Origin of the sequence: Streptomyces sp. NPDC102360, from assembly GCF_044766085.1 — a bacterium.
Taxonomy (GTDB): Bacteria; Actinomycetota; Actinomycetes; order Streptomycetales; family Streptomycetaceae; genus Streptomyces.
The window spans coordinates 173,111-230,017 of the sequence record NZ_JBIWLG010000014.1; the positions used below are offsets into that span (position 1 = coordinate 173,111).

Below are 56,907 nucleotides of genomic sequence, written 5' to 3' on the forward strand. Positions count from 1 at the left end.
GCCGGCTCGCCATGGCTCCGAAACGGCCGAGGCGCGTCCGGCTCGCCATGGCTCCGAAACGGCCGAGGCGCGTCCGGCTCGCCATGGCTCCGAAACGGCCGAGGCGCGTCCGGCTCGCCATGGCTCCGAAACAGCCGAGGGTGGCCGGCTCACCACGGCTCGTGAACGCAACGCGGAGGGTTCCTTGAGCGAAACCGACGGAGGGGCGCGCGCCGCGCGGCTCATTCGCAACGAGTCCACCACCGAGATCCCGGTCCACCTCCTCTTCCGCGACGACCCGGACCCGGTCGCCGTGCCGCTGCGGCCCGCCGTGGTCACCAAGGCCCAGGTCGAGCGCGCGACCACGAAGACCCCGAACCGTCCCGCGCCCGCCCGCACGCCGCGCCGGCCCGCACCCTCCGTCGACCCCGATCTGGAGGAGCGGTCCTGCCGGGCGCTGCCCGGTGCCCTCGGAGTGTTCGGCGGGGCGGTGGGCGCGGCCGGGGCCGCGGCCGCGGTCGGCTGGGCGGGTGCGCTGCCCCGGATCATGACCGACCTCGCGGGCATCGACGGCTACGCGGGCGCCGGGTTCGGGCCCGCGCAGTGGGCGGCGCTCGCCGGGTCGGGCGCGCTCGCCCTGTTCGGCGTCGGCGGGCTCGCGCGCGGGCGCACCGGCGGGGCCTGGGTGCTCACGCGCTTCGGCCGCTACCGGGGAAGCGTGCGCAGGGCGGGGCTGCTGTGGCTGAACCCGCTGCTCGTGCGCCGCCGGGTCGACCTGCGTCTTCGGCACTGGCGCAGCGAGCCGATGCCGGCGGTCGACACCAATGGCGAGGCGCTGCGCGTCGTCGTGCTCGTCGCCTGGCGGATCAAGGACACGGCGCGGGCGACGCTCGGTACCGAGGACCACGAGACGTATCTGCGCGAGTGCGTGGAGGCGGGCCTCGCACGGGTGCTGTCCCGGCTGCCCGCCGTGGTCGGCGACCGGGACGCGCCCGTGCTGCGCAACGCCGAGGCCCTCGGCGATCTGCTCACCCGGCGCCTCGCCGAGGACGCGGCGCCGGTCGGCATCGAGGTGTTCTCGGCGCAGCCCACACGGATCGAGTACGAGCCGGAGGTGGCCGCGGCGATGCGGCGCCGCCGGATCGCGGCCCTCGACGCGCGGCGCCGCGACACGGTCCTCACCTCGGTCGTCGACTCGGTGGAGGACACCGTGACGCGGCTGACGGCGCGCGGTCTCGTCGATCTCGACGACTACGAGCGCAAGTTGCTCGTGAAGGACCTGACGGTGGCGTTCTACACGGGCCGCGGGGAGTGAGGCTCCGGGGGTGAGCGGAAGGGGCCGTGCCGGGAATCGCGATTGGTCTGGACATGTCCAACTCGCGGTTCTACATTGTGCGTTGGTCTAGACCTGAACTATCCGAACCATCGCTGTGCGCACGGCTTCCGGCACTCCCAACACCCCCCAGGAGCGGCAGCATGCGAAAGACCTCGAAGCGTACGAAGGCGTACGCGGCCCTGCTCGGCCTGACGACCGCGGGAGCGTTCGCGCTCTCCGCGGGCGGTGCCAGCGGGCACGGCTACACCGACCTGCCCGTCAGCAGACAGAAGCTGTGCGCCAACGGCGGCGTCAGCGGCTGCGGCGACATCCAGTGGGAGCCGCAGAGCGTCGAGGGCGCCAAGGGCTTCCCGGCGGCGGGACCCGCCGACGGCAAGATCTGTTCGGCCGGGCACGGCAACTTCAGCGCGCTCGACGCGGCCAAGCAGCCGAACGGGAACGCCTGGCCGGCCACGAAGGTGACGGGTGGTCAGAGCCAGACGTTCCGCTGGCAGTTCACCGCGCGGCACTCGACCACGGACTTCCGCTACTACATCACCAAGGACGGCTGGGACCAGAGCAAGCCGCTGACCCGGTCGGCGCTGCAGACCGCGCCGTTCCTCACGGTTCCGTTCAGTGGGCAGCCGCCGGCGACGCTGTCGCACTCCGGCACGTTGCCCTCCGGGAAGTCGGGGCATCACGTGATCCTCGCGGTGTGGACCGTTGCGGATACGGCGAACGCCTTCTACGCGTGCTCGGACGTCACGTTCTGAGCCCGCGGCCCCGGTGTGCCGCCCCACGGTGCACCGGGGCCTCCGGGCCCCACGCCTCGGGGCTCCGCCCCGGACCCCGCGCCTCAAACGCCGGCGGGGCTGGAAAGACCTGCTCAAACGCCGCAGGGGCTTGAAGGGGCTGCTCGGGCGCCGTGGAGGTCAGGCATAGGGCTCCACATCTGACGGGTCGTCAATTACCGTCCTCGTCATGGGAACCATGACGAGGCACACCTTCGCGGAACTCATTCAGGAGCGCTGGGGTGACCACAGGGTTGGGCTCGCGTATGAGGATCAGGTGTTCAGCCATCACCAGGTCGCGGCCGGGGCGGCGGCCCGTGCGGCGCTGCTCGGTGAGTTGCTGCCGAGGGCGGCGGACCCCCATATCGGCCTGCTCCTCGACAACACCCCAGAATTTCCCCAGTGGTTGGGCGCTGCCGCGCTCTCCGGCGCCGCCGTCGCCGGCCTCAACCCGACGCGGCGCGGCGCCGAACTCGCCCGCGACATCACGCACACCGAGTGCCGTGTCCTGGTCACCGAGCGGGCCCACCTTCCCCTGCTCGACGGTCTCGACCTGCCGGGTATCCGGATCCTCGTGACCGACACCGGCGCGTACGAGGAGCTGCTCGCGCCCTACGAAGGGGTGAAGCCGGAGGCCGACGACCGGGTAGGGCCCGACACCCGCATGCTGCTCTACTTCACGTCCGGCTCGACCGGGGCCCCGAAGGCGGCGCTGTGCACGCAGGGCCGGCTGGCGGCGGCCGGGCAGTCCCTGGTGGCGAACTTCGGGGTCCGCCGGGACGACGTGCACTACATCTGCATGCCCCTCTTCCACGGCAACGCGGTCATCGCGGACTGGGCGCCGGCCGTCGCGGCGGGGGCGGGGGTCGCGCTCCGCCGCCGCTTCTCGGCCTCCCGATTCCTGGGCGACGTACGCCGGTTCGGGGCCACGTACTTCACCTACGTGGGCCGGGCCGTCCAGTACATCCTGGCCACCGAGGAGCGGCCGGACGACCGTGACAATCCCCTCCGGGTGGGTTTCGGCACGGAGGCCGGGGCCGTGGACGCGGCGCGGTTCGAGGAACGGTTCGGGGTGCGGCTCGTCGAGGGGTACGGGTCCTCGGAGGGCGGCGCCGCGGTGCAGCGCACGGCCGGTACCCCGGCGGGCGCGATCGGCCTGGCGGCCCCCGGCAGCGACCTCGCGGTGCTCGACCCTGAGACGAAGACGGAGTGCCCGCCGGCCCGTTTCGACGAGGGCGGGCGCCTGCTCAATGGCGCGGAGGCCATAGGGGAGCTGGTGAACCGGGGCCGCTCGCCCTTCGAGGGCTACTGGCGCAACGACGCCGCGTACGCGGAGCGCGTCCGCGAACACGGCTGGTACTGGACCGGCGACCACTTCTACCGGGATGCCGAGGGGTTCCTCTACTTCGCGGGGCGCGGCGACGACAAGATCCGCGTCGACAGCGAGAACCTCGCCCCCGCCATGATCGAGAACATCCTCGCCCGCTGGCCGGACGCGGCGGCCGTCGCGGTCTACGGGGTGCCGGACCCGGTGGCGGGTGACCAGGTGATGGCGACGGTCGCGCTCCACGAAGGCCGCACCTTCGACCCGGCCCGCCTCGACGCCTTCCTCCACTCCCAGCCCGACCTCGGTACGAAGATGGCGCCCCGGTTCGTCCGGGTGGTGGAGCGGATGCCGGTCACCGCGACGAACAAGGTGCGGCGGGGGGAGCTGCGCCGCGAGGGCTTCTGGGGCGGCGGCGACCTGTGGTGGCACCCACCGGGCGCCCCCGCCTACCGCCGCCTGACCACCGACGACCACGCGGCCCTGACGACGGAGTACCGGGAGCACGGCCGCGCGGACCTCCTCACGCCCCCGTGACACCGGTGGTCAAAAGCACCCCCAGGGGCCAGGTAGTATTTACCTCGTCAACCGGCGCCATTAGCTCAGTTGGTTAGAGCAGCGGACTCTTAATCCGCGTGTCCGGGGTTCGAGTCCCTGATGGCGCACCTGAAGACAAGGCCTCTCGCTACTGCGGGAGGCCTTCGTCATGTCCGCCGTCGTTGCGGCCGCGGGGCTCTGCCCCGGACCCCGCGCCTCAATCGCCGGCGGGGCTGGAAATACCAACCGCCGGCGGGGCTTGATCTATCAAGCCCCGCCGGCGATTGAGGCGATCTTTCAAGCCCCTGCGGCGATTGAGCAGGTTCTTTGAGCCCCTGCGGCGATTGAGCAGCGGGGTCCGGGGCGGAGCCCCGAGGCCGTGACGCCGGTGTGGCGTCAGATCGCCAAGGACAGGAGGACCGGCGCCGCCTCCTTGTTGAGCTGCTCCGCCGCATCGTGCAACCGATGCGCATGCTCAAGCGGCAGCGAAAGCGCCAGACACCCCACGGACGCCCCCGCCGTGATGGGAACCGCGGCGCACACCGTGCCCACCGCGTACTCCTGAAGATCGAGCACCGGCACCGTCGACGGCTGCGCCGCGAGCCGGGACAGCAGCACCTTCTCGCTGGTGATCGTGCGCGAGGTGAGCCGCGCCATCTTGTGGCGGGAGAGGTGGTCGCGCCGCCCGTTCATGTCCAGCTGCCCCAGGAGGCTCTTGCCGATCGCGCTCGCGTGCGCCGAGACGCGGAAGTCCACCCACTCGTTGACCGCGGGCGTCTGCGGCCCCGTCGCGATCTGCGTGATCCGGATCTCCCCGTCGACGTAACGGCTCATGTAGACCGCCGCGCCCACGTCGTCCCGCAGCCGGTCGAGCGTGGCCTGGAGCTTGGCGGTGAGCGCGGCCGCCTGGCCCTCCGCGGCGCCGAGCCGGGTCAGGGTCTCGCCGGTGATGTACGCCCCGTCGGCGATCTGCTGGACGTACCCCTCGCGGCGCAGCATGCGCAGCAGGACCGTCAGCTGGTCGGCGGGCAGCCCCGTGGCGCTCGCCAGTTCCGTGTCGGTGATGCCCACGCCTCGGTGCGCGACGGTCTCCAGCACGCGCAACGCGTGCTGCACCGCCTCGTGCGGCTGGTGCGGGGTCGCACCCTGCTCGTGCTTCAGCGCCACGGTTCTTCCCCCTGCATGGACCGGTTCCGGACAGCTGGGCCGAGGTTCACGATAGCCGCCAACACCCCTTTCGGGGGCGGCGGTTGGGGAGATTGATGGCGCGTTCCGTGCCTCTCAGCAGGAACGCGCCACCGTGGCATATGCCAAAGTCATGCACCAGTCCGTGAGCGGCTGGTCACAGGACCGCGCTCAGGAACTCCCTGGTGCGCTCGTGCTCCGGCTCCCCGAACATCTTCTCCGGCGAACCGGACTCGATGATGCGCCCCGAGTCGAACATCAGGACCTGGTCCGAGATGTCACGGGCGAAGTTCATCTCGTGCGTGACGCACAGCATGGTGATGTCCGTGGTGCGCGCGATGTCGCGGAGGACGTCGAGCACGCCCGCCACCAGCTCCGGGTCGAGCGCCGACGTGACCTCGTCCAGGAGCAGCACCTGCGGCCGCATCGCGAGCGCGCGGGCGATCGCCACACGCTGCTGCTGGCCGCCGGAGAGCTGCGAGGGGTACGCCTCGCAGCGGTCGCCGAGCCCGACCATGTCGAGCAACTCCTTGGCCCGCTGCTCCGCCTCGTCCTTGGGCAGGCCGAGCACGTTGACCGGGGCCTCGGTGATGTTGCGCAGCACGTTCATGTTCGGGAACAGATTGAACTGCTGGAAGACCATCCCGATGTTCTTGCGGATCTCGCGGATGTGCTTCTCGCCGGCCTGGACGAGCTTGCCGTCCCGCTGCTCGTGCGTGAGGTACTCGCCGCCGACCTTGATGGTGCCCTCGTCGGGCTTCATCAGCGTCATCAGGAGCCGCAGGATCGTGGTCTTGCCGGATCCGGACGGGCCGATCAGCGTGACGTGCTTGCCGGAGTCGACGGAGAAGTCCAGGTTGTCGAGCACGGTGTTGCTGCCGAACCGCTTGGTGACCTTGTCGAAGCGGATGAGCTCGCTGCCGTCGACGGCAGGATTCGGGATTTCCTGGGAAGTGCTGCTGTCAGCGGACAAGACGACGCTCCAAAACTCGCAGAAGAAGAGAGGCCGGGTAGGCGATGACGATGAAGGCGACACCGACGATGCTGATGGCCTCGTAGGTGAAGGTGGTCTGGCTGAAGCCCTGGGCCTCGCCCAGCATGTCCAGCGCACCGATCGCCATGATCTGCGGCGATTCCTTCAGCATGACGATCACGTAGTTGCCGAGCGCGGGGATCACCCTGCGCACGGCCTGCGGCAGGATCACCGCGCGCCAGGTGCGCCCCTTGGGGAGGTTCAGCGCCTTGGCCGCCTCCCACTGGCCGACGGGCACGCCTTCAATACCGGCCCGGTAGACCTCGGACGTGTACGTCGAGTAGTGCAGGCCGAGCCCGACGATGCCGGTGACCAGCGGGGACATCGAGATGCCCCAGGAGGGAACGACGTAGAACAGGAAGAACAGCTGCACCAGGAGCGGGGTGTTCCGGATGAACTCGGTGACCACCGTCACCGGCCAGCTGATCCACTTCTGCTCCGAGCGCTGGGCGATCGCCCACACCAGGCCGAGGGCGAAGGCGATGATCGCGCCCCAGACGAGGGCCTGGAGCGTGACGAGTACGCCGTCCCAGAACTGCGGCATGAAGTCCGCGACGTTGGACCAGTCCCAGTTCACTTGGCACCTCCGGCACCGGTGACGGCGTCGATCGTCGACTTGGAGCGCATACCGCCGAGGAACACGCGCAGTCCGCCCTGCTCGGGCGCCTGGCCGACGCGGCTCTTGGCGTGCCGCTCAAGCAGGCGCATGAGGCGGGTGAAGACGAAGGCGAAGACGAAGTACAGGACGAGCAGCAGCGTGTAGACCGGCGCGCTGTCACCGGAGACGAGCCGCTTGAGGTTGCCCGCGAACGTCATGTCGGCCACCGCGATGAGGGACACCAGCGAGGTTCCCTTGAGCAGCTCGATCAGCAGGTTGTTGAACGGCGGGATCATCTCAGGCCAGGCCTGCGGGATCTCGATGCGGCGCAGGCGCTGGGCGCGCGTGAAGTTGAGGGCGATGCCGGCCTCGCGCTGGGCGGGCGGCACCGCGGCGAGTGCGCCGCGCACGATCTCCGAACCGTAGGCACCGTAGGTGATGCTGAGCGCCAGGATGCCCGCGAACATCGGTTGGAAGCTGATGTGGAACAGCATCGGCACGGTGAACGCGATCCAGAACATGAAGACCAGCGAGGACGTGCTGCGGAAGATCTCGAAGTACGCCCCGGACAGGAACCGCACGACCCATACGTTCGAGGTGCGCAGGACGCCGATGATGAACGCGATGACGAAGGCGAAGAGCGCGCTGAGGACCGTGATCTCGAGCGTGATCCAGATACCCGGCAGGAACCAGTTCTCGAAGAACTTGGCGGACATCATGAGGCGGCTCCCTTGGCAGGGGGGCAGAGTTTCTCGACCGTGAGGTCGGTCATCTCCTTCTCGGTGAAGCCGAAGGGCCGCATGATGCGCAGGAGTTCACCGCTGTCCTTGAGCTTGTGCAGCTCCTTGTTGAACGCGTCGCGCAGGTTCATCTCCGACTTCCGGAACGCGAATCCGCCCGCTCCGTAGACCGGCTTTCCGTCCACGTAGGGCTGGAAGGGGGCGACGCCCTCGACCCCGCTCTTGCCCTTGATCACCCTGCGGACCGTGACGGCCGTGCCGGCGAAGGCGTCGACTCGGCCCTGACGCACGGCGTCGAGCCCGGCGACCTGGTCGGGCAGGATCAGCATGTCCTTGATGCCCAAGGCCTTGGCGGTATCGATCTCCGCGTAGGCCGTGCCCGTCGCGAACTTCAGCTTCTTCTCCGCGATTTCCTTGTACGTCTTGATGCCGTGCGGGTTGCCCTTGCGCACGATGAACGAGTCGGGCATCAGGTAGTCGGGGTCCGAGAACAGCACCTGCGCACAGCGGTCCGGGTTGATGTACATCCCCGCCGACACCACATCGAACTGCTGGGCCTGGGTCAACCCCGGAATCAGGGCGCTGAACTGGGTCGGTACCGCCTTCACCTTGGGTACACCGAGGCGCGGGAAAATCACCTTGGCGATCGCCGGCGCCTCCCCGGTGACCTCGCCGTTCGCGTCGATATAGCCGAACGGGACCTCGCCCGCCACGCCGATCCTGACCTCGCCCGCGTCGCGCAGCCGGTCCAGCAGATCCCCGCCCTCGACCTTCCCCTCCTCCGGCACGCGGCTACAGGCCGATGCGCCGAACACACCCAGCGCCGCCGCTCCCGCACCGTAGAGCAGAGAGCGGCGGCGTACTGGTCTGGCGATGAATCCCTCATTGTTACCAAGTGGTGGAGCCATGGCGCGCCATTACCCGGAGCCCCGAGAGGTATGCCTATCGTTTTCAGCCCTTGATAAAGCCGAGATCTGAATTCACTGCAATCCGGCCATATCCCAACTTCACGCGATTCAGGCCGTATTGGGACTGGCGTGACTCGCCACTCCGGCCTCGTACAACGCGTGCGCGCTCCGGAGTACGAGATCGTCCCTGTGCCGCGCGGCCACGAGCTGGAGGCCGACCGGAAGACCGTCCCCGTCGAGCCCCACGGGTACGGAGGCGGCGGGCTGCTGGGTCAGGTTGAAGGGGTACGTGAACGGGGTCCAGCCCGTCCACCGGCGCAGCCCCGACCGTCGCGGAACCTCAACTCCCGCCTCGAACGCGGTGATCGGCACGGTCGGCGTCACCAGCAGGTCGTACGTCGAGTGGAAGGCGCCCATCCGCCGCCCGAGTTCCATCCGCGCGTCGACCGCCGCCAGATAGTCGAGCGCGCTGTACCGCGCGCCCCTGGTGCATATCTCCCGCAGCCCCGGGTCGAGCAACTGCCGCTTGGACGCAGGGAGATGCTGCACCACGCGCGCCGCCCCGCTGAACCACAGGGTGTGGAACGCCTCCACCGGATCCGTGAAGTCCGGATCCACTTCCTCGACGTACGCGCCGAGTTCGGCGAGCCGCGTCACCGCCGCGCGCACCACCGAAGCGACGCCGGGCCGCACCGCGACCTGACCGCCCAGCGTCGGCGAGTACGCGACCCGCAAACCGCGCACCCCGCCGTGCAGCGCGTCCCGGAAGCCGCCGGACGGCGGTCCGGAGGCCGACCAGTCCCGCGGGTCGGGGCCCGAGATCACATCCATCATGAGCGCCGCGTCGGCCGCCGTGCGGGCCAGCGGCCCCACGTGCGACAGCGTCCCGAAAGCGGACGCCGGGTACAGCGGCACCCGCCCGTACGTCGGCTTGAGGCCGAAGATCCCGCAGAACGAGGCCGGGATCCGCACCGAACCCCCGCCGTCCGTACCCAGCGACAGCGGTCCCGCCCCCACCGCGACCGCCGCCGCGCTCCCGCCGCTCGAACCACCCGCCGTACGCGAGGTGTCGTACGGATTGCGGGTCGCGCCCGACAGCGGTGAGTCGGTCACGCCCTTCCAGCCGAACTCGGGCGTCGTCGTCTTGCCGACGAGGACCGCGCCCTGCTCGCGCAGCCGGGCCACGGAGGGGGAGTCCTCGTCCCAATTACCTTCCGCGTTCCCTTCCGCGGAGACGGTTCTGGAGCCGCGCAGCGTCGGCGCGCCCTTCTGCAGCAGGATGTCCTTCACCGACACCGGCACCCCGTCGACCAGGCCCGTCGGCTCGCCCGCGCGCCACCGCCGCGCGCTCTCCTCCGCCTGGGCGAGCGCCCCTTCCGCGTCGACCCGCACGAACGCGTTCAGCGCCGGGTCCGTCTCCTCGATCCTCGCGAGCACGGCGCGCGTCGCGTCGACCGGACTGAACTCTCCCTTGCGATATCCCTCGATGAGGTCCTGCGCGGTCAGTCCGATGAGCTCGCCCGTCATCCGCCCTCCAGCACCAGCGCTCGCGATACGTTGCCGGGGACGACCTACCCAGGATCACCTCGTCAGGCACGGACATCGCGGGGAAACCGTCCGGCAATGAAGATCCGCTTTCCTGGACGCGAGAAGTCGGGAACAGCCACCTATTTCGTGAACACCGGAAAGATCACCGGAAAGGTCCACGGCACCTGCCGACATGTGCGGATTGACCCCGCAGGCACCGGAACCTACCGTCGACAACAGAGGTACTCAACCGGGTTCCTGCACCTTGTTTCGCGCTGTCGCTGTCCCGACGTCCCGGCGGTTCGCCGGCTCAAGCACCACACCGGCATTGATCAGTCAGCTGAACATGGGGCCTGCTCATGGACGTCTCATTCCTGGGGGGACCGAAACCGCAGCGCGGTGTGGGCGTCGTCGCCCCGTTCGACTTCGCTCTCGACCGCGAGCTGTGGCGCTGGGTGCCCGACCACATCTCCCTCCATCTCACCCGTACGCCGTTCGTACCCGTCGAGGTCGGCCTCGATCTGGCGCGGCTCGTCAGCGAGCACGAGACGCTCGGCGAGGCGGTGCGTGCGCTCGGCGCCACCGGTCCTGAAGTCCTCGCGTACGCCTGCGCCTCCGGCAGCTTCGTCGGCGGTGTCGCGGGGGAGCGGGCGCTGTGCGCGGCGATGCGGCGGGCCGGCGAGCTGCCCGCCGTGACCACGTCGGGCGCCATGCTCCAGGCCCTGGCCGAGGTGGGCGCGCGCCGCGTCGCACTCGTCACGCCCTATACGCGCTCGGTCACCGAATCGCTGGAGGAGTATCTGGCGGAGGCGGGCATCACGGTCACCGGGCGGGCCTTCCTCGGTCTGACCCGGCACATCTGGAAGGTGCCCTACCGGGACGTGGCGGCGATGGCCAGGGAAGCGGGGCGCTCCGGGGCCGACGCGCTCTTCATCAGCTGCACCAACCTGCCGACGTACGACGTCATCCCGCAGCTCGAGGCGGAGCTGCGAATCCCGGTGATCTCGGCCAATCAGGCCACGATGTGGGCAGCCCTCGCCCGACTGGGTACCCGTGCCGTGGGGCCCTACCAGGCGCTGCTCGATCCGGCGGCGCGGGTGTGGCCCCCGGCGGACCTGCCGCAGGCGCTGCCTCCGGAGGATCTGCCGAGGGAACGGTCGAAGGAACAGGAAGGGTGGGCGTAGGACATGACCTCGCTGGGATTTCTGTACCCCGGACACTCCGCGGAGGACGACTATCCGCGCATCGAGATGCTGATCGACAGCGATGTGCGGCTGTCCGTCGTCCACACCGACATCGGGGAGGACGCGCACCGCGTCGACGCGCTGCTGGAGATGGGCGCACCCGACCGCCTCGCCGCGGGGGTCGAGGAACTGCGGCTCTCCGGTGCGGAGGCGGTGGTCTGGGCGTGCACGTCCGGGAGCTTCGTCTTCGGCTGGGACGGCGCGCACGAGCAGGTCCGCGGCCTCGCGATGGCGGCGGGGCTGCCGGCCTCCAGTACGTCCTTCGCCTTCGCGCACGCGTTGGGGGAGGTGCGGGCGCGGCGGGTGGCGGTCGCCGCGACGTATCCGGAGGACGTGGCGGACCATTTCGCGACGTTCCTGAAGGCGGGCGGCGCGGAGGTCGTGTCGGTCCGGGGGAGCGGGATCGTCACGGCGGCGGAGGTGGGCACGTGGGGCTGGGACGAGGTGCGTGCCATGGCCCGTGCCGGTGACCATCCCGACGCGGACGCGGTGCTGCTGCCGGATACGGCGTTGCACACGGCGGCGTATGTCCGTGACCTGGAGGCCGACCTCGGTAAGCCGGTTCTCACCGCCAACCAGGTCACGGTGTGGGAGGCGTTGCGCCTGGTGGACCGCCGGGTCAACGCGCCGGCCCTGGGCGCACTCTTCACGAAGGAGCCGGTGGTCCAGGTGTAAGGCCGGGGCTCCGCCCCGGACCCCGCGCCTCAAACGCCGGCGGGGCTTGATTATCAAGCCCCTGCGGCGATTGAGCAGGCCCGTCCGGCAGGACTTTCGGGAAGGGGCGGGGTGGGGGAATAAACCGGAGTAGGCCTCCGTTACGGAGGGGTCGAACCACCCACCCGTACCGAACGTATTCGCAGGAGGACCCGTGATCCGCGGCGCAGCCCAGGGCACTGCCCCGACCCCCCTCTCCGTCCTGGACCTGGTCACCGTCGGAGCGGGTCGCACGGCCACCGACGCCCTGCGCACCAGCGTCGACATCGCCCGCCTCGCCGAGAACCGCGGCTACCACCGCTACTGGGTCGCCGAGCACCACTCGATGCCGGGCGTCGCCTCCAGCAGCCCCGCCGTGATCCTGGCCCACCTGGCCGCCCACACGGACCGCATCCGCCTCGGATCCGGCGGCGTCATGCTCCCGAACCACGCCCCGCTGGTGATCGCGGAGCAGTTCGGCACGCTGGAGGCGATGGCCCCGGGCCGCGTCGACCTCGGCCTCGGTCGCGCCCCCGGCACCGACGGCGCGACGGCAGCCGCGCTGCGCCGCTCGGACCGCCTGAACGAGGGCGCCGACGACTTCCCGCAGCAGCTCGTCGAGCTCACCCGCTTCCTCGACGACGACTTCCCCGACGGGCACCCGTACTCCCGCATCCACGCGGTCCCCGGCCCCGTCCAGGCCACCTCCCCCGGCGGCGTACAGGACCCGAACCGCCCGCCGGTCTGGCTCCTCGGATCCTCCGGCTTCAGCGCCCGCCTGGCCGCGACCCTCGGCCTCCCGTTCGCCTTCGCGCACCACTTCTCGGCGCAGAACACCCTCCCGGCGCTCGACCTGTACCGCGAGAACTTCCGCCCGTCCGAGCTGCTCTCCGAGCCCTACGCCCTGATCGGCGTCTCGGCCCTCGCGACCGACGACGACGGCACGGAGGCCCGCCGCCAGGTGCTCGCGGCCGCCCTCAACATGGTCCGGCTGCGCACCGGCCGACCGGGCCTGGTCCCGACCCCCGAAGAGGCCGAGGCGTACCAGTTCAACGAGATGGAGCAGGACTTCATCAACTCCTGGAACTCCAACGTCATCCACGGCACCCCCGACGAGGTCCGCTCCGGCCTCGACGAGCTGCAAAAGCGCACGGGCGCCGACGAGTTGATGCTCACGGCCAACGCCCACGGCGGCGACGTACGACTGCGTTCCTACGAACTCATCGCGGACGCCTACGGGTTGCCGAGCGCCTGAAGGTCCTTGGTCGCGTGACGGCGGCGGATCATCCGCGCTCCGCGAGGAGCCCCGAGATACGATCCGCCGCCACCGGCCGCGAGTAGAGCCACCCCTGCCCGGTGTCGCACCCGAGCCGGCGCAGCCGCTCCGCCTGCTCCGCCGTCTCCACGCACTCGGCGGTCACGGTGAGCCCGAGCCGGTGCGCCAACTGCACGAGCGCCTCGACGATCATCGCGTCCGCCGGCTCCGCGGGCGCGGACCCGTCTCCCTGGAACCCCCGCACGAACGCCCCGTCGAGCTTGAGCACCGACACCGGCAGCCGGCTGAGGTACGCGAGGTTGGAGTACCCGGTGCCGAAGTCGTCGATGGCGATGCGCACACCCATGTCGCTCAGCGCGTGGAGCGCCTGCAACGGCCGGCCCGTCGACCCCATCACGGCGGACTCGATCAGCTCCAACTGGAGGAGTTCCGGCGGGAGTCCGGTCTCGGTGAGGATCTGCGCGACGTCCGCCACCAGGTCCGAGTCCCACATCTGACGCACCGCCACATTGACGCTCATGAACACCGGCGGCGCCTCGGGGTGCTCCACCTGCCAGCGCCGCGCCTGCGCGCAGGCCGTCCGCAGCACCCACCGCCCCAACTCCACGATGGAGCCGTCCTCTTCGGCCAGTCCGATGAACCGATTCGGCGTCAGCAGGCCGAACTGCGGGTGCCGCCAGCGCACCAGCGCCTCGACCCCGCGCAGTGCACCGTCCGCCATCTCCACCAACGGCTGGTACTCCAGGGTGAATTCACCCCGGTCGACCGCGGGACGCAGGCTCGACGACAGGGCCTGACGGGTCATCCGGTGGGCGTTGCGCTCCGGGTCGAAGAAGGTCCAGCGGGCCTTGCCGTCCGCCTTCGCCCAGTACAGCGTGGTGTCGGCCGCCTGCATCAGGGCCGTCGTGCTGGTGCCGGTGACCTGCCGCTCGACCACGCCGATGGAGGCGGAGACCGACACCTGGTGACCGGCCAGGTCGAAGGGTTCCCGCAGCGCGTCGAGCACCGACCGGGCGAGCTCGGCCAGCTGCTCCGTACCGGTGGAGTCCTCGACGAGCAGCGCGAACTCGTCCCCGCCCAGCCGGGCCACCAGCGGGGCGCCCGTAGCGCTCTGCGCGCGGTCCGCGCAGTGCGTGAGCCGCTCGGCGACGGCGACGAGCAGCCGGTCGCCGACGGAGTGCCCGAGGGAGTCGTTGACCGCCTTGAACCCGTCGACGTCGAGCAGGCAGAGCCCCACACGCCCGGTGGCGCCCGCGCTCTCGTACGTCCCGGTGCTCTCGTACGTCCCCGTCTCCAGGGCGGCGCAGACGCGCTCGAAGAACAGGGCGCGATTGGGCAGCCGGGTCAGCGGATCGTGCAGCTCCAGGTGGTGCAGCCGGTCCTGGAGGCCGCGGTGCGCGGTGATGTCGCTGAGCGAGAGCAGCACGGCCTCCGCGTCCGGGAGCGGTGACACCGTGACGCGCAGCCACATCGAGTGGCCCGAGGGGTGCTTGAGGCGGCGGGTGCGGCTGAGCCGGGCCTGCCGCCCGCGCAGGATCTCCTGGTAGGCGTCCGCGGTGCGCGGGTCCGAGTGCAGGTCGAGCAGTTCGTCGACGGCGCGGCCGGTGAGCCGCCGGGTGTCCGCTCCGGTGCTCTCCCCGGCGTCCTCTCCGATGTCCTCCCCGCACAGCAGCGCGCACGCGGCGTCGTTGGCTCCGACGATCACGCCACGGCGGTCGACGACCGCCATGGCCAGCGGCGACGTCGCGAACGCCGGCCGGTAGAGGGCCTGCGCGGTCTCCTGGTTCTCGGAGTCCTCCGTGAGCCCCGGGATCCCCGCGAGGGGGTCGTGGCGCAGGCCGGGCGGGGCCACCCAGTGCGCGGTCGTGGGCCCTTCGGGCTGTGCGCTCACCGCTCGCTCCCGTGATGCGTCGGATGGTTGCGTGATCTGCTGCGGCCGGGTCCCGGCAGGAAAGTGTGCCGATCATAGGGCCAGGTCGGACGGCCTATCCAGCCTGGAGCACGGGGTACGCGGGTTCCGGGCCGCCGTGCCCCACCCCGGTAGATCGTTTCTGCTCGCCGCTGCCCCACCTCCTGTCGTACCCAGATCGCGGGCGATCGACTGTGGCGTTCCGTGATCGGCGGGAGTGTCGTCCACTCACTCATCCGGGCCAGATAAACAGGGCAAATCACATCAAACGCCAACACTCTGGGTTGGGTGTCCCGCTTTCCCGTCCCGGAGGTCGACTTGCCGCGTCCGCAGCCACTCGGGGGAGTGGACACACCACGCCCTCGCGCACTCGCGGCGGCGCTCACCGCCTTCGCCGCCGTGGCCGCCATGGGACTGCTCGCCGGACCGGCCTCGGCCGTTCCGTTCGCGGGACCCTGCGCCCTGGAGCGCACTCCGGCGCACCACTCCGAGGGCCTGGACAGCTGGAACCCGGCGTACCCGAAGCCCAGGAAGACCCTCAACGCCGTGATGGTCTTCCTCTCGTTCCCCGACGCGCGGCCGCTGGCCACGCCCGACGAGCTGGCCTCCGACTACTTCCCGTCCACCAGCCGCTTCTTCGACCGGGCCTCGTACGGAAAGTTCTCCCTGGTCCCGCATCCGCAGCGGCAGTGGGTCCAGATGCCGCACGCCTCGACCTCGTACGCCATACAGCGCGACTGGGACGCCGCGCACCGCGGCGCGTATCTGCGGGACGCATTGAAGGCGGCGGATCCGCACACGGACTTCAGCAAGTACGACGTCGTCTACTTCGTCGCCGACCCGGACGCGCCCGGTGTCGACTCCGACGCGACGAAGGTCGTGAACTTCGACCGGCCGATGCGGGCGGACGGCACGGACATCCACCGCATCGTGACGGTCTTCGAGCGCCATCCGCCGGACCGGAACGTCCTCGCGCACGAGACCGGTCACGTCTTCGACCTGCCCGACCTTTACCACCGGCCCACCGACGGCAAGGGGGACTGGGACACGTACGTCGGGGACTGGGACGTCATGGGCAGCCAGTTCGGGCTTTCGCCGGATCTGTTCGGGTGGCACAAGTGGAAGCTGGGGTGGCTGGAGCGGCGGCAGGTGGCGTGTGTGAAGCGCAGTGGTGAGACGCGGTTGACCCTGGAGCCGCTCGGTACGGAGCCGCGGGGGGCGGGGGCGCCCTTCGGTACGGGTGGTGGCACCAAGCTCGCCGTCATCCGTACGGGCGTCGACAGTGCCATCGCGCTGGAGGCTCGGGGTGGGTCCGGCAACGACGCCGCGACCTGTAGTCGGGGTGTTCTCGTCTACCGCGTACGCAGCGATTCCTCCTCCGGGGGCGGCCCGATAGAGGTCCTCGACGCGCATCCTCGTACGGAGGCCTGCTACGGCGAGTCCGTCTACCCGCCCCTGGCCGACGCGCCCGTCGGGGTGGGGGAGACCTTCACGGTGCCGGGTGACGACATCCGCGTCGAGGCGGAGGGCCGGACGGCCTCCGGCGCGTGGACGGTGAAGGTGACGACGGCGGGTTGATCCCACACCGGCACCGGCGTTGCGGTCACGGGGCTCTGCCCCGGACCCCGCGCCTCAATCGCCGGCGGGGCTTGATCTGCCGGGGGTGTGGGTGGCGAAGCCCCCACTGCGCGCGGCGAAGCCGCGCAGAAATGACAATGGCGACCCGGTTCGCGCTTTCCGCGAACACAGGCCGCCCTCGACAATGTGCGCCATCAGGGACTCGAACCCCGGACACGCGGATTAAGAGTCCGCTGCTCTAACCAACTGAGCTAATGGCGCCGGTTGACGTCGTAGACATTAGCACCAGGATCGGGGGCAGGAAAAATCGAAATCCGTACCGCGGCCTGCGCACTCGCGCGGGCCGCCCGGACGCACGCCCAGCGCATCACCTCGGGCCCCGGCAGCCAGGGGTGACGGGTGTCGGGGGCGACCACCCAGCGGGACTCCTGGCGCTGGTCGGGCCGGAGCGCGGCGTGGGTCGTGGGGGCCGGGCCCGTGACCGCGTCGCCGGCGCCGTGGTAGAGCAGCGGCGGCACCGAGGAGCCCCACTCCTCCCAGTGGAGGAGGGCCGGCAGGCGCTGCGCCGTGCCCGGCGCGGTGAACAGGAGCATGCGGCCCCGGTGTGTGGCGACGGGCCCGGAACCGGGTCCCTCGGACCAGAGCCGGTCTAACATCCGACGGCCGAAGATCGCGGGCACGTTCACCACGTCGAAGGCGGAACCGCAGGGGAGGACGACGGGGGCCGTGGGCCGCGCCTCCCAGTGGGCGAGCGTGGAGCGGGGATACGCCCCGGCGGAGGCGAGCCAGGCGGCACCCTCGGGCGTGACGTCGCAGATGTCGAAGTGGTCACGCGAGCCAGGGGCCGTGGCCGACGAGACGTGGGGGGAGTACGGAGGCGTCGCAGTGCTCATGCCTCATACATCTACAGGGGGTGAAGGGGCGATTGCCAAGGGTTGCGGAAAATCGGGACAGGCGTGGGCGGGGTGGAGTATCTTGCCCCACTGGCATATGCCAAATGATCTTTACCGGCGAGGCGCGGCCCTCGTTACGTCGTCCGCTCCTGAGCCCCGCGCAGCAGATCGCGGCCGAACTCGACCATCTTCTTCGCGTAGTCCTCTGTCCAGTCCGCGCGCTCCGCGATGTCCGCCGTGGTGAGCCGGTCGAAGCGGCGCGGGTCGGCGAGCTGGGCCGCGGCGACGGCCTGGAACTCCATGGACCGGTCCGCCGCCGAGCGGAACGCGTGCGTCAGTTCCGTGGCGCGGGTGAGCAGGTCGCGGGGGTCCTCGATGGACTCCAGGTCGAAGAAGTGCTCCGGGTCGGCCGACGCATCCGCGGGTTCGAAGATCAGCGGGGCGGGTCGCAGCCGGGGCTGGTGAGTACGGTCGGGCTCCGCCATGGTGCGGCCTCCTGTTGCCGGGGTGGCCCGCGGTTCCGTGCCGGGCCACCTTCCATTGTCCGTCGGGCCGCAAGAGGGCGAGGGGCTCCGCCGGGTGGGTGGGTTCAAAAGATCGGGGCTCTGCCCCGGACCCCGCTGGCTCTCGTCACAAGAGCGGGGCTTAAAAGATGCTGCTCAATCGCCGCAGGGGCTTAATACGGGACCCGGTGTTCGCCCAAGCGGGCCAGGACCGAGTGGTTGGCCTCCCAGCCGTCCGGGAATTTGACGGTCACGCCGAGTTGTACCGGGTCCGCCGACGGGTGTTCGTCCAGGAGGTCCGCGACGCCGGCCCGGCACACCACCACGCACGCGTGCCGGTGCCGCGACGCGAGGACGCAGAGCCGGCCCGTCTCCAAGTGGAACGCCGTCGCGTCCGGGCGGCCGGACAGCGGGTGCAGGACGACCGTGACGTCGAACTCCCGGCCCTGGAGGCGGTTCGCCGTGTCCACGGTGACGTCGTGGACGTCGAGGTCCGCCAGCGCCGCCCGCACCGCCGCCGCCTGGTCGCGGTGCGCGGTGCCGACGCAGATCCGCTCGGCCGTCAGCGAGCCCGTGCCGGACTCGGAGCGCGTGACGCCGTCCCGGTCGAGCAGCCGCCGTACGACCAGGGCCACCGCCCGGACCGCCTCCGGGTCCGTGCGCGGCGTGTGCGCGGCGGGCAGTTCGAGCAGGCCCCAGCCGGAGGCCGCCGCCTCGTCGATGACCTGGTCGGGGCCCGAACCGTCCGATTCCGTAAGGAAGTTCAGCTCCCGGTCGCCCTCGTCCGTGCCGCTGCGGAACGGTGTGTACGGGTAGAAGGCGTCGGAAACCAGCGGCGCCGCGGAGGCCGGGAGCCGCCAGGAGACCGGGAGGCGGTGCTGCGGCAGCTGCGGGTTGTGGGCCAGCAGCGTTGACACCGCCGAGGCCGACGGATCGTAGGAGAGGCCCGCCCACTGTTCCGAGCCGACGATCGCGAACGGGTCCAACTGGCCGGGGTCGCCCACGAACAGCGCCCGCTCGAACAGCCCCGCGACGGCCAGCAGGGAGTCGGAGCGCATCTGGTACGCCTCGTCGACGATCGCGTGCGGCCACGGCCCTCCCGCGTCGTCGGCCTTGACGTGCGCCCACTTCGCGGCCGTCGAGACGACGATCGGCAGCGGGGCCAGATCGCCGGCCTTCGTCGACAGACGGACGTTCGGCAGGTCGTCGAGCGCCTTGTCGTACGCGTCCGGGTCGCTGCTGTGCAGCCGGCCGACGGCGAGCTCCGGGTTCTTCGCGTGGAGTCGCAGGACGAGGTCGTCCACCTGGGCGTTCGTCTGCGCCACGATCATCAACGGGCGGCCCGCGTCGGCGAGTTCGAGCGCCGCTCGTACCACGAGCGTCGACTTCCCCGCGCCGGGAGGCGAGTCGACGACGATGCCGCGCGCCGTGCCGTGCAGGGTGTCGCGGAGGATGGCGGCGGTGGCCTGCCCGGCCGCGTCGGACGGGCTGAGGGCGGTGGTCGTCGCGGTCACAGTACGTCCTCCGAAGTCACGGTGTCGGGCGCCTCGGCGGCCGTCCCCGGCGGTCCGCCGTGCGTCCACGGCGTCTCCTCCGGCTCCGGCAGCTTGGGGCCGCCGCGCTGCTCGTGCTCGAACAGCGTCCAGCACACCCGCTCGCCCTTCTCGGGCAGCGAGCCCTCGGCCGGCTCCTTGCCGCGCCCCATCTTGTCCAGGATCCGCAGCACGACCGCGGAGGTGTCACCCTCCTCGTACTCCACGAACTCGGCCGTCTGCGGCTTGCCTTCGAGGGTCCGGTACACCTTCACTCCCGCACCGAGACGCGGCCCGTCGTCCGTGCGCAGCGTGACGAGCGGGCGGGGCCGCTTCTTCTCGTTGTACGCCGCCACCAACTCGGTCACCTCGCCCGCGAACGCCTCGCCGGAGAGGCGGCGGCCCGCCATCACCAGCGGGTCGTCCAGCGCCTCCTGCGCGTCCAGGCGGGCCTGCTCGCGCTCGCGCGCGGCCAGCTTGTTCGCCGCCGTCACCGCGTCGTCGCGGCGCGGCTGCGGGGGCTCGCCGGCCAGGACCCGGTCGCGGTGGCCGGTGAACGACCAGCGGTCGCGGGTCCAGCGCTCCGCCGCGTACGCGCCCTCGGGCAGCGTGCACAGCTGGTCGAGCCCGCGCCACACAGCGTCCCACGTGGGCCGCGTACGGGACTCGACCAGGGCGTGGATCTCCCGCTCTGCGGCGGTCAGTTCGGCGAGCCGGCCCTCCGCCTCGACCGCGTCGTCCGCTGCCGCGTGGCGTGTGCGGGCCTTGTCGTAGCGCTCGATCGCGGGTGCGAGCAGCTTGTTGTCGAAAGCGGGGTCCGTGGCGGGGCCCGCCGGCGGGCAGAGCAGCTGACCGTGCTTGTCGCGGTCCAGCTCGGCACTGATCGCGGCGGCGGCCCCCGATGTGCCCTCCGGTGCCTCGATCCAGGCGAGCAGCGCGCCCAAGTGCTGGTCCTCCAGGCTCGACTGGCCCGTCGCCCAGTGCCGCGACAGCAGGTCCGTCATCGCGAGGAGCAGGGATGAGCCGGGTACGCGTGCGCGCTCGCCGAAGTGCGTGAGCCAGCGGCCGAGGAGCGGGACGTGCGGCGGCGCGGGGTAGGGCGTCTCCGGGTCCTGCTCCGCGGTGCGGCGAAAGCGCATGGAGCGGCCGAGGAGGCGGAGGAACTCGATGCCCGCGCGGCCCGGCACGATCATCTGCGGGGCGTCCGCGCACAGTTCGACCTCGACCTTGACCTTCTTGCCGGTCTCCGGGTCGACCTCGCTGCGCTCGGCGGCCTCGACATCGGCGGCGTACGTGTCGATGTACGGCAGGACCTCATCGGCCAGTTGCGTCAGGAACGCGAAGCGGAGGTCGCGGTCGCGGGGCTGCGGGACGACGAGGAGCCGCGGCGAGGTCCGCTCGGTCCCGACGAGCGCACCGAGCGGCGCACCGGTCTCACCGGCCGTCGTGAGCGGTACGAGGACCAGCGGCCGCTGGGAGAGATGCCGGTGCCGCACGGTGGCGCTGCGCTGGGCCCGCCCCGTACTGGTGGCCTCCAGCCGGGCCAGGTGATCGATCAGACTCACAGGGGCGTCTCCTTACGGGTTCGTACGCCGGTGCGCACATTAAGCCCCGCTCTTGTGACGAGAGCCAGCGGGGGCCGGGGCGGAGCCCCGTGGCGTGGGCACGGTGCCGCGCATCGGACTCAGCACCGCACACCCCCAACGCCTCCACCCGCAACGCCGCCGCCCGGCGCAACGCCGCCACCGTCGGATCCGCCGGATCCCCCTCCTCCCCGCGCGCCGCGGCAAGCACCTCGTCGACCGTCGCCAGCGACCCGAGCTCGGCCCGCAGCGGCCGCCCGAGGGCCGTCACTGCCCCGCCCTCACGCGCCCGATCACGGCAGTGAAACGCCAGCTCACACGCCGCCAGACACTCCGGCGCGTACGTCGCGGGAACCGCCTCGACCGCCGCCGTCAGCTCGGCCGTGGGCAGTTCCGGGTCGAAGACCGTGCCCGGCGGAAGCGCCGCCGCGATGTCCTCCACGCGGGTCAGGCGCGCCAACTGACGGCGCGTCACCGAGCGTTGCTTGCGCACGTCGACCGCCGACGCCGCCGGCAGGTTCGAGAAGTCCTTGGGGCACACGAGCACGATCCGGTCCCGCACCCGGATCCCCGCGTCCGGCATCCGGGCGGCCACCTCTTCCAGTGCCAGCACGTACACCGCCGACTGGCGGGCCGCCGCGCCCACCTTCGACGCGTCCGCTGCGCCGTCGATCATCGGGAACGACTTGATCTCGACGACCGTCCAGCTGCCGTCCGGATGCACCACCACCGCGTCCGGCTCCAGGAACGCCGGGCTGCCCGCCACGTCGAGCGCCAGCATCGGGTGGTCGAGGAACGTCCAGGTCCCCGGCGACTCGACGGCTTCCCTGAGGGCGAGCGCCGTGCGCGCCGTGCGGCCCTCCGGGCCGATCGCCGACAGATCCGGGACCCGTACGAGATCGAGGGTCGGCTCGGGCGCGGCGCCGTCCACGCGTGCGTGGACGAGCCCCAGCAGCTCCGAGCCGCCGTCCGACTTCACCCGCGCCTCGAACACGTTGCCGCGGGCCAGGGCGAACTGGGACTGGCCGAACGAGGACGGTGAGCCCAACGCATCCGCTATACGCGCCTTGTCGACCCCCGCGCCGTCCAGGAGTGCCCGCCTTCGGCAGCCCGGGTTCGCCGCGAGCGCGGCGAGGGCACGGGCGTCCAGCGGACGCGGCGGATGGTCCGGGCCGCGCAGTTCAGCGAGCCGGTGCCGCAGCCCCGTCGCCGCTGTCCTGCGACCTGGCTGCCTTGCGCTGTCGGGGAATTCGCTCACCCGGGAAAGTCTGGCACTCTCCACTGACAATCGGGGTCTGCGGGGCGGAAGGTGTGACCCCCGCCCCCGCGAGCACGCCGTACGCCCGGTCCGTCAGAAGCGCCGCGACGAGCCGCACCGGCTTCGTCAGGAGCAGGCCAACGGCCATCACCACGACCCCGGCGAGCGCGTCGAAGAAGTAGTGGTTGGCCGTGCCCATCACGATGACCGTGGTGAGCAGCGGGTACGCGACGCCCACCGCCTTCAGGTACGGGGAGCGGCTGTGTCGCCACAGCAGGACGCCGCACCACAGCGCCCAGCCGACGTGCAGGCTGGGCATCGCCGCGTACTGGTTCGTCATGTCGCCCATGCCCTTGGGCGCGCTGGCCGCGTCGCCCCACCAGCCGTACGAGCTGTAGTGGGCCATCGTGTCGATGAAGCCGTGGCCCGCGGCGAGCAGCCGGGGCGGGGCGGTCGGAAGGAGGATGAAGCCGACGAGGCCGATCACCGTCGAGGTCATCAGCCACGTGCGGGCCGTCCGGTAGATCTCGGCGCGGCGGCGGAACAGCCAGACGAGGACGATCGGCGTGACCAGGTAGTGGAGCGAGGCGTACCAGAAGTCGGCGGGGACGCCGATCCACGGTTCGCGGGTGAAGAGACGGTTCAGCGGATGCTCGAAGTTGAGGTGCACGGCCTGCTCGGCCCGGAGGATCGCGAGACCGTGGTCGACGGCCTGCCGCACGTTGCCACCGGCCAGCAGCCGGCCCGCCGAGTACGCGCCGTACACGAGGAGGATCAGCGGCAGTTCCGTCCACCAGCGGAGCCCGGCGCCGGGTATCGCTTCCGTGCGCGGTGCCTCGTCGGTCTGCGACATGCGGGCCGCTCCCCCTCTTCGCTCGTGCGGCGGCCTCTGGCCACGCCTCACTTTTACGGTGTATATGGGGCTCCGCGTGGGCGAGCCCTGACCTTCCTAGACGCAACGATCACGTTGCGGGTTGCCCTCGGGCGACCTCCCTGTGGATTGCGGGATGATGGACGGGGCGATCCTTCCCGCTCGTCCTATGTTCACCCTTAGCCCGTTGTAGTTGCTCGTAGTTTCGAAAGAGGCCTCCTCATGGCACCGCGCATCCTGTTGGCCCGGCACGGACAGACCGAATGGTCGCTGTCCGGACGGCACACCGGGAGGACGGACATTCCGCTCCTGGAAGAGGGCAGGCGCGGCGCGAAACTGCTCGGCGAGCGCCTCGGACGCGCGCCGTACGACGGGCTCGACGGGGTGGAGGTGCGCACGTCTCCATTGGTCCGCGCGAGCGAGACGTGCGAGCTCGCCGGGTTCGGGGAGCGGGCGGCCACGTGGGACGCGCTCATGGAGTGGGACTACGGGGCGTACGAGGGTCTTACGCCGGCGCGGATCCAGGAACTCAGGCCCGGCTGGTTCATCTGGCGGGACGGGGTGCCGGAGGGTGAGTCGCTCGCCGAGGTGACGGCGCGGGCCGACGAGGTCGTCCAGTGGGCGCGCTCCGCCGACCGGGACGTTCTGGTCTTCGCCCACGGCCACATCCTGCGCTCGATCGGGGCGCGCTGGCTCGGCCTCCCGCTGGACTTCGCGGCGCGGATCCGCTTGAACCCGACGTCGTTGTCCGTACTGGGATGGGCATACGGCGAGCCGGCCCTGGAATCCTGGAACGAGACGGGCCACCTGGCGGTGGGCTGACCCGGGTTCTGTTGCGCGGCACCGGGTTCTTTGAGCCGTGCCGGGGTCGGCGCCCATGGTTTTCGTTGCGCTGCACCGTGGCGCCGCCTTGCCCACCCTGCCGCCCAAGGCGGCAGATTGCCCAAGGCGGCGACGCCACCTTCAAGCCCGGCCGGCATATAAAGCCCCTGCGGCGATTGAGCAGCGGGGTCCGGGGCGGAGCCCCGGGAGCGGGGGACGGGTGGGCGCAACGAGGGTCAGGCTGAGCGGCGAGCGACCGCGTGGGCGTCCAGGAATGCCGAGACCCCGGCCGCCCGCCGGTGCGGCAGCAGCACGCGGGCCGTCGCCGCCAGCATGCCCTCGATACGGGAAGAGCGGACGTCCTCAAGGAGATTGAGGGCCCGCAGACCGGCGGAGGCCGATTCGTCGGGGTGCCCCGCACGCGCCAGATCGTCGGCCAACTCGGCCGTGTACAACGCCATGTTGCGCGTGAAGTGCGGATCCTGGAGAGCCGCCGCCCGCCGCGCGTGCAGGGACGCGCGGTCCCAGCCGCCCAACGCCGACCAGCACTGCGCCTCGAGGCCCTCCATCTCGGCCTCCCCGTAGAACGACATCCACTCCGGATCCGCGTCCGAGGCCCCCCGCGCGAACAGCGCCTGCGCACGGGCGAGGGAACGTTCGCAGGAGGACTGGTCGCCCAACCCCGCCCAGCCGCCCGCCTCGCGCAGGGCGAGGAGGGACAGCAGGCGGGGGGAGCCGAGGCGGGACGCCACGCGGGCGGCCGCCTGGGCGGCGCGTACCGCCTCGCGGGGGCGCCCCGCGTCGCGCGCCAGGAACGCCGTGTTGCAGAACGCGTGCGCCTCCAACGCCTCGTCGCCCGCCATCCGCGCCGTCGCGAGCGCCTCCGCGTAGTGCGAGCGCGCGTCGTCGAAGCGGCCCGAGTCGTGGGCCAACCAGCCGACGGAGATGGCCAGTTCGCCTGCCCCGGTCTGCAGGCGCTCGGTGACATCGCGCCGGGCCGTGCCCGCGTCGAGCAGTTCGAAGGCGGTACGCAGCGGGGCCGAGGCCCGCCGGTACAGGCCGTCGGCGCCGTGCCGGTCGTCGAGCAGCCGGATCCGCCGGATCGCCTCCTCGACGGCGCCGATCCCGGCTCGCGCCGGATGCCGGTCGAGGTCCGCGGGAAGCGTGGGGACGCCGAAGGGCGCCAGGGCGGCGACGGCCACGGTGGCCGTCGAGCCGGTCATGCCGGTCATGAATGCGCGACGTCGCACGTCGCTCTCCTCGTCGTACGGGTACTGCGGGTCGGCGGTGGCGGTGGCGGTGGCAGGGCGCGCGCCCCGGCCACGTACCGCGGAACGGGGCGCGAACCCCAGCTCCGCGAGGGTCCGGCCCGGGAACATGTGCAGGAACACCCGCTCGTACGCGTAGTTGGGGCAGCGGATCTCGCCGGCCTCCACGCGTCCGATGTAGCGCGCGTCGCAGCTGACCCGCTCACCGATCTCCCGGGCCGCGCGCCGCACCGCGGCCGCGAACTCGCCCGGCGAGCGCCGGCCACGCAGCTCTCGGAAGGCGAGGTTCGGCCGTGGAGACTGCGGCGTCGAGGTGTCCGAGGCGATCGGCGACGACGTCATGAGCGGGTCCTCCCGTGCGAACCGTGCCGGACGGCAGGGAAGTTGGGAGCGCCCGGATCCCGAGAGGGAGGGCTGCCGCGACTTCCTTGTTCCGGCGAGGCTCGAAGGTACCGGCTGTCACGGCCCCGACACGCAGGGTTTGGCTACAAAACGGATATCTCACCCACGATCCGCCATGAACTGCCATCCTTTGCGGCGGCGTGCCGCCGTAGCTGTTGACAGCGCGTCGCGTTGAACCATGCGGCGAAACCCCACGAGCGAGGAGGGGCCGACGTGTTGAACGCGTCCCAGCCCATGCTGTCACTTCCCACGACCCCCACGACGGTGCGGCATCGACCGAGCGAGGAGTCCAGCGCACCGCCGCCAGGCGGCTGCGACCTGGTCACGGTGCCGGCCCGGCAGGGCCTCGAGGCGGTCGACATCCTGCGCCGCGGCTGTACGGAAACGGTTGGCCCCGTGCTGCACGACGGGGGCGGCGACACCCTCGGCTTCCTCGTCCCGCCCGGCACCGCCGACGGCTGGGACTTGCCCGGCAGCGACTGCACGCACACGCAGGGCCGCGGCCTCGCGATCGGCGCCCGGCCCGACCCGCCGGTCGAGGGCACGGGCTGGCTGCTCCCACCGGACCCCGCGGAGCGGCCCACGGACCTGGTCACCGACCCCGCGGTACTGCGTGCCGCGCTCGACGAGGCGGCCCGCATGATCGAGGCGGCGGACAACTGCCGTTGATCCGGTACGTGCCGGGGCCCGGGCCCCGGAGTGGCTCGGGTGTGGATGCCGGAGTGGCTCGGGTGCGATGAACCTGTCTTAATGGCCGGATGGCAAGGTCACGAGGGCTGTGTCTCCCCGGGGGGCAACCCCCGGACCCCCGGCCGGATGGGTCGGTCGGTCGTGGGCCCCCGGAGTGGCCCGGCTGTGGTGGACCTGTCTTAATGGCCGGATGGTGAGGTCACGAGGGAAGCAGGGGCGCGCGGGGCGGGAGGCCGTGGTCGAGGAGGTCGACGGCGGGCTCGCCGAGCTGGTGCCCGACCGGGACCGGCCGGCCGGCTGGACGCTGCTCGTGGACGGCGCGCCGCAGTCCCATGTGGACCTCGACGACCCCGCCCACCTCTCCTTCGAGTACCAGCGCCGGATCGGCCACGTCATCGATCTGGCCGCCGAGCGGGGCCGTCCCGTGCAGGCCGTGCACCTCGGTGGCGGGGCGTTCACCCTGGCCCGCTACGTCGCCGCCACCCGGCCCCGTTCCACGCAGCAGGTCGTGGAGCGGGACGGGGCGCTGGTCCAACTCGTGCGCAGTCACTTGCCGTTGGATGCGGGGGCCCGGATCCGGGTGCGTACCGCGGATGCCCGTGAGGCGCTCGGCAAGCTGCCCGACGACTGGGCCGATGTGCTGGTGGCCGACGTGTTCAGCGGGGCGCGGACGCCCGCGCATCTCACCAGTACGGAGTTTCTGGCCGAGGTGCGGCGCGTGCTGAGGCCCTCCGGGACGTATGTGGCGAATATCGCGGACGGTCCGCCGCTCGCGTATCTGCGGGGGCAGATCGCCACCGCGGCGGCGGTCTTTCCCGAGCTTGCGCTCGTGGCCGATCCGACGGTGTTGCGGGGGAAGCGGTTCGGGAACGCGGTGTTGGTCGCTGCTGCGGGTGGGTTGCCTGTGGCTGAGCTGACGCGGCGGGCGGCGGGGGATTCGCATCCTGGGCGGGTTGAGTACGGCAAGGCGCTTTTGGATTTTGCGGGTGGGGCGGTTGCGGTCGGGGATGGTTCGGCCAAGGCGTCTCCGGCGCCGCCGCCATCGGTCTTCCGCTAGCCGTTGCCCACGTCACGGGGCTCCGCCCCGGACCCCGCGCCTCAAGCGCCGGCGGGGCTGGAAAGATCGGGGCTCTGCCCCGGACCCCGCTGGCTCTCGTCACCAGAGCGGGGCTTGATCGGGTCAGTAGTTTGCGACCTCGACCGTTGGTTCGTGGTCGTGCCAGGTGCAGAAGGCTGAGACTTTTTTCTCGCCCGAGGTGAATTCGACGCGGATCCATGTCGGCTGTTTCCACACCTGGACCGACCAGCCCGCCGCCGGTGTCGCGGAGACGAGGGTCGCCGAGGTCTTCCGGAGGTCGAAGACCGCCCGGCCGCCGGCCGTCGCGTAGCTCTTGACGGAGCCGGAGGGCGGCGGGGCGGGGGAGGTCGTGCGCGGGGTGGGCGTGGGGGAGGGTGTCGTACGGCTTGGTGACGCTGACGGCTTGCGGGTCGAGGGGGATGCCGAGGGCTCGGGGCGGTGTGTCGACGAGGACTCCGGTTGCCGCGCGCTCCGGTCGTGCTGCTCGTCGTGCGTCACGGCGACGGGCAGCGCCTGCGGTGGGTCGTACACCGTGCCCGCCATCACCGTGTGCACGCCCCACCACGACAGCGTCACCGCGGCCCCGGTGGCGAGCAGCCATGCGACGCCGTGGGTGAGTCGCCGACGGCCGGGGTGGTCCTGGCTCCGGGGAGGCGGGGGCGGGCTCTCGTGCATCGCGGGCCATACTGCACCACACCCGCCCCGGCTGTCCCGCGAGGCCCACGACCACCCGAAAGAGACCCGGAAACCGCCGGATGGCGTACGGTGCCGTCCCATGGCAAGTGTGCTCGTGGTCGAGGACGACCAGTTCGTACGCTCGGCCCTCATCCGGCACCTGACCGACGCCGCGCACGCCGTGCGCAGCGTCGGCACGGCCCTGGAGGCGCTGCGCGAGGTCGCCCATCTCCGGTTCGACGTGGTGATCCTGGATCTCGGCCTGCCCGATCTCGACGGGGCCGAGGCGCTGAAGATGCTGCGCGGGATCACCGACGTACCCGTGATCATCGCCACTGCGCGGGACGACGAGGCCGAGATCGTCCGGCTGCTGAATGACGGTGCCGACGACTACCTGACCAAGCCGTTCTCGCCCGAGCATCTGTCCGCCCGCATGGCCGCCGTGCTCCGGCGTTCGCGGGGGAGCGCGGGTGCCGAGCCGCCCTCGCGGGTGATCCGGGTCGGCGGGCTCGCCATCGATCCGCTGCGGCGGCAGGCCGAGCTCGACGGTGCGCCGCTGGATCTCACGCGGCGCGAGTTCGATCTGTTGACCTTTCTTGCCGGGCGGCCGGGCGTGGTCGTCGCCCGCAAGGAGCTGCTCGCCGAGGTGTGGCAGCAGTCGTATGGGGACGATCAGACCATTGACGTGCATTTGTCGTGGTTGCGGAGGAAGTTGGGGGAGACCGCGGCCCGGCCGCGGTATCTGCACACCCTGCGCGGCGTCGGTGTGAAGCTGGAGCCCCCGCAGCCGGAGCCCTCGCCTTGAGGTGGGCGCTCGTCAAGGTGTGCCTCGCCGTCACGACGATGGTGGTGGTCGCCTTCGCCGTTCCGCTCGGCCTCGTGATCAAGGAGATGGCGCGGGACCGGGCCTTCTCCAACGCCGAGCGGACCGCCGCCGCCATCGGCCCCACCCTGTCCATCACCACCGACCGCGACCAGCTCGACCGCGCCCTCGCCACCGCGCAGACCGGCGGCGAGGACCGGATGTCGGTCTATGTCCCGGCCGGCGGCGGGCATGGGGCGATCCGGCTCGGCGAGCAGCGGGTCGGCCGGGGTCAGCTCGACATCCGGCAGGCCACCGTCGTGGACGTGCCGGGCGGCTCGGTGTGGTTGCAGCCCATCGCGGTGAGTACGGGCAAGATCGCCGTGGTCGAGGTCTACGTGCCCGAGGCCGAGGTCACCAATGGTGTGACGACCGCGTGGGTCGTGCTCGGGGGTGTCGGCATCGCGCTGATCATCGGGTCCGTGGCGGTCGCGGACCGGCTCGGCGGGCGGATGGTGCAGCCGGCGCAGCGGCTCGTGGGGGCCGCGCACGACCTGGGGGACGGGAAGCTCGGGGCGCGAGTGCCGGAGGACGGGCCCACCGAGCTGCGGCTCGCCGCCGTCGCGTTCAATTCGATGGCCGATCAGGTGGTGCAACTGCTCGCGAATGAGCGGGAGTTGGCGGCTGATCTGTCGCATCGGCTGCGGACCCCGCTGACTGTTCTGCGGCTCAATGCGGCTTCCCTCGGGGACGGGCCCGCCGCCGAGCAGACCCGGGCCGCCGTGGAGCAGCTGGAGCACGAGGTCGACACCATCATCCGTACGGCCAGGGAGGCCAAGCCCCAGACCGCTGCCGCCGGTCCTGGCGCCGGCTGTGACGCCGCCGAGGTGATCCGCGAGCGCATGGACTTCTGGTCGGCGCTCGCAGAGGACGAGGGCCGCAAGGTGCGGGTCGCCGGGGTCGACCGCCCCGTACGCATACCGGTCGCCCGCGGTGAGCTGGCGGCCGCGCTCGACGCACTGCTCGGCAACGTGTTCCGGCACACCCCGGAGGGCACGGCGTTCGCGGTCGATGTGCACCGGGCCGAGGGGGCCGTGATCGTGCTCGTCTCCGACGCGGGCCCCGGGATCGCCGACCCGGAGGCCGCGCTGGCCCGCGGCACCGGGGGCATCGAGGTCGGCTCGACCGGGCTCGGCCTGGACATCGCGCGCCGGGTCGCCGAGTCCACCGGCGGCGACGTGCGGCTCGGCTCGTCCGTGCTCGGCGGCACCGAGGTGCGGATCTGGCTGCAGCTGGAGGGGCACCGGCCCGTCGCGGGTCGCCGCGGACACCGGGGCAGGGACCGCAGGCGGCGGACGCTCCCGGGAATGGTCTCGACCTTTAACCGCTCCCGATCCCTCTCTTAAGCGAAGCCTAAGATCCTCAACCCTCCGCCCACTTGCCCGAATTGACGGGTTCGCGATCGCTAGCGTGCTGCCACGTACCCCCCACCCCCCACGTACAGCTAAGGCAGGCATGCGATGAGCAGCAACACGCACCGGCGCAGGTTCAGCGGCAAGAAGAAGGCGATGGGTGGTGTCGTGGCCGCCGCCGTCGTGGGCGGTGGCGCGTTCTTCTTCTCCTTCGGGGCGTCCGCGGCTCCGGTGGCGGCCGCCGGCTTCGCCCCCTACGTCGACACCTCCCTCACTCCGGCGTTCGACCTCGCCGCCTCCGCCAAGGCCACCGGCGTCAAGGAGTACAACCTCGCCTTCATCACCTCCGGTGGCGACTGCGCCCCGAAGTGGGGTGGCGTCACCGACCTCGATGGTGACCAAGTCGCTTCGCAGATAGGTGACTTGAGGGCAGCCGGCGGTGACGTCCGGGTCTCCTTCGGCGGCGCCTCCGGCACCGAGCTGGCGCAGGCCTGCTCCTCGGCCTCCGACCTGGCGGCGGCGTACCAGAAGGTCATCGACCAGTTCGACCTCACCAAGGTCGACTTCGACATCGAGGGCGGCGCGCTGCCCGACACGGCGGCCAACACCAAGCGCGCCGAGGCGATCGCCAAGCTCCAGAAGGACAACGCCGACCTGAACGTCTCGGTGACGCTGCCGGTGATGCCGGAGGGGCTCACCCAGGACGGCGTGAACTTCCTCAAGAACGCCAAGGACAACGGCGCCTCGCCCGACCTCGTCAACATCATGGCGATGGACTACGGGGCGTCCTACAGCGGCGACATGGGCGACTACGCCGAGCAGGCGGCGACCGCCACGCAGGCGCAGGTGAAGTCGGCCCTCGGCCTGTCGGACGCGGACGCCTGGAAGGCCGTCGCGATCACCCCGATGATCGGCGTCAACGACGTCACGACCGAGGTGTTCAAGGTCGAGGACGCCACGCAGCTCGTCTCCTTCGCGAAGGAGAAGGGCCTCGGCGGCCTGTCCATGTGGTCGGCGACCCGTGACAAGGCGTGCGAGGGCGGCGCCTCCGACTCCGCGCAGCCGACGTGCAGTTCGATCGAGCAGGGGGCGGACGCGTTCCAGAAGGCGTTCGCGGCCTTCAAGTAGACACGCCCCCGCACAAGCGGAAGCCCCGGCCGGCTCCACCCCCCATCCGGCCGGGGCTTCCGTGTCGCGTGGAGGTCCGAACGACAGGGCCTACGCCTGCGAGGTCCGCCATTCCCCCGCGTAGTCGTTGAAGATGCCGCGCAGATGGTGGCCGATCTTCAGGTAGTCCAGGTCGTCGAGGTTGGCCAGCGAGACCCGGACCGACCACTCGGGGCCCTCGAATCCGCCGCCGTTGAGGAGGACCACGCCCGTCTGCTGGGCGAGCCGGAACAGGGCGTCGACCGGCTCGTAGTTCTTCTCCAGGAACTCGGCGAACGGCTTGCCGTGCACGCGCTCCGCCTCCGCGAGGAGGTCCAGCTCGATGTAGTAGCCGGCCCGGTGCGGGTCCTCGCTGATCTTCATCTGGGCGCCTTCGAGGAGCAGTTCGAGGCGCTGGTGGACGATGGAGCGGATCCGCTCCTTGTACGCCTGGCCCTCCTCCAGCATGTTGAACAGCGAGAAGAGGGTCATCATGACCTGCTGCGGAAGCGACAGGCCCGCCGTGTGGTTGAGCGCCACCTGCCGGGAGTCCGCGACGAGCCGGTCGATGAACCTGATCTTCTCCGGTTCCAGGGTCAGCGAGCCGTACCGCTTGTTCAGGCGGTCCTTCTCCTCCTGGGGGAGCGCGGCGATCTGCTCGTCGATGATGTTGTCGTCGTGCAGCCCGATCACACCGAGTCGCCAGCCCGTGCACCCGTAGTGCTTGGAGTACGAGTAGACGAGCAGCGTGTTGCGCGGCAGGTCGGCGGCGATCGAGCGGAAGCCCTCGACGAACGTGCCGTAGACGTCGTCGGTGACGATGAGCAGGTTCGGGTTCTTCGACGCGACGATCTCCCGGATCTGCGTCGCGACCCGTGAACTCAGCGCAAGCGAAGGCGGGTTGGAGGGGTTGACCAGGCAGACCAGCTTGATCTCCGGGTCCTCCAGCTTCGCCACTTCCTCCTGTGGGTACCGCCACTCGCGCACCCCGGCCTCGGCGAAGCTGCTGGCCGAGATGTACGTGACGTCGAAGTCGTAGGTCGGCAGCTCGGCGATCTCGATGTACGGGGTGAACACCGGCACCATCAGCGCGATCTTGTCACCCTTCTTCAACAGACCGTTCTTCATGAGGGAGTCGAAGATGTAGCACATGGCCGCCGTGCCGCCCTCGGTGGCGAACACCGACAGGTTGTCCGACGGCGGCTTCTTGTCGAACATCTCGTCCGCGAGATAGCCCCGCACCACCTGCTCGCCGTGGACCAGCATCCGGTCGGGCACCGGGTAGTTGTCGCCCGTGATGCCGTCCGTCAGCTCGTGCACCCACTCGTCCTTGTCGAACCCGAAGCGCTGGATGCCGTGCTGCACGCACTGCGCGAGGAGCTCGATGCCGGGCAGGTCCGGGTGGCGGCGTACGAACGTGTCGAAGCGCTCGTACGCGCCGTGCTTCTCCGGCATCCCGCCGAGGTTGTCGGCGGTCCACACCCGCCGGGACTCCTCCAGGGCGAAGTAGCCGAGCGCGTAGTACGCCTCGCGGGGGCCGGTGGCGATCCAGTTCGGGTTGCCGCGGCCCGCGTTGAGCATCTGGCGGCTGGACTTCTCCTTCTGGCCCGGCTTGTCGGCCTGCGCCTGCTCGGCGAGGTCGATGAAGATGTTCTTCAGCTCGAAAGGGGAGAGCTGGGCGTAGCTCTTGATCTGTTCGCGCGTGAACGTCGTCTTGGTCATGGCGTGTCCTTAACTGCGTTGCGGGTGCTCAGTGTTGGAGGAGGACGATCACGGCACCCCAGATGGTGAGGAGCACGTTGCCGACCGCGTACGGGATCGTGTAGCCGAGGGTCGGCACCTGGGAGCGGGAGGCCTCGTTGATCGCGCCGATCGCCGCGGTGGTCGTCTGGCCGCCGGCGAGTACGCCCATCAGGACCGGGAAGCGGATCTTCTGCACGTAGTGGCCGAACAGGAAGCCGACGATCAGCGGGACGACGGTGGCGACCGCGCCGAAGACCAGCAGGCCCCAACCGGCCTCGGACAGGCCGGAGGTGAAGCTCGGCCCCGCGTTGATGCCGACGATCGCGACGAACATGCACAGGCCGAGCGTGTCCATGAACCACTGGGCGCCGGGCGGCACATTGCCGTACGTCGGATACTTGCCGCGGATGTAGCCGAAGACCAGGCCCATGATCAGCGCGCCACCGGAGGTGGACAGGGAGATCGGGACGCCGGACACGGTCAGCGCCGGGATGCCGAGGCAGCCGCCGAGGAAGATGCCGAGGCCCACCCAGACCATGTCGGTGGCGAACGAGGTCGGCACCGGCTTCCCGAGGGCCGCGCCCGCCGGGTCCACAAGCCGCTTGGGCCCGGTGAGGACGAGTGTGTCGCCGCGCTCGACCTTGGTGGAGAGGCGGTAAGGGAACTCGGCGCCCGAGCGGTAGATCTTGTCGATGTAGACGCCGACCATGAACGGCTCGCGCCGCAACTCGGATACCGATTTGCCGAGTTGGGCCTTCTCCGAGGCCACGACGTGCAGCGACTCCGTCTGATAGCCGAGCAGCTCCACGTCGTCGGTCTCCATGCCGATGTGGGTGCGGGCGTCGTAGTCGACGAGCGAGCCGCGCAGCGCGCTCACCGCCACGACGTCGCCCTCGCGGAGCACCGTCTGCTGGGAGTGGTCGAGGATCTGCCCGTCCCGGCGCACCCGTGTGAGGTAGATGCGGTGGCCGAGCTCCCGCTGCTGGTTCTCGAAGTCCTCGATGCTGCGGCCGACGATGTCGGGGCGCTCGATGGTGTAGGCGCGGAGCACGACCTCGTAGTAGCCCTCGGCGAGGTCCGGATCGCCGTCGGGCGCGTCCAACTCCTTTGCCATCAGGGCGGATTCGGCCGCCAGATCCTTCTTGTAGAGCCTCGGCAGGATGTTCGCGAGCAGCATCGCGCACAGGATCGTGCCGAGCGGATACGTCACCGCGTAGCCGATCGCCACGAAGTTCGCCTCGCTCTTGGCGGCCGAGGCGGACAGGCCCGGCAGGGTGCCGATGGCATCCTGCGCGACACCGATCACCGCGGACTGGGTGAGCGCGCCGCCGAGGAGTCCGGCCGAGAGCCCGGGACCGTAGCCGAGCATCGCGGCGAAGACCCAGCAGATCAGCAGTCCTGACACGCAGACCACGACGGCGTTGAGCACCTGCGGCAGGCCGTCCGTCTTGAGGCCGCGGAAGAACTGCGGGCCGACTTTGTAGCCGAGGGCGAACAGGAACATGATGAAGAACAGGCTCTTCACCGTGCCGTTGATCTCGACCCCGGTCCAGGCGCCGAGCAGCAGGCCCGCGATGAGGCAGCCGGTGACGGCGCCGAGCGCGATGGCCTTGTAGCGGACCTTTCCGAGCAGGAAGCCGAAGGCGACCGTGAGGAAGACCAGGAGTTCCGGATAGGGCTGGAAGATGTTCCGGTTGAGGAAGTCGATCACGCGGAGGACCGCCCTCTCAGTTGCCTAGGATGCCGACGAGCACGGGGCCGGTCAGCGGGAGCAGGAAGTTGGAGAGCGCGTACGTGATCGTGTAGCCGAGCATCGGCACGGACGACTGCGCCACCTGGGTGACCGCGGTGATCGCGGGGGTCGAGCACTGCTGTCCCGCGATGGCGCCGATCAGGAGCGGCTTCTCGATCTTGAGCAGTTTGCGTCCGACGACCAGTGAGACCGTCGCGGGGATCAGCACCATGGCGATTCCGGCGAACGGGAGCAGCGCCCCGTACTCCTTGATCAGCGGCCAGGCCTGCGGACCGGAGACGAGGCCCGTGCAGGCGATGAAGACCGCGAGCCCCATGTCCTTGATGGTCGAGGCGGCCTGCGGCGGGAACGCGCCGAAGGTCTGCGAGCGCGAGCGGAACCAGCCGAAGAGCAGGCCGGAGATCAGACAGCCGCCGCCGGTGCCGAGCGACATCGGGATGTCGCCGAACTTCACCACGACCTGCCCGAGCAGTGAACCGGCCGCGATGCCGAGCCCCAGATAGATGAAGTCGGTGGCGTCGTTCTTGACGACCGAGCCGATCCGCGCGACCAGCTTGTTCAGGCCCGAGCGGGCGCCCACCAGGGTCAGCACGTCGCCGCGGTGCAGCGCCGTGTCGCCGTTGGCGGGCATGTCCTGGTCGCCGCGGGTGATGTCGGTGACGTAGACGCCGTCCCGGTAGAACTCGGGGTGCTCCTGTTGCAACTCGTCGATGGACTTCCCTTCCAGGGACTTGTCGGTGATCGACACCTGGCGGGAGGCGAGCGGCGAGTCGAGCCCCGGCACGCCCGGCGTCTCGGGTCCGATGAGCCGGCCCGCGTCGATCACGTTCGCCCGGCGGCCGACCAGGAGCACCAGGTCGGAGAGGGTGAGCTCCAGGCCGGGCGCGACGTCGATGACCTTGCTGCCGCGCTTGACCGCCTCGACGGTGACCCGCTCGCCGAGCGAGGAGCGCAGGTCGTCGACCGTACGGCCGTCAGCGGTGGTCACCAGGTACGTGCGGCCCACCATGCCCGGCAGGGCGGGGCGCTCGTCCGCCTCCAGGCTGCCGCGGCTGCGCGTGCGCTCCCACAGCTCACGGGCGGCGTCGCGCAGGTTGATGCGCATCATCATCGGCATGATCTGGCTCGTGTAGAGCACGATGGTGATCAGGCCGAAGAGGTAGCAGACCGTGTACGCGGTGGCGACGTTGCCCTGGTACTCGGTGATCTGGGCCGCGGTGAGGTTGCTGAGCTTGCCGATGGACTCCGTGGCGGTGCCGACCACGGCGGACTCGGTGGCGGCGCCGGCCAGGATGCCGGAGGCCGTGCCCACGTCCAGGTCGAACCAGCTCGCCAGGCCGAGCGCGATGCCGATGACGCAGACCAGCTCGATGCCGCACAGCACGAAGAAGCGCAGGCTCTTCTTGTTGAGGTTGCGGAAGAACTGCGGCCCGGCCATATAGCCGAGCGCGAAGATGAACAGCGCGAAGAACACCGTCTTCACGTCGTCGGAGACGTGCGCCTTGGTCCAGGCGCCCAGGAGCAGCGAGACGATCAGCGTCCCGCAGATGCCGCCCAACGTAAGAGGCCCCACGCGCAGCTTCCCGAGGAGGTAGCCGAGCGCGAGGCTCACGAACAGGACGAGTTCCGGATGGTCCTTGAGCACACCCATGGCGGCTCAGGTCATCTCATACAGGGGCATATGACGCATAGTGAGAAGATAAGGGCGTCGCCCCGGCGCTGCCACGCGAGCGCGGCGGCAGAACCGTGCGGCGCGACGATCCCCCCTGTACCGTCGCGCCGCACTCCCCTCCTGGCCTTCTCCTGCCAGGGGTCTACTGGGACGCGTCCCCGAGCACCGCGTCGACGGCGGGCAGCGTGCCGGTCCGCGCGGCCTGGCCGTACCAGAGCGCGCTCGACTTGGGCGTGCGCTCCTGCGTCGCATAGTCGACGTACACGGCGCCGAACCGCTTCTCGTACCCGTACGCCCACTCGAAGTTGTCCATGAGCGACCAGAGGTAGTAGCCGCGCACGTCCGCGCCGTCGGCGATCGCGCGGCGCACCGCGGCGAGGTGGCCGTGCAGATACGCGATGCGCTCCGGGTCGTGCACCCGGCCGTCGGCGTCCGGCTTGTCGGGGTAGGCGGCGCCGTTCTCCGTGACGTACAGCGGCAGGCCGCCGGTCTCCCGGGAGTAGCGCGTGATCAGCTCGTGCAGGCCGTTCGGGTCGATGGACCAGCCCATCTCGGTGCGCTCGCCCGGCGTCTGGTGGAAGGCGACGTCCTCCGAGCCCGGCCACGGGGAGTGCTCGCTCTCGCCGTGTCCGTCGGCCCGCAGCCCGGTCGGGGCGTTCTCGGCGGCCGACACCAGGGACGGCGTGTAGTAGTTGAGGCCGAGCGCGTTCAGCGGCTGGTGGGCGGCGGCCAGGTCACCGTCCTGCACGAAGCCCCAGTCGGTGATCCGGGCCGTGTCGGCGAACAGGCCCTGCGGGTAGGCGCCGTGCAGCATCGGGCCGTGGAAGATCCCGCAGGCCAGGTTGTCGATGCGACGGGCCGCGTCGAGGTCGGCCGGGTCCTGCGAAAGGGGGCGCACCACCGCGGAGTTGAGGCTGACCGCGACGCTCGCGCGCGGCGGCAGCACGGCGCGCAGCGCCGAAGTGGCCAGGCCGTGGCCGAGGTTGAGGTGGTGGGCGGCGCGCAGCGCGGCGAGCGGCTCGGTGCGGCCGGGGGCGTGCACCCCGGAGCCGTAGCCGAGAAAGGCGCTGCACCAGGGCTCGTTGAGGGTGATCCAGTTCTCGACGCGGTCGCCGAGCGCCTCGCCGACCATCGCCGCGTACTCGGCGAACCGGTACGCCGTCTCCCGCTCCGGCCAGCCGCCCGCGTCCTCCAACTCCTGCGGCAGGTCCCAGTGGTAGAGGGTCACGAACGGCTTGATGCCCCTGCCGAGCAGCTCGTCGACCAGGCGCCGGTAGAAGTCGAGGCCGCGCTGCACGGCGGGCCCGCGGCCGGTGGGCTGAACCCGCGACCAGGACACGGAGAAGCGGTAGGAGGCGAGGCCGAGGTCGGCCATGAGCGCCACGTCGTCGCGGTAGCGGTGGTAATGGTCGACGGCGATGTCACCGGTGTCGCCGCCGGCGGTCCTGCCCGGGGTGTGGCTGAAGGTGTCCCAGATGGAGGGGGTGCGGCCGTCCTCCCGCACGGCGCCCTCGATCTGGTACGAGGAAGTGGCGGCACCCCACAGGAAGCCGTCCGGGAAGGTGATCGATTCAGACATGGATGCGCTCCCATGAGGTGGGGTGGGGAAAGGACAGGAAGGACGGGCACGGCGGGGTGGCGCGGGGGCGGAGCGGCGGCCCCGCCCTCGCGCGGGCGAACCCCGAAAGTGGTGGCGGCGGCTCAGCTCTTGACCGCGCCGGCGGTGATACCGCCCACGATGTGCTTACCCAGGACGGCGAAGACGGCCAGCAGCGGAACGGTGGAGATCAGCGCACCCGTCAGCACGACCGACGTCTCCACTGTGTGGTTGCCCGCGCCGAGGTTCGCCAGGGAGACCTGAAGCGTCGGCGTACCCGTGTCCGTGAGGACGATGAACGGCCAGAAGAAGTCGTTCCACGCCTGGACGAAGGTGAGCATCGCGAGCACGGCCATCGCGGGACGCGCCACGGGGAACACCACGTGCCAGATGACCCGCAGGCTGTTCGCGCCGTCGACCCGCGCCGCCTCGACGAGCTCGATCGGCAGCGCCTCCACGAGGAACTGCCGCATGAAGAACACGCCGAACGCCGCGACCAGGGACGGCATGATGACCGCCTGGAGGGTGTCCGTCCACTTCAGGTCCGTGATGATCTGGTACAGCGGGATCACGGTGAGCTGCGGCGGCACCGTCATCGTGGCGACGACGAGGGCGAGCAGCGCGTTGCGGCCCTTGAAGCGGAGCTTGGCGAAGGCGAAGCCGGCGAGGGTCGCGAAGACGACCGTGCTCGCGCTGATCACACTCGCCACGACGGTGGTGTTGACCAGGGCGACGCCCATGTGGACCTGGTTCCACGCGACGGACAGGTTGTCCATCAGGTGCGAGCCGGGCAGCAGCGGCGCGGGGGCCTGCTGCACCCGCTGGCTGTCGTGCGAGGCGGCCACCACGTTCCAGTACAGCGGGAACAGCGAGACGAGCGCCGCGATGATCAGCAGCACGTACGTGAGCGGTCCCGCCCTGCGCTGGTCGCCGGCGCCGGGCGCGAAGCGGCGCCGGGCCGCGGCGGGTGCCGGGAGTTGGACGGTCATGGGTCAGCCTCCCAGCTTCGTGCGGTTGTGACGGGCCACGAGCGCCTGGACCGCGCCGACCAGCAGCAGGATCAGCAGCATCACCCAGGCGATGGCGGAAGCGCGGCCGAGGGAGTTGTTGGTCCAGCCCGTCTGGTACATGAGCAGCGAGAGCGTCTGGTACTGCCCGCCGCTGCCGCCGCCGATGCCGACACTGCCGCCGTAGAGCATCGGCTCACCGAACAGCTGGGTGGCGCCGATGGTGGACACGACGATGGTGAACAGGATCGTCGGCCGGATCGAGGGGATGGTCACGCTGATGAACTGCCGCCAGCGGGAGGCCCCGTCGAGCGCGGCCGCCTCGTAGAGGTCGTTCGGCACGGCCTGCATCGCGGCCAGGTAGATGAGTGCGTTGTAGCCGGTCCAGCGCCAGGTCACGATCGTCGAAATGGCTATCTGGGAGGGCCACTTGCCCGACTCCCACTCGATCGGCCCGATGCCGATGGCGTCGAACAGCGAGTTGATCATGCCGTAGTCGGTGTTGAACAGCTGGGCGAAGACCAGCGTCGCCGCGGCGATCGAGGTGGCGTACGGGGTGAGGACCGCGACCCGCAGGAAACCGCGGCCGCGCATGTGGGAGTTGAGCAGATGCGCGAGGCCGAGGGCCATCAGCAGCTGCGGCACCGTCGAGATCACACCGATGGTGAAGGTGTTGGACAGTGCCCGCCAGAAGAACTCGCTGCCCATCAGGCGGCTGTAGTTCTCCAGGCCCACCCACTGGGCCTGGTCCTCCGCGCCGAGCTGGACGCTGTGCAGCGAGAGCCAGCCCGTGTAGATCAGCGGGAACAGGCCGAAGGCCGCGAAGCAGAGGAAGAACGGGGAGATGAACGCGTACGGGGACCCTTTGAGGTCCCAGCGGTAGAGCCTGCTGCGCCAGTTCGGTGGGGCGGGCTGCCGGGCCGGTGCGGCGGAGGGTGGGACGGACGGCGGGCTGCCGCCGGCGTCCGCCTTGACGGAGGTGGCCACGCGGGCTTTCCTTCCGGTTTCGGGAGCGTGCGGGTGCGCTGGGCTCGGCCGAAGGGCGCGGTCCCCGCATCCGGTGTGACGGGTGCGGGGACCGCGCCGCTATCGGCCGTCCGTCACTGCTCGATCTTGTCGTCGACCAGCTTCTCGACGTTGGCCCACGCCTTCTTGGGGTCGGTGCCCCGCTGCTCGACGTCGAGGACGCCGTTGTCGGTGATGAAGGTCTTCACCTGGCCGTCGTTCGCGCCGATCGGCGCCGGCTTGATGCCCTCGGCGATCGTCGAGTAGATCTGCCCGATCGGCGCGTCACCGTAGAAGTCGATCTTCGCGTTCTTCACGGTGTCCGAGGCCAGACCGTCCTTGGAGGACGGGATGTTGCCGATCGCCGTGAAGACCTTCTCCTGCTGGGCCGCGCTGGTCAGCCAGGCCGCCAGCTCGGTGGCCTCCTTGACGTGCTTGCCGGAGGCCGGAACGCCGAGGAAGGAACCGCCCCAGTTGCCGTTCTGAGGGGGCAGGGCGACATCCCACTTGCCCTTGTTGCCCGCGCCCGCCTGGCTCTGGATCTGGCCGAGCATCCAGCTCGGGCAGGCGACGGTCGCGAACTTCGAGTTCTTGAACCCGGCGGCCCAGGTGCCCTTCTCGTCGAACTGCCGCAGCTTGGCGGTGTAGCCGTCCTGCGCGGCCTTGACCGCCAGGTCCCAGGCGGTCTTCACGCCGGGGCTCTTGTCGTAGATCAGCTTGCCGCTGTCGTCGGAGTACTGCTGCGGCTGGCTGGAGAGCACCGCGTTGAACAGGCCGCTCGCGGAGTCGGTGAAGACGGTCTTGCCGGGCGCCTTCTTCTTGTAGTCGGCGGCGACGTCGAGGAACTTCGACCAGTCGCCCTGCCAGAGCTTCGCGACCTTGTCGCGCTCCGTGGGCAGGCCGGCCTTCTTGAAGAGGTCCTTGTTGTAACAGACGGCCATCGGGCCGATGTCGGTGCCGAAGCCGATCACCTTGCCGTCCGACGTCGCGGCCTGCTTGGTCTTGAAGTCGAGGAAGTCGCCGGTGTGGGCGCTGTCCGCCTTCTTCAGGTCCTCCCACTTGTTCGCCATGGTGGGGCCGGTGGCCTCGGCTATGTAACCGACCTCGATCGCCTGGATGTCGGCGAGGCCGCTGTTGCGGGACATGCGCAGCTTCAGGGTGTCCCAGTACTTCTGACCGTCGGTGACATGGTCCTCGACGATCTTGATGTTCGGGTGCGCCTTCTCGTACGCGGCGTAGAGCTTGGCGCTGTCCTTGCCGTTGTCGAAGCCGAACACACCGAACGTGCCGACGTGCAGCGTGATCTTCCCGCCCGAGCTCGTGTCCGAGCCGGAGTCGGTGTCGTCGCTCGCGCTGCATCCCGTCGCCAGGAGCGCGGCGGCGGCGATGCCGGCGGCCGAGGCCAGCGCGGTGCGGCGGGCTGGGCCGCGAGAGTTGCCCGAAGTGCGCATTGCGTCCTCCAATGACTCAACTGCTGTGAGGGTGCCGACCCCGGCCAACTGCGGTGAATGGGCCCGCGGTTTTGGTGCTGCGGCTCGCTCGGGGAACGTGCGGGATGTGTAAGCGTGGGGTACCGTGGGAGCGCTCCCACCGGTGATGAGTTGAAGACTCTTACCTTGCAGCGGGGGTGTCAAGGTCCTGTGCAGACTGATCTGTCTTCAGTTATCAGCCTGTTATGGGGAGTTGAGGCCGGTCCTCGGGGGCCGGATCGCGGCGCCGGGCGTTCCGGTCCGGGCGTCGGACCTGTGTGCCGCTCCAAGATCAGGCTGTTAGATTCCTGGCCGGGCCAGGCGTAACGGGAGGCGGACCATGGCAGCTCACGGCACACGGCACCGGAGTGGTGGCCGGCCCACCCTGGAGGAGGTCGCGGCCCGCGCGGGCGTCGGCCGGGGCACCGTCTCCCGGGTGATCAACGGGTCACCCCGGGTGAGCGAGGCCACCCGCGCCGCCGTCGAGGAGGCGGTCGCCGAACTCGGCTATGTACCGAACACGGCGGCGCGCGCCCTCGCCGCCAACCGCACGGACGCCATCGCCCTCGTCGTGCCCGAGCCGGAGACCCGCTTCTTCACCGAGCCGTACTTCTCCGACGTGCTCCGCGGTGTCGGCGCCGAACTCGCCGACACCGAGATGCAGTTGATCCTGACCTTCGCGGGCAGCGACCGCGAGCGCCGGCGCCTCGCCCAGTACCTCGCGGCCCACCGGGTCGACGGGGTGCTCCTGGTATCCGTGCACGCCGACGACCCGCTGCCCGACCTGCTCGGCCAGCTGGAGATCCCCGCGGTGGTCAGCGGCCGGCGCTCCGCCGCCGAGACCCTGCCCTCGGTCGACTCCGACAACTACGTGGGCGCCCGCTCCGCCGTCGAGCACCTGCTCTCCCGGGGCCGCACCGCCATCGCCCACATCGCGGGCCGCCTCGACGTCTTCGGCGCGCAGCGCCGCGTCGACGGCTACCGGGACGCCCTGGTGGACTCGGGCCGGCCGGTGGACGAGCGGCTGATCGTCGAGGGCCACTTCAGCGAGGAGGGCGGCCGGGCGGCGATGTCGGAGCTGCTCGCGGCCCGCCCGGACCTCGACGCGGTCTTCGCCGCCTCCGACGTGATGGCGGCGGGCGCGCGGCAGGCGCTGCGGGAGGCGGGGCGGCGGATCCCCGACGACGTGGCCCTGGTCGGCTTCGACGACTCGGCGATCGCCCGGCACATGGACCCGCCGCTGACCAGTGTCCGCCAGCCGATGGAGGAGATGGGGCGGGCGATGACGGATCTGCTGCTCACCGAGATCGCCGACCGGCGGCCCGCGGTCTCGCGGGGTCTGGACTGCCCGCAGCTGGTGCTGCCCACGGAGCTGGTGGTGCGGGAGTCGTCGTGAGTGACGGGTTCACGTCCCGCGGACGGTGAACGCCGAAGGCCCCGGTTCTCACGAACCGGGGCCTTCGGATTCTTCAGGGTGAGTGACGGGACTTGAACCCGCGGCCACCTGGACCACAACCAGGTGCTCTACCAACTGAGCTACACCCACCATGTCCGGTCGTTTGTCGTTCTTCCGACCGGCCGAGAAAAAGTGTACAGGGTCCGAAGGGGTGCTCGCGCACACCTTTTCCCCAGCGGGTCCGGACCCCGTACACAGGGGCTTACGAGGGGTTATTCAGCAGGTTCCGCCGGCAGGACGTGCTTCGCCGCGATCGACTTCGCGGTGTCCGAGTCCGGTCCGGGCTGCGGGACGAAGACCGCCTCACGGTAGTAGCGCAGCTCGACGATGGAGTCGCGGATGTCGGCCAGCGCCCGGTGGTTGCCGTTCTTGTCCGGACTGTTGAAGTACGCCCTCGGGTACCAGCGCCTGGCGAGCTCCTTGACCGAGGACACATCGACGATCCGGTAGTGGAGGTAGTCCTCCAGCGTCGGCATGTCACGCAGCAGGAATCCGCGGTCGGTACCGACCGAGTTCCCGCAGAGCGGGGCCTTGCCCGCGTCCTTGACGTGCTCACGTACATACGCCAGGACCTGTTCCTCGGCGTCCGCGAGCGTCGTGCCGCCCGCCAGCTCGTCGAGGAGACCCGAGGCGGTGTGCATGTTGCGCACCACCTCGGGCATTGTCTCCAGGGCCTCGTCCGGCGGGCGGATCACGATGTCCACACCGTCGCCGAGTACGTTCAGCTCCGAGTCGGTGACCAGTGCGGCCACCTCGATGAGCGCGTCGTTCGCCAGCGAGAGTCCGGTCATCTCGCAGTCGATCCACACCATGCGATCGTTCATGCGCCCAACCCTACGGGTCCGACCTTCCCACTGGCAGACGACGGGCGTCAGCTCCTGCTCCCGGTGCCGTGTTCCGGGGCTACGAAGCCGTGCGTGGGCCCGGCAGTCCCGAGTGGCCCGTAGGCATCGAGGCCGCGTGCGGGCCGAGCGCGGTCGCGGCCGCCGTGCGCCGGGACTGCGCGGGGACCGGTGCCCCCTCGGCGCCCGGCACGCCGGCGAGCTCGACCGACCTGTCGGGCTTCTCGGGTTTCCCGTGGTTCCCCTGCCCCTCGCCCGACTGCGGCCTGCGCGCCCGGTACGCCGCCCGGTACGCGGCCGGGGACGAGCCCAGCTGGCGCCGGAAGTGCCCGCGCAGCGCGACGGGGGAGCGGAAGCCGCAGCGGCCCGCCACCTCGTCGACCGAGTAGTCGGACGTCTCCAGGAGCCGCTGCGCCTGCAGCACCCGCTGCGTGATCAGCCACTGGAGCGGGGCGGACCCCGTCAGCGACCGGAAGCGGCGGTCGAAGGTGCGGTGGCTCATATAGGCGCGGGCCGCCAGTGTCTCCACGTCGAACTGCTCGTGGAGGTGCTCCAGGGCCCAGGCGACGACCTCGGCCAGCGGGTCCGCGCCGATCTCCTCCGGTAAAGACCGGTCGAGATAGCGCTCCTGGCCGCCGCTGCGGCGCGGTGGGACCACCAGGCGGCGGGCGAGCGCTCCGGCCGCCTCGTTGCCGTGGTCCGTGCGCACGATGTGCAGACACAGGTCTATTCCGGCCGCGGTGCCGGCGCTCGTCAGTACGTCCCCGTCGTCCACGAAGAGCTCGCGCGGGTCCACATGGACCGACGGATAGCGCTTGGCGAGCGTCGGCGCGTACATCCAGTGCGTGGTCGCCGGACGGCCGTCCAGCAGGCCCGCCGCGGCGAGCACGAAGGCCCCCGTGCACAGGCCGACGATGCGTGCGCCCTCCTCGTGGGCGCGGCGCAAGGCGTCCAACGCCTCCTCCGGTGGCGGAGAAGTGATGGACCGCCAGGCGGGCACGACGACCGTGCCCGCTCGCGATATCGCCTCGAGTCCGTGCGGCGCGGTGAGTTCGAGTCCCCCCGTGGTCCTCAGGGGCCCCTCTTCGCCGGAGCACACGAGCAATCGATAGCGCGGAACTCCCGCGTCCTGTCGGTCGATGCCGAACACGGAGAGTGGAATGGAACTCTCGAAGATGGGTCCGCCGCTGAACAGCAGCACCGCGACGATCTCTCGTCGACGGCGCCCCGACAGCTTGCGAGCCGCCGCCTCCGGCGCGGTGGTGGCGTCGTGGCTCATGCTGCTAAGCCCCCCTCGGTGATCCCGGCTCCCTCAATACTTTGACGGGTTGTTCGCTCCTGCACGTTTCCCCTCGGTGATGCACGAAGTCCCCCGCCGCCTTCAGATCAGACAGTCAAGATCGAATCTACTGCGTCCCATGGTGCCGTCGTGACCAGTTAAGAACCTGACAGATTGTCGACAAGGCAACTTGGCGTGAAGCATTCGATCACGAAGCGTCGCACTCAAGGGCGTTGCTGGGAAGTGGGCCTCAACTCCGTGGCCGGTCCCCGTAGGGCGGAAGCGCTTTTCATCGCCGTTTCCGCCCTGGTGGCAAGGGGGTTGGAGGAGGCGAAACGCAAGGGGTGGCCCGCTGACCCAAGTTGGCTGAAAATTATCGGAGCGCCGCGTTGAAAACGGTCAGCCAACGGGCGTATCCGACTCGGCCCGACGCGGGCCGGCCGGTGCTTCCTGTCCGCTCCCGGCGCTCCGGTCACGATGCGCGCGGCATTGTTCACTGTGCAACTGTGCAGCCCCGCGCTCCGACTGTCCAAGGAGCACGCGGCACGCCGCGGTGATCGCGGCGAGCCCCAGGGCGGCGCCGACGGCGCCCGCCGCGGAGGAGCCGTACCAGACGAGCGCGAGCGGAACCAGGACGCAGCTGAACGCGGCCCAGCGCGCGGGCAGGGGCGCGTCGGGGTGGGCCGGCGCGCTGGGTCGCTGGGCGATGGTCGGTCCGGGCACTGCGCGCTCCCCTGTGTCGTTCGGTACGCGAGTTCAACGCCGCCGACCGGCCGGGGTCACTTGGTCGAATGACGACAGACGCCCAGTTGAGTGCGCAATCCGCCTGTACGGGGCAGCAACCATTGCCATACGGTCGGCCCTCGTGCATGCTCCCCTGAACGCGGCGGAGCGAGACCGTCGACGAACGAAGGCGCGGCTCTGGGCCCGGAAGCAGAGTCTGGGCAGAGGAGGAGTGTCGCCGTACCCTTGGGGGTATGGGGTTGGGAAGATGATTCCCGGACACAGCTCCGCCGATCAGTTTTCGTCCCCTCTTTTGCCGTCCCCTCTTTAGAGGCCCACGAGGTACACGCCGAGACACTCATGGCCGGTCACGAAATCCCTGAACCCGCGGACCGCAAGCGGCAGGTCGCCGACCCCACGGTGACGCCCCTTGCGGCAGAAGAGACACGTCAAGCCTGTGATCCCGCTTTCAAGCACGGTGTCGTCGTCGGTTTCGACGGCTCGACATCGAGCGAGCGGGCGCTCTCCTACGCGATCGGCATGGCCCATCGTTCGGGCTCGGGTCTGATCATCGTCCATGTGGCCAACCGGCTGCCCACCACGGTGTGGGCGGGCTGTGAACCGCCCGTGTTCGTGGACGTGCCGGATCACCGCACGGAAGTCCTGGGCCTCGAGCTCGCCTGTGCGGAGTATCTGGCCGAGGTGCCCTGGATCCTCGTCGAGCGTGGTGGCGACATCTGCCACGAGCTGGAGGAGGTCGGGCACGAGTACTCGGCCGACGCCATCGTCGTGGGGTCGACCCACGGGCTCGTCGGGCGGCTCTTCGGCTCGGTCGCGGGACGGCTCGCGCGGCGCGCGCAGCGGCCCGTCATCGTCATCCCGTAACGCCCTTACGGGGCAAGCGAGTTGGATTTTCAGGGTTGGATAAATCTACTCCCGCGTAGAGGTGCTTTGTGCCCTTGTGAAGGGTAAATACGGGGCGGTGGCGTGCTGTTGGCCGGGGGGTGACGGCCGCCGGGTGACAGCCAAGGGCCGGGGCAATGGGCGGCTCCGGCCCTCACGAAAACGGGTCCCGTGCGCTTGGTGGCGCGTACGGGACCCGTTTGTGCGGCGCGAGGGACCTACTCGACCGTGACGGACTTCGCCAGGTTGCGGGGCTTGTCGATGTCGCGGCCGAGGGCCAAGGCCGTGTGGTAGGCGAGGAGTTGGAGGGGGATGCCCATCAGGATCGGGTCCAGTTCGTCCTCGTTCTTCGGGACGACGATCGTGCGGTCGGCCTTCTCCTGCTCCTGGTGGGCGACCGCCAGGATGCGGCCGGAGCGGGCCTTGATCTCCTCCATCGCGGCGCGGTTCTTTTCGAGGAGGTCGTCGTCGGGGACGATCGCCACGGTCGGGAGCGCGGGCTCGATGAGGGCCAGCGGGCCGTGCTTCAGCTCCGAGGCCGGGTAGGCCTCCGCGTGGATGTACGAGACCTCCTTGAGCTTCAGGGACGCCTCGCGGGCCACCGGGTAGCCCCGGACGCGGCCGATGAACATCATCGAGCGGGCGTCCGCGTACTCCTCGGCGATCTTCTTGATCTCCGCTTCCTGCTCCAGGATCTCGGTGATCTGGGCGGGGAGCTTGCGCAGGCCCTCGATGATGCGCTTGCCGTCGGCGACCGAGAGGTCGCGGATGCGGCCCAGGTGCAGGGCGAGCAGGGCGAAGGCGACCGTGGTGTTGGTGAAGCACTTGGTCGAGACGACGCAGACCTCGGGGCCCGCGTGGACGTAGACGCCCGCGTCCGACTCGCGGGCGATCGCCGAGCCGACGACGTTCACGACGCCGAAGACGCGGGCGCCCTTGCGCTTCAGCTCCTGGACCGCGGCGAGGACGTCGTAGGTCTCACCGGACTGGGAGACGGCGATGTAGAGGGTGTCGGGGTCCACGACCGCGTTGCGGTAGCGGAACTCGGAGGCGGGCTCGGCGTCCGCGGGGATGCGGGCCAGCTCCTCGATCAACTGGGCGCCGATCAGACCCGCGTGGTACGAGGTGCCGCAGCCGAGGATCTTCACGCGGCGGACCGTGCGGGCCTCGCGGGCGTCCAGGTTGAGGCCGCCCAGGTGCACCGTGGAGAACCGGTCGTCGATGCGGCCGCGCAGCACGCGGTCCACGGCGTCCGCCTGCTCGGAGATCTCCTTGTGCATGTACGTGTCGTGGTCGCCCATGTCGAAGGAGGCGGCCTCGAGGTCCACGGTGGTCGGCTCGTTGGCGGTGCGGGTGCCGGCCGTGGTGTACGTACGGAAGTCGTCGGCCTTGAGCGTGGCCATCTCGCCGTCGTCGAGCGTGACGATCTGGCGGGTGTGGGTGATCAGCGCCGCGATGTCCGAGGCGACGAACATCTCCTTGTCGCCGATGCCGAGGACGACCGGCGAACCGTTGCGCGCGACCACGATGCGGTCCGGGAAGTCGGCGTGCACGACCGCGATGCCGTACGTGCCCTCGATCAGGTGCAGCGCCTCGCGGACCTTGTCCTCGAGCTCGGGCAGCTGGGAGCGGGCGATGAGGTGGGTGAGGACCTCGGTGTCCGTCTCGGAGCGGAACTCGATGCCCTCGGCGGTCAGCTTCGCGCGCAGCTCGGAGGCGTTGTCGATGATGCCGTTGTGGACGACCGCGACCTTGTCGTCGCCCGACATGTGCGGGTGCGCGTTCTCGTCGGACGGGGCGCCGTGCGTGGCCCAGCGGGTGTGGGCGATGCCGGTGGTGCCCTTGAAGCGGGCCGGGACCTTCGCCTCCAGGTCGCGCACCCGGCCCTTGGCCTTGACCATCTTCAGGCCGGTGGACTTGGGGCTGGTGATGACGACCCCCGCGGAGTCGTAACCGCGGTACTCCAGGCGCTGCAGTCCTTCGAGAAGGAGCGGCGCGACGTCACGCTTGCCGATGTAACCGACGATTCCGCACATAAGTAGAGAAGTTCCCCTCAGCCGTAGACGATGCGGCGCAGCTGGCGGAGGGAGAGCTCCGGCGGCGACACCGCCCGGTAGCGCAGATCCGCCAGGATCCGCTCGAAGATCTCCGCGTTCACCAGGCCCTGGCCCTGGAGTTCGCGGTGCCGGCGGCGGACGTAGTCCTCCGCCGACTCGTCGAAGTAGGCGAGCACGTCCTGGACCACCCGCAGCGCCTCGCCCCGACTCAGGGCGGTGCTGCGTGTCAGGTGGTCGACAAGTTCCTCGTGCACGCAGCCGATCATCGGGGTTTCGGGTCGGTTTCGCAAGAATTCTGCCCGATATCGGGCAGGAGTTCCCTCGGGTGGTCGTGGGTTGCGGTTGCGGGGCGCTGCCCCGGTCCCCGCGCCTCAATCGCCGGCGGGGCTTGATCGGTGCCGGTGGGGCTTGATCGGTGCCGGTGGGGCTTAATCGTGTGGTCGCGTTCACCCGGAGTATTCCTGGTGGATAGGTGCCTCAGACATCTTTCCGGGCATGGACATTCCACGTATGGGCGTACCCGCCGAGCTCGCCGACCGGTCGCTCGCCGAGCAGCACGAGTATCTGCGCAGCCGGTTCTCCCGGCGCACCGTGATGCGCGGCGGTGCCGTCACGCTCGGCGCGGTCGCGGGCGGCGTGTTCGTGCCGGGTGCCGCGAGCGCCGCTCCGGCGAGGTCGGCGGCGGCCGCCACGGAGGCCGTCGACGGGGCGCTCGTCGCGCCCTTCGGGCGGCACCTGTCGTACGGCGACGACGCGCGCACCGGGATGACCGTGTCCTGGCAGGTGCCGGTCGCGGTCAAGGACCCGTTCGTCAGGGTCGGGGCGAGCGCCGGCGAGCTGTCGCGGAAGATCCCGGCCGAGCTGCGGGCGCTGTACACCCCGGCGGGCGTCGGTACCAGCGCCGACCACACCCAGTACTACGTGCACGCGAAGCTGACCCACCTCAAGCCCGGCAAGACGTACTACTACGGGGTCGGGCACCGGGGCTTCGATCCGGCGTCGCCGAAGTTCGCGGGCACCATCGGTACGTTCACGACCGCTCCGGCCCGTTCGCAGCCGTTCACCTTCACCGCCTTCGGCGATCAGGGCGTCAGCTATCACGCGCTCGCCAACGACAGCCTGATCCTCGCGCAGGGCCCGGCCTTCCATCTGCACGCCGGTGACATCGCCTACGCGGACCCCTCCGGGCAGGGGAAGACGACGGATACGTTCGACGCGCGCACCTGGGACCAGTTCCTCGCGCAGACGGAGACCGTCGCCAAGTCCGTGCCGTGGATGGTGAGTTACGGCAATCACGACATGGAGGCCTGGTACTCGCCGAACGGGTACGGGAGCCAGGAGGCCCGGTTCGCGCCGCCGACGAACGGGCCCGACCCGAAGAACCTGCCGGGCGCGTACTCCTTCGTGCACGGGAACACGGCCGTCGTCTCGCTCGACGCGAACGACGTCTCGTACGAGATCCCGGCGAATCTCGGGGTGAGCGGGGGGACCCAGACCACCTGGTTCGAGCGGCAGTTGAGGAAGTTCCGGGCCGCCGGGTCCGGGATCGATTTCGTTGTTGTGTTCTTTCACCACTGCGCCTACTGCACCGCCACCGCGCACGCCTCGGAGGGGGGTGTGCGCAAGGAGTGGGTGCCGCTGTTCGAGAAGTACACCGTCGACCTTGTGATCAACGGGCACAACCACGTCTACGAGCGGACGGATGTGCTGAAGGGGGACAAGGTCACCAAGGAGCTGCCGATCGGGGGGACGGCGTATCCGGAGACGGATGGCGTCGTGTACGTCACCGCCGGGGCGGCGGGTAAGGGGCTCTACGAGTTTCCGGTCGAGGACTCGTACGAGGGGCACGAGAAGGAGGTCGATCCGTTCGCGTCGTATGTGACGCAGGACGGGGGTGGGAAGAAGTCGGTGACCGTCGACTGGTCGAGGGTGCGGTACACCAACTACTCGTTCCTGCGGGTGGATGTGGAGCCGGCGTCCGTGGGGCGGACGGCGAGGCTCACCGTGCGGGGGCTTGCGGAGACCGGGGCGGAGGTCGACCGGTTCGTGGTCGCCCGGAAGGTGCGGGCCTAGGAGCGGTTGCGCTCACGGGGCTCTGCCCCGGACCCCGCGCCTCAATCGCCGGCGGGGCTTGATTGGTGCGGGTCACAGGCGCTTCAGGATCGCCGACTTCGCCGTCGTGAACTCCTCCTCCGTCAGGACACCGGCCTGGTGGAGGTCGCCCAGTTCGCGCAGGCGGCGCAGGAGGGCGTCGTGGTCGTCCTCCGCCGGGGGCTGCGGGGGAGGTGGGGTTTCTTCGAGGGCGGGGGGCGGGGTCGTGTGGGGGAGCCGGGCCTGGACCGCCGCCGCCACGAGGGCCATCAGCGGGTCCTTCTTGAAGCCCCAGAGTTCGATGGAGTTGGGGTCGTACTTGGGTGGCGCCTTCGTCGGTGACGAGCGGACCGTGAAGCGGAGGCAGCCGTTCTCCAGGCCGATCGCCGGCTGCCACTCGACCGCCGTGATGTCGGAGAGGGCCAGGACCCGGGTGCCGGCCGAGGACTTGGCCTCTTCCGTCTTCCAGTTCCACTCCAGGCGCACCCGCTCCCCGTCGAAGCTCGCCGTGCCGTCCCCGGCGGAGACGGACAGCGGCACGGCGGGGCCCGGCACGAGGTATGTGTCGCAGGGCGAGGTGGGGACCTCGTCGAGGAGCAGGGCGTTGCGGACCTCGTCGACGAAGTACTCGGCCACGCCGTAGCGGTCCGATTCGACGGTGAGCTGGTACGGATCCGCGCCCTCGGTCAGCTTGCCGCCGGTCGCATGGAGGAGGGGGTCCGCGCCGTCGCGCAGGCGCAGCCGCAGGCGGCCCGTCTTCTTGCCCTGTTCGAAGGAGGCCCCGGCGAGCGCCGTCAGCGGCACGGTCAGCTCGCCCAGTGCCTTGCGGAGCGGGCTCACGCCCTTGTCGCGCCCCGGCACGAGCCGCAGCGTGTCGCCGAGATACGTCCAGGTGCCGTCGCGCTGGATGATTTCCGCCATGCCGCCATTCTCGTACGGGAAAGGGGCTCGGGAGGACCGTCTCCCGAGCCCCTCCCCGGTCATGGGGTCAGGCGATGGGGTTGTCCAGGTCGCCGACCAGTTGCAGGGCGCCCGACGGGTCCGCCAGGTCGACCATCTGCTCGTTGTTGCGCAGTTGCAGGCGGTTGAGGGCGGACAGGGAGAAGTGCGGGGCGAACATGTCGAACCGCTCGAACTTCTCCGCCAGTTGGGGCATCGCCGCCTGGTAGTCGCGCACGCAGTCCGCGACCGCCGACCAGAACGTCTCCTCGTCCACGACGCCGTCCTCGACGAGGTTCGCCGCGAGGAAGCGGAAGAAGCAGTCGAAGACGTCCGTGAAGATGGAGAGCAGCTTCATGTCGTCGGGGACTTCGGCCTTGATGCGCTCGACCGCGGGCGGCAGGACCGCGTCCGGGTCCATCACCGCGATCTCCTCGGCGATGTCCTTGAAGATCGACCGCTTGACGACGCCCTGCTCGTCCAGGACCAGGATGACGTTCTCGCCGTGCGGCATGAACACCAGGTCGTAGGCGTAGAAGCTGTGCAGGAGCGGCGTGAGGTACGACTTCAGGTAGGGCTTCAGCCACTCGCGTGGGGTGAGGCCCGAGCGCTCGATCAGGGCGCCCGCGAAGGACTTGCCCTCGCGGTCCACGTGCAGGAGGGACGCCATCGTCGCCAGGCGTTCGCCCGCGCCGAGGGAGTCCACCGGGGACTCCCGCCACAGCGCGGCCAGCATCTTGCGGTACGGCGAGTAGCGGTCGGTGGCGGCCTCGTACTCCAGGTGCCGGTAGCCGACGGCGGCGCGCTCGCGGATGATCGTCAGGCCGGTGTCCTTGAGCACCTCGTCGTTCTCGATGAGGTGCGCGAGCCAGTCGTTGATCGCCGGCGTCGCCTCCATGTACGCCGCCGAAAGGCCGCGCATGAAGCCCATGTTGATGACCGAGAGGGCCGTCTTCACGTAGTGCTTGGTGGGGGCGCTCTTGTTGAAGAACGTGCGGATCGACTGCTGCGCCAGGTACTCGTCGTCGCCCTCGCCCAGGCACACCAGGTGCTGCTGGGCGATCTCGGCGGCGAACGTGACGGAGAGCTTGTTCCACCACTGCCACGGGTGGGCGGGGATGAGGAGGTAGTCGGCCGGGTCGAGACCCTGGTCGCGCAGGACCGTGTCGAAGCGCTCCAGGGTGGCGTCGCCCAGCTCGGCGCGCAGGAACGACTCGTACTCCAGGCCCACGCCCGCCGTGAAGGCGGCCCGCTCGCGGCTCGCCGCCAGCCAGATCAGCCGGACGGGGCTCGCGGTCTCGGGTGCGTACGAGAGGTACTCGTGGATGCCGAAGCCGAGGCGGCCGTTGTTCGCGACGAAGCAGGGGTGGCCCTCGGTCATGCCCGTCTCGATCGCCTGGAAGTCGCCGGAGGCGGCGAGTTCGGCGGAGGACAGGTAGGGCTTCGTCAGTTTGAAGCAGGTGCCGGAGAGCGTGGAGGAGATCTCCTCCAGGTAGACCGGGAGCGTCGAGTCGCTGAGGCCGAGGCTCTCCTTCAGCTCGATGAAGAACTGCAGCGCGTTCAACGGGAGTTCGGCGCCGTCGCGGTGGCGGGTGATCGAGTCGGCGGACACCTGCCAGTGGTCGAGACGCAGGCGGCGCGCGGTGAACTCGTAGCGGGTCAGGCCGTCGTCGCTGAGGACGGAGAACCGGTCGGGGCCCGTGGCGGCCTCGGGTATGAGGAGCCGCTCGTGGCTGAACTCGGCCAGGGCCTTGCGGATGAGGAGGCGGTTGGCCTCGGCCCAGCGCTCGGGGGAGAGGTGGGTGGCGGCGTCGGCGATGCTCATGCTCCGGTGGTCCTTCCCGTGGCCGCTTCGAACTGGGCGCGCGTGCAGAAGCTCAGCAGCGCCTTCTTCTCGGGCTTGTCGATCTCACGCTCGGGGACGAAGCCGACGGCCTCGTTCAGGGCGTGAACTGCCTTGTTCCCCACGTCGGGTTCGACGACGACGCGCCGCACCGAGGCGTCGGCGAAGAGGTGCTCCATCACCGCCGTGATCACGGCGCGCGTGAAGCCCGGGACGCGGACGTCGGAGGGCGCGGTGAGGAAGTGCATGCCGATGTCGCCGGGCTCGGGCTCGTACAGGCCGACGAGCTCGACGTACCGCGGGTCGTAGCGCTCCATCAGGAACGCCGGTTCGCCGTCGTGCAGGCCGAGGAAGGCGTCGTGGTGCTCGTGCGCCGCGATGGACATGTACTCGCGCTCGACGTCCTGGAGCTTCGCGTCCTGCATCAGCCAGAAGGCGGCCTTGGGGTCGGTGACCCAGCGGTGCAGCAGCTCGGCGTCGCCCTGCGGGTCGACGGGCCGGAGGGACAGTTTCCCGACGGCACTGTTCGTGGTGTGTGTGGTGCTCATGCTGCGAACTCCTGGAACGCGATGGTCTTCTCGACGGGGTAGTACTCGGTGCCGAGCAGCTCGCCGATGATGTAACTGTTGCGGTAGGCGCCCATGCCCAGGTCGGGGCTGGTGATCGAGTGGGTGTGCACGGACGCGTTCTGCACGAAGATGCCGCGCCCGGTCGTGTCGATCGCGTAGTTGCGGGCGACGTCGAAGCGGCCCTTGCCGTCCCAGCGGATGCGGTCCTTGACCGGCTCCAGGAAGGCGGGAGTGGCGTACTTGTAGCCGGTGGCGAGGATCAGGCCCTCGGTCTCCAGCTCGAACTCCTTGTCCTGCTCCTCCTGGTGCAGGCCGAGGGTGTACGTGCCGTTCTCGTAACCGGCCGTGCGCAGCGCCGAGTTGGTGAGCAGGCGCGTCGGCACGGGGCCGCTGAGGCCCTTCTGGTAGAGCAGGTCGAAGATGGCGTCGATCAACTCGCCGTCGATGCCCTTGAACAGGCCCTTCTGCCGCTCCTCCAGGGAGTAGCGGGTCTGCTCCGGCAGCTGGTGGAAGTAGTCGATGTAGTCCGGGGACGTCATCTCCAGCGTGAGCTTGGTGTACTCCAGCGGGAAGAAGCGCGGCGAGCGCGTCACCCAGTTCAGCCGGTAGCCGTGCACGTCGATCTCGCCGAGGAGGTCGTAGTAGATCTCCGCGGCGGACTGCCCTGAGCCGACCAGCGTGATCGACTTCTTCTTCTGGAGCTGCTCCTTGTGCTGCACGTAACGGGAGTTGTGGATGACCCCGTCACCCTCCAGGCCCTGGCACGCCTCGGGGACGTACGGCGGGGTGCCGGTGCCGAGGACGAGGCGCCGGGCCCGATGGGTCTCGTCCTTGTCCGTGTGCACGAGGTACAGCTCGGCCGCCTCGTCGTAGCGCACCTCGGTGACGGTCGTCGAGAAGCGGATCGACGACAGCTTGGCGGCCGCCCACTTGCAGTAGTCGTTGTACTCGACGCGCAGCGGATAGAAGTTCTCGCGGATGTAGAACGAGTACAACCGCCCCGATTCCTTCAGGTAGTTGAGGAAGGAGTACGCGGACGTGGGGTCGGCGAGCGTCACCAGGTCCGACATGAACGGGGTCTGGAGGTGGGCGCCGTCGAGGAACATCCCCGAGTGCCACTCGAAGTCCGGCTTGGACTCGATGAACAGCCCGTTCAGCTCGTCGATCGGCTCGGTGAGCGCGGCGAGGCCGAGGTTGAAGGGGCCGAGTCCGATCCCGATGAAATCGTAGACGTGCTTCTTCGTCGTCTCAGGATGCGCGGTCAAGGGTGTCTCCCAGGTACTGCTCGGCGTGGCCGGCGATGAGGTCGAGGACGGCCGAGATGTCGTCGAGCGTCGTCTCGGGGTTGAGCAGGGTGAACTTCAAGTACTGGCGCTCGCCCACCTTGGTGCCCGCGACGACGGCGTCACCGGAGGCGAACAGGGCTTTGCGGGCGTACATGTTGGCGCGGTCGATCTCCGCCGGGTCGGTGGCGTCGGCCGGGATGTAGCGGTAGACGAGCGTGGACAGGCTCGGCTCCACGACCACGTCGAAGCGCGGGTCGGAGGCGAGCAGCTGCCAGCCCTCGTACGCCAGGTCGCACACCTCGTCGAAGAGGCCGCCGATGCCCTTCGCGCCCATCACGCGCAGCGTCAGCCACAGCTTGAGCGCGTCGAAGCGGCGCGTGGTCTGGAGGGACTTGTCGACCTGGTTGGGGATCCGCTCGGCGACCGTGCGGCGCGGGTTGAGGTACTCCGCGTGGTACGTGGCGTGCCGCAGGGTGGCTCCGTCGCGGACCAGGATCGCGCTCGAACTCACCGGCTGGAAGAAGGACTTGTGGTAGTCGACGGTGACCGAGTCGGCGCGCTCGATGCCGTCGATACGGTCGCGGTTCTTGTTCGACACGAGCAGCCCGCAGCCGTACGCGGCGTCGACGTGCATCCATGTGCCGTACTGGGCGCACAGCTCGGCGATCTGGGGCAGCGGGTCGATGGAGCCGAAGTCGGTCGTGCCCGCGGTCGCGACGACGGCCATGGGGACGAGGCCGTTCTCGCGGCAGCGCTCCAGCTCGGCGGCGAGGGCCACGGTCTGCATGCGCTTCTCGCGGTCGACCGGGACGGAGACGACCGCTTCCGGGCCGAGGCCGAGCAGCGTCGCGGACTTCTTGACGCTGAAGTGGCTGACCTCGGAGGCGAAGACGCGGAGTTTGGACAGGTCCTGCGACTTGGCCTCCTCCCGGGCGAGCAGCAGCGCCTGCAGGTTGGACTGCGAGCCGCCGGAGGTGAACACGCCGTCGGCCGCCGGGCCGAGGCCGATCCGTCCGGTGGTCCAGTCGATGAGCTTGCGCTCGATGAGCGTGCCGCCGGCGGACTGGTCCCAGGTGTCGAGCGAGGAGTTGACCGCGGCGA

The 56,907-nt window shown here is 70.2% G+C and carries 46 protein-coding genes, 3 tRNA genes and 2 pseudogenes (1 of these 51 running past the window's edge); 17 read left to right on the forward strand and 34 right to left on the reverse strand.

Translation table 11 applies throughout. From position 1 onward, the window contains the following. Window positions 1-184 precede the first annotated feature (184 nt). The 4 genes from ACIRHA_RS37330 to ACIRHA_RS37345 all read left to right on the forward strand — a co-directional run bounded on the left by ACIRHA_RS37330 (window position 185) and on the right by ACIRHA_RS37345 (window position 4,074). Window positions 185-1,294, forward strand: coding sequence for an SPFH domain-containing protein (locus ACIRHA_RS37330; RefSeq protein ID WP_403855224.1), 1,110 nt, complete (start codon window positions 185-187; stop codon window positions 1,292-1,294). Between the two features lie 161 nt (window positions 1,295-1,455). Beyond that, window positions 1,456-2,067: a lytic polysaccharide monooxygenase gene (locus ACIRHA_RS37335; RefSeq protein WP_403855226.1), complete on the forward strand. Its 612-nt coding sequence runs from the start codon at window positions 1,456-1,458 to the stop codon at window positions 2,065-2,067. A 208-nt stretch (window positions 2,068-2,275) separates the two neighbouring features. Beyond that, on the forward strand, window positions 2,276-3,946 hold the full coding sequence (locus tag ACIRHA_RS37340) for an AMP-binding protein (protein WP_403855228.1): 1,671 nt from the start codon (window positions 2,276-2,278) through the stop codon (window positions 3,944-3,946). 54 nt (window positions 3,947-4,000) lie between these two features. Then, window positions 4,001-4,074, forward strand: a tRNA-Lys gene (locus tag ACIRHA_RS37345). A 268-nt stretch (window positions 4,075-4,342) separates the two neighbouring features. Here ACIRHA_RS37345 and ACIRHA_RS37350 read toward each other — a convergent pair. The 6 genes from ACIRHA_RS37350 to ACIRHA_RS37375 form a co-directional block, all read right to left on the reverse strand. After that, window positions 4,343-5,113 (reverse strand): IclR family transcriptional regulator, encoded by a 771-nt coding sequence (locus ACIRHA_RS37350; RefSeq protein WP_403855230.1) that lies wholly within the window; start codon window positions 5,111-5,113, stop codon window positions 4,343-4,345. A gap of 175 nt (window positions 5,114-5,288) precedes the next feature. Next, a complete protein-coding gene (gene ehuA / locus ACIRHA_RS37355; protein WP_403855232.1) occupies window positions 5,289-6,104 on the reverse strand; it encodes an ectoine/hydroxyectoine ABC transporter ATP-binding protein EhuA in 816 nt (271 codons plus the stop codon). Next, on the reverse strand, window positions 6,094-6,741 hold the full coding sequence (ehuD, locus tag ACIRHA_RS37360; RefSeq protein ID WP_403855234.1) for an ectoine/hydroxyectoine ABC transporter permease subunit EhuD: 648 nt from the start codon (window positions 6,739-6,741) through the stop codon (window positions 6,094-6,096). The genes ehuA and ehuD overlap by 11 nt, the downstream gene beginning before the upstream one ends. Beyond that, entirely contained in the window at window positions 6,738-7,481 is a 744-nt protein-coding gene (gene ehuC, locus ACIRHA_RS37365; protein WP_403855236.1) for an ectoine/hydroxyectoine ABC transporter permease subunit EhuC, read from the reverse strand. The genes ehuD and ehuC overlap by 4 nt, the downstream gene beginning before the upstream one ends. Beyond that, window positions 7,478-8,410, reverse strand: a complete 933-nt coding sequence (gene ehuB / locus ACIRHA_RS37370) for an ectoine/hydroxyectoine ABC transporter substrate-binding protein EhuB (protein WP_403855238.1) — start codon at window positions 8,408-8,410, stop codon at window positions 7,478-7,480. The genes ehuC and ehuB overlap by 4 nt, the downstream gene beginning before the upstream one ends. Window positions 8,411-8,518: 108 nt before the next feature. Beyond that, window positions 8,519-9,937, reverse strand: a complete 1,419-nt coding sequence (locus ACIRHA_RS37375) for an amidase (RefSeq protein ID WP_403855240.1) — start codon at window positions 9,935-9,937, stop codon at window positions 8,519-8,521. A 359-nt stretch (window positions 9,938-10,296) separates the two neighbouring features. On the opposite strand from ACIRHA_RS37375, the gene ACIRHA_RS37380 reads away from it, so the two are divergent. From ACIRHA_RS37380 to ACIRHA_RS37390, 3 genes are all read left to right on the forward strand, one after another. Further along, entirely contained in the window at window positions 10,297-11,121 is an 825-nt protein-coding gene (locus ACIRHA_RS37380) for an aspartate/glutamate racemase family protein (protein ID WP_403855242.1), read from the forward strand. Window positions 11,122-11,124: 3 nt separating this feature from the next. Continuing rightward, complete coding sequence (locus tag ACIRHA_RS37385) at window positions 11,125-11,856, forward strand: decarboxylase (protein ID WP_403855244.1); 732 nt, start codon at window positions 11,125-11,127, stop codon at window positions 11,854-11,856. A 193-nt stretch (window positions 11,857-12,049) separates the two neighbouring features. After that, window positions 12,050-13,129 carry an LLM class flavin-dependent oxidoreductase gene (locus ACIRHA_RS37390; protein WP_403855246.1) on the forward strand — a complete coding sequence of 360 codons (1,080 nt, stop codon included), beginning with the start codon at window positions 12,050-12,052 and terminating at the stop codon, window positions 13,127-13,129. A gap of 28 nt (window positions 13,130-13,157) precedes the next feature. Here the strand turns inward: ACIRHA_RS37390 and ACIRHA_RS37395 are convergent, their stop codons facing one another. After that, on the reverse strand, window positions 13,158-15,041 hold the full coding sequence (locus ACIRHA_RS37395; RefSeq protein ID WP_403855248.1) for a putative bifunctional diguanylate cyclase/phosphodiesterase: 1,884 nt from the start codon (window positions 15,039-15,041) through the stop codon (window positions 13,158-13,160). Between the two features lie 306 nt (window positions 15,042-15,347). Between ACIRHA_RS37395 and ACIRHA_RS37400 the strand changes: the two genes are divergently transcribed. Then, window positions 15,348-16,637, forward strand: coding sequence for a M6 family metalloprotease domain-containing protein (locus tag ACIRHA_RS37400; protein ID WP_403855250.1), 1,290 nt, complete (start codon window positions 15,348-15,350; stop codon window positions 16,635-16,637). Between the two features lie 187 nt (window positions 16,638-16,824). On the opposite strand, the gene ACIRHA_RS37405 is transcribed toward ACIRHA_RS37400, so the two are convergent. From ACIRHA_RS37405 to ACIRHA_RS37435, 7 genes and pseudogenes are all read right to left on the reverse strand, one after another. Beyond that, window positions 16,825-16,898 (reverse strand) — tRNA-Lys (locus ACIRHA_RS37405). Beyond that, window positions 16,889-17,530, reverse strand: coding sequence for a bifunctional DNA primase/polymerase (locus ACIRHA_RS37410; protein WP_403855252.1), 642 nt, complete (start codon window positions 17,528-17,530; stop codon window positions 16,889-16,891). Before ACIRHA_RS37410 ends, ACIRHA_RS37405 begins: the two co-directional genes overlap by 10 nt. Window positions 17,531-17,664: 134 nt before the next feature. Then, complete coding sequence (locus ACIRHA_RS37415) at window positions 17,665-18,015, reverse strand: hypothetical protein (protein WP_403855254.1); 351 nt, start codon at window positions 18,013-18,015, stop codon at window positions 17,665-17,667. Between the two features lie 191 nt (window positions 18,016-18,206). Continuing rightward, complete coding sequence (locus ACIRHA_RS37420; RefSeq protein ID WP_403855256.1) at window positions 18,207-19,547, reverse strand: AAA domain-containing protein; 1,341 nt, start codon at window positions 19,545-19,547, stop codon at window positions 18,207-18,209. Continuing rightward, entirely contained in the window at window positions 19,544-21,130 is a 1,587-nt protein-coding gene (locus ACIRHA_RS37425; protein WP_403855258.1) for a hypothetical protein, read from the reverse strand. The genes ACIRHA_RS37420 and ACIRHA_RS37425 overlap by 4 nt, the downstream gene beginning before the upstream one ends. A 133-nt stretch (window positions 21,131-21,263) precedes the next feature. Beyond that, a pseudogene (locus ACIRHA_RS37430) lies at window positions 21,264-22,406 on the reverse strand (hypothetical protein); the annotation flags it as partial. Beyond that, window positions 22,330-23,259, reverse strand: a complete 930-nt coding sequence (locus tag ACIRHA_RS37435) for a phosphatase PAP2 family protein (RefSeq protein WP_403855260.1) — start codon at window positions 23,257-23,259, stop codon at window positions 22,330-22,332. The gene ACIRHA_RS37435 and the pseudogene ACIRHA_RS37430, both read right to left, overlap by 77 nt. Before the next feature lie 240 nt (window positions 23,260-23,499). On the opposite strand from ACIRHA_RS37435, the gene ACIRHA_RS37440 reads away from it, so the two are divergent. Continuing rightward, window positions 23,500-24,099, forward strand: coding sequence for a histidine phosphatase family protein (locus ACIRHA_RS37440; protein ID WP_403855262.1), 600 nt, complete (start codon window positions 23,500-23,502; stop codon window positions 24,097-24,099). 236 nt (window positions 24,100-24,335) lie between these two features. Here ACIRHA_RS37440 and ACIRHA_RS37445 read toward each other — a convergent pair whose 3' ends face one another. Continuing rightward, window positions 24,336-25,709 carry a tetratricopeptide repeat protein gene (locus ACIRHA_RS37445; protein WP_403855264.1) on the reverse strand — a complete coding sequence of 458 codons (1,374 nt, stop codon included), beginning with the start codon at window positions 25,707-25,709 and terminating at the stop codon, window positions 24,336-24,338. Window positions 25,710-26,003: 294 nt separating this feature from the next. Here ACIRHA_RS37445 and ACIRHA_RS37450 point away from each other — a divergent pair, with 294 nt between their 5' ends. Together ACIRHA_RS37450 and ACIRHA_RS37455 are read left to right on the forward strand one after the other, a co-directional pair. After that, window positions 26,004-26,438 (forward strand): hypothetical protein, encoded by a 435-nt coding sequence (locus ACIRHA_RS37450; protein WP_403855352.1) that lies wholly within the window; start codon window positions 26,004-26,006, stop codon window positions 26,436-26,438. A gap of 211 nt (window positions 26,439-26,649) precedes the next feature. Next, window positions 26,650-27,516 carry a spermidine synthase gene (locus ACIRHA_RS37455; protein WP_403855266.1) on the forward strand — a complete coding sequence of 289 codons (867 nt, stop codon included), beginning with the start codon at window positions 26,650-26,652 and terminating at the stop codon, window positions 27,514-27,516. Window positions 27,517-27,639: 123 nt separating this feature from the next. Here the strand turns inward: ACIRHA_RS37455 and ACIRHA_RS37460 are convergent, their stop codons facing one another. Then, window positions 27,640-28,212 carry a hypothetical protein gene (locus ACIRHA_RS37460; RefSeq protein WP_403855268.1) on the reverse strand — a complete coding sequence of 191 codons (573 nt, stop codon included), beginning with the start codon at window positions 28,210-28,212 and terminating at the stop codon, window positions 27,640-27,642. A gap of 100 nt (window positions 28,213-28,312) precedes the next feature. Here ACIRHA_RS37460 and ACIRHA_RS37465 point away from each other — a divergent pair, with 100 nt between their 5' ends. The 3 genes and pseudogenes from ACIRHA_RS37465 to ACIRHA_RS37475 all read left to right on the forward strand — a co-directional run. Next, window positions 28,313-29,017, forward strand: a complete 705-nt coding sequence (locus ACIRHA_RS37465) for a response regulator transcription factor (RefSeq protein WP_403855270.1) — start codon at window positions 28,313-28,315, stop codon at window positions 29,015-29,017. After that, the gene (locus tag ACIRHA_RS37470; RefSeq protein WP_403855272.1) at window positions 29,014-30,420 is read left to right on the forward strand and encodes a sensor histidine kinase; all 1,407 of its coding nucleotides are present in this window, start codon (window positions 29,014-29,016) and stop codon (window positions 30,418-30,420) included. The genes ACIRHA_RS37465 and ACIRHA_RS37470 overlap by 4 nt, the downstream gene beginning before the upstream one ends. 240 nt (window positions 30,421-30,660) lie before the next feature. Continuing rightward, window positions 30,661-31,554, forward strand: a pseudogene (locus tag ACIRHA_RS37475) (chitinase); the annotation flags it as partial. A 90-nt stretch (window positions 31,555-31,644) separates the two neighbouring features. Here the strand turns inward: ACIRHA_RS37475 and ACIRHA_RS37480 are convergent. The 7 genes from ACIRHA_RS37480 to ACIRHA_RS37510 all read right to left on the reverse strand — a co-directional run bounded on the left by ACIRHA_RS37480 (window position 31,645) and on the right by ACIRHA_RS37510 (window position 41,800). Next, on the reverse strand, window positions 31,645-33,294 hold the full coding sequence (locus ACIRHA_RS37480; RefSeq protein WP_403855274.1) for a bifunctional aspartate transaminase/aspartate 4-decarboxylase: 1,650 nt from the start codon (window positions 33,292-33,294) through the stop codon (window positions 31,645-31,647). A 28-nt stretch (window positions 33,295-33,322) separates the two neighbouring features. After that, window positions 33,323-35,026 carry an aspartate-alanine antiporter gene (aspT, locus tag ACIRHA_RS37485; protein WP_403855276.1) on the reverse strand — a complete coding sequence of 568 codons (1,704 nt, stop codon included), beginning with the start codon at window positions 35,024-35,026 and terminating at the stop codon, window positions 33,323-33,325. 16 nt (window positions 35,027-35,042) lie between these two features. Continuing rightward, complete coding sequence (gene aspT, locus ACIRHA_RS37490; RefSeq protein ID WP_403855278.1) at window positions 35,043-36,719, reverse strand: aspartate-alanine antiporter; 1,677 nt, start codon at window positions 36,717-36,719, stop codon at window positions 35,043-35,045. A gap of 163 nt (window positions 36,720-36,882) precedes the next feature. Continuing rightward, entirely contained in the window at window positions 36,883-38,319 is a 1,437-nt protein-coding gene (locus tag ACIRHA_RS37495) for a GH1 family beta-glucosidase (protein WP_403855280.1), read from the reverse strand. A 122-nt stretch (window positions 38,320-38,441) separates the two neighbouring features. Next, entirely contained in the window at window positions 38,442-39,326 is an 885-nt protein-coding gene (locus tag ACIRHA_RS37500; protein ID WP_403855282.1) for a carbohydrate ABC transporter permease, read from the reverse strand. Between the two features lie 3 nt (window positions 39,327-39,329). Then, on the reverse strand, window positions 39,330-40,331 hold the full coding sequence (locus ACIRHA_RS37505; RefSeq protein WP_403855284.1) for a carbohydrate ABC transporter permease: 1,002 nt from the start codon (window positions 40,329-40,331) through the stop codon (window positions 39,330-39,332). A 113-nt stretch (window positions 40,332-40,444) separates the two neighbouring features. Next, window positions 40,445-41,800 carry an ABC transporter substrate-binding protein gene (locus ACIRHA_RS37510; RefSeq protein ID WP_403855286.1) on the reverse strand — a complete coding sequence of 452 codons (1,356 nt, stop codon included), beginning with the start codon at window positions 41,798-41,800 and terminating at the stop codon, window positions 40,445-40,447. A gap of 358 nt (window positions 41,801-42,158) precedes the next feature. Between ACIRHA_RS37510 and ACIRHA_RS37515 the strand changes: the two genes are divergently transcribed. After that, a complete protein-coding gene (locus tag ACIRHA_RS37515) occupies window positions 42,159-43,214 on the forward strand; it encodes a LacI family DNA-binding transcriptional regulator (RefSeq protein ID WP_403855288.1) in 1,056 nt (351 codons plus the stop codon). 77 nt (window positions 43,215-43,291) lie between these two features. Here the strand turns inward: ACIRHA_RS37515 and ACIRHA_RS37520 are convergent. The 4 genes from ACIRHA_RS37520 to ACIRHA_RS37535 form a co-directional block, all read right to left on the reverse strand. Beyond that, a tRNA-His gene (locus ACIRHA_RS37520) sits at window positions 43,292-43,364 on the reverse strand. Window positions 43,365-43,486: 122 nt separating this feature from the next. Further along, window positions 43,487-44,098 carry an oligoribonuclease gene (gene orn / locus ACIRHA_RS37525; protein WP_403855290.1) on the reverse strand — a complete coding sequence of 204 codons (612 nt, stop codon included), beginning with the start codon at window positions 44,096-44,098 and terminating at the stop codon, window positions 43,487-43,489. A 79-nt stretch (window positions 44,099-44,177) separates the two neighbouring features. Further along, window positions 44,178-45,395 (reverse strand): helix-turn-helix domain-containing protein, encoded by a 1,218-nt coding sequence (locus ACIRHA_RS37530; protein ID WP_403855292.1) that lies wholly within the window; start codon window positions 45,393-45,395, stop codon window positions 44,178-44,180. A 399-nt stretch (window positions 45,396-45,794) separates the two neighbouring features. Continuing rightward, a complete protein-coding gene (locus ACIRHA_RS37535; RefSeq protein WP_403855294.1) occupies window positions 45,795-46,118 on the reverse strand; it encodes a hypothetical protein in 324 nt (107 codons plus the stop codon). 360 nt (window positions 46,119-46,478) lie between these two features. Between ACIRHA_RS37535 and ACIRHA_RS37540 the strand changes: the two genes are divergently transcribed. Beyond that, complete coding sequence (locus ACIRHA_RS37540; protein ID WP_403855296.1) at window positions 46,479-47,003, forward strand: universal stress protein; 525 nt, start codon at window positions 46,479-46,481, stop codon at window positions 47,001-47,003. Between the two features lie 236 nt (window positions 47,004-47,239). Here ACIRHA_RS37540 and glmS read toward each other — a convergent pair whose 3' ends face one another. Together glmS and ACIRHA_RS37550 are read right to left on the reverse strand one after the other, a co-directional pair. Beyond that, window positions 47,240-49,057 carry a glutamine--fructose-6-phosphate transaminase (isomerizing) gene (glmS, locus tag ACIRHA_RS37545; RefSeq protein WP_403855298.1) on the reverse strand — a complete coding sequence of 606 codons (1,818 nt, stop codon included), beginning with the start codon at window positions 49,055-49,057 and terminating at the stop codon, window positions 47,240-47,242. Between the two features lie 17 nt (window positions 49,058-49,074). Next, window positions 49,075-49,332: a hypothetical protein gene (locus tag ACIRHA_RS37550; RefSeq protein ID WP_403855300.1), complete on the reverse strand. Its 258-nt coding sequence runs from the start codon at window positions 49,330-49,332 to the stop codon at window positions 49,075-49,077. A gap of 241 nt (window positions 49,333-49,573) precedes the next feature. Between ACIRHA_RS37550 and ACIRHA_RS37555 the strand changes: the two genes are divergently transcribed. Further along, window positions 49,574-51,151, forward strand: coding sequence for a purple acid phosphatase family protein (locus tag ACIRHA_RS37555; protein WP_403855302.1), 1,578 nt, complete (start codon window positions 49,574-49,576; stop codon window positions 51,149-51,151). 72 nt (window positions 51,152-51,223) lie between these two features. Here ACIRHA_RS37555 and ACIRHA_RS37560 read toward each other — a convergent pair whose 3' ends face one another. The 5 genes from ACIRHA_RS37560 to desA all read right to left on the reverse strand — a co-directional run. Beyond that, on the reverse strand, window positions 51,224-52,090 hold the full coding sequence (locus ACIRHA_RS37560; protein ID WP_403855304.1) for a DUF4429 domain-containing protein: 867 nt from the start codon (window positions 52,088-52,090) through the stop codon (window positions 51,224-51,226). 67 nt (window positions 52,091-52,157) lie between these two features. Further along, window positions 52,158-53,933 (reverse strand): IucA/IucC family protein, encoded by a 1,776-nt coding sequence (locus tag ACIRHA_RS37565; protein ID WP_403855306.1) that lies wholly within the window; start codon window positions 53,931-53,933, stop codon window positions 52,158-52,160. Further along, window positions 53,930-54,499 (reverse strand): GNAT family N-acetyltransferase, encoded by a 570-nt coding sequence (locus tag ACIRHA_RS37570; RefSeq protein ID WP_403855308.1) that lies wholly within the window; start codon window positions 54,497-54,499, stop codon window positions 53,930-53,932. The genes ACIRHA_RS37565 and ACIRHA_RS37570 overlap by 4 nt, the downstream gene beginning before the upstream one ends. Next, window positions 54,496-55,785, reverse strand: a complete 1,290-nt coding sequence (locus tag ACIRHA_RS37575) for a lysine N(6)-hydroxylase/L-ornithine N(5)-oxygenase family protein (RefSeq protein ID WP_403855310.1) — start codon at window positions 55,783-55,785, stop codon at window positions 54,496-54,498. Before ACIRHA_RS37575 ends, ACIRHA_RS37570 begins: the two co-directional genes overlap by 4 nt. Continuing rightward, window positions 55,769-56,907: the 3' portion of a lysine decarboxylase DesA gene (gene desA / locus ACIRHA_RS37580; protein WP_403855312.1), read on the reverse strand. 304 nt of this gene lie beyond the right edge of the window; 1,139 of the gene's 1,443 nt are visible here — the last part of the coding sequence; its start codon lies off the right edge, out of view — the gene reads right to left on this strand; its stop codon occupies window positions 55,769-55,771. The genes ACIRHA_RS37575 and desA overlap by 17 nt, the downstream gene beginning before the upstream one ends.

Coding starts and splice junctions, on each gene's coding strand:
- ACIRHA_RS37435 (WP_403855260.1), bottom strand. CDS start 23,259: ATGTCGCAGACCGACGAGGCACCGCGCACGGAAGCGATACCCGGCGCC.
- ACIRHA_RS37515 (WP_403855288.1), top strand. CDS start 42,159: ATGGCAGCTCACGGCACACGGCACCGGAGTGGTGGCCGGCCCACCCTG.
- ACIRHA_RS37455 (WP_403855266.1), top strand. CDS start 26,650: ATGGTGAGGTCACGAGGGAAGCAGGGGCGCGCGGGGCGGGAGGCCGTG.
- ACIRHA_RS37415 (WP_403855254.1), bottom strand. CDS start 18,015: ATGGCGGAGCCCGACCGTACTCACCAGCCCCGGCTGCGACCCGCCCCG.
- ACIRHA_RS37335 (WP_403855226.1), top strand. CDS start 1,456: ATGCGAAAGACCTCGAAGCGTACGAAGGCGTACGCGGCCCTGCTCGGC.
- ACIRHA_RS37500 (WP_403855282.1), bottom strand. CDS start 39,326: ATGACCGTCCAACTCCCGGCACCCGCCGCGGCCCGGCGCCGCTTCGCG.
- ACIRHA_RS37510 (WP_403855286.1), bottom strand. CDS start 41,800: ATGCGCACTTCGGGCAACTCTCGCGGCCCAGCCCGCCGCACCGCGCTG.
- ACIRHA_RS37555 (WP_403855302.1), top strand. CDS start 49,574: ATGGACATTCCACGTATGGGCGTACCCGCCGAGCTCGCCGACCGGTCG.
- ACIRHA_RS37570 (WP_403855308.1), bottom strand. CDS start 54,499: ATGAGCACCACACACACCACGAACAGTGCCGTCGGGAAACTGTCCCTC.
- ACIRHA_RS37465 (WP_403855270.1), top strand. CDS start 28,313: ATGGCAAGTGTGCTCGTGGTCGAGGACGACCAGTTCGTACGCTCGGCC.
- orn (WP_403855290.1), bottom strand. CDS start 44,098: ATGAACGATCGCATGGTGTGGATCGACTGCGAGATGACCGGACTCTCG.
- ACIRHA_RS37340 (WP_403855228.1), top strand. CDS start 2,276: ATGGGAACCATGACGAGGCACACCTTCGCGGAACTCATTCAGGAGCGC.
- ACIRHA_RS37385 (WP_403855244.1), top strand. CDS start 11,125: ATGACCTCGCTGGGATTTCTGTACCCCGGACACTCCGCGGAGGACGAC.
- ehuC (WP_403855236.1), bottom strand. CDS start 7,481: ATGATGTCCGCCAAGTTCTTCGAGAACTGGTTCCTGCCGGGTATCTGG.
- ACIRHA_RS37450 (WP_403855352.1), top strand. CDS start 26,004: ATGCTGTCACTTCCCACGACCCCCACGACGGTGCGGCATCGACCGAGC.
- ACIRHA_RS37495 (WP_403855280.1), bottom strand. CDS start 38,319: ATGTCTGAATCGATCACCTTCCCGGACGGCTTCCTGTGGGGTGCCGCC.
- ACIRHA_RS37530 (WP_403855292.1), bottom strand. CDS start 45,395: ATGAGCCACGACGCCACCACCGCGCCGGAGGCGGCGGCTCGCAAGCTG.
- ACIRHA_RS37375 (WP_403855240.1), bottom strand. CDS start 9,937: ATGACGGGCGAGCTCATCGGACTGACCGCGCAGGACCTCATCGAGGGA.
- ACIRHA_RS37410 (WP_403855252.1), bottom strand. CDS start 17,530: ATGAGCACTGCGACGCCTCCGTACTCCCCCCACGTCTCGTCGGCCACG.
- ACIRHA_RS37560 (WP_403855304.1), bottom strand. CDS start 52,090: ATGGCGGAAATCATCCAGCGCGACGGCACCTGGACGTATCTCGGCGAC.
- ACIRHA_RS37540 (WP_403855296.1), top strand. CDS start 46,479: ATGGCCGGTCACGAAATCCCTGAACCCGCGGACCGCAAGCGGCAGGTC.
- glmS (WP_403855298.1), bottom strand. CDS start 49,057: ATGTGCGGAATCGTCGGTTACATCGGCAAGCGTGACGTCGCGCCGCTC.
- aspT (WP_403855278.1), bottom strand. CDS start 36,719: ATGGGTGTGCTCAAGGACCATCCGGAACTCGTCCTGTTCGTGAGCCTC.
- ehuB (WP_403855238.1), bottom strand. CDS start 8,410: ATGGCTCCACCACTTGGTAACAATGAGGGATTCATCGCCAGACCAGTA.
- ACIRHA_RS37380 (WP_403855242.1), top strand. CDS start 10,297: ATGGACGTCTCATTCCTGGGGGGACCGAAACCGCAGCGCGGTGTGGGC.
- ACIRHA_RS37565 (WP_403855306.1), bottom strand. CDS start 53,933: ATGAGCATCGCCGACGCCGCCACCCACCTCTCCCCCGAGCGCTGGGCC.
- ACIRHA_RS37460 (WP_403855268.1), bottom strand. CDS start 28,212: ATGCACGAGAGCCCGCCCCCGCCTCCCCGGAGCCAGGACCACCCCGGC.
- ACIRHA_RS37445 (WP_403855264.1), bottom strand. CDS start 25,709: ATGACGTCGTCGCCGATCGCCTCGGACACCTCGACGCCGCAGTCTCCA.
- ACIRHA_RS37440 (WP_403855262.1), top strand. CDS start 23,500: ATGGCACCGCGCATCCTGTTGGCCCGGCACGGACAGACCGAATGGTCG.
- ACIRHA_RS37480 (WP_403855274.1), bottom strand. CDS start 33,294: ATGACCAAGACGACGTTCACGCGCGAACAGATCAAGAGCTACGCCCAG.